Annotated in this window: 39 protein-coding genes and 1 pseudogene; 17 read left to right on the forward strand and 23 right to left on the reverse strand. The window is 70.0% G+C overall.

The features are described from left to right. Positions 1-904, forward strand: a 904-nt coding sequence (locus tag O3Q52_RS05350) for an amidohydrolase (protein ID WP_269647627.1), incomplete at its 5' end; no start/stop codon positions are given. Positions 905-913: 9 nt separating this feature from the next. Here O3Q52_RS05350 and O3Q52_RS05355 read toward each other — a convergent pair. Next, entirely contained in the window at positions 914-1,459 is a 546-nt protein-coding gene (locus tag O3Q52_RS05355) for a GNAT family N-acetyltransferase (protein WP_269647628.1), read from the reverse strand. Between the two features lie 77 nt (positions 1,460-1,536). Further along, entirely contained in the window at positions 1,537-4,341 is a 2,805-nt protein-coding gene (locus O3Q52_RS05360; RefSeq protein ID WP_269647629.1) for a beta-L-arabinofuranosidase domain-containing protein, read from the reverse strand. 357 nt (positions 4,342-4,698) lie between these two features. On the opposite strand from O3Q52_RS05360, the gene O3Q52_RS05365 reads away from it, so the two are divergent. Further along, positions 4,699-6,801, forward strand: a complete 2,103-nt coding sequence (locus tag O3Q52_RS05365; RefSeq protein ID WP_269647630.1) for an RICIN domain-containing protein — start codon at positions 4,699-4,701, stop codon at positions 6,799-6,801. 106 nt (positions 6,802-6,907) lie between these two features. On the opposite strand, the gene O3Q52_RS05370 is transcribed toward O3Q52_RS05365, so the two are convergent. Next, a complete protein-coding gene (locus tag O3Q52_RS05370) occupies positions 6,908-7,363 on the reverse strand; it encodes a MarR family winged helix-turn-helix transcriptional regulator (protein WP_269647631.1) in 456 nt (151 codons plus the stop codon). Between the two features lie 197 nt (positions 7,364-7,560). On the opposite strand from O3Q52_RS05370, the gene O3Q52_RS05375 reads away from it, so the two are divergent. Together O3Q52_RS05375 and O3Q52_RS05380 are read left to right on the forward strand one after the other, a co-directional pair. Continuing rightward, on the forward strand, positions 7,561-8,529 hold the full coding sequence (locus O3Q52_RS05375) for an alpha/beta hydrolase (RefSeq protein ID WP_269647632.1): 969 nt from the start codon (positions 7,561-7,563) through the stop codon (positions 8,527-8,529). A 196-nt stretch (positions 8,530-8,725) separates the two neighbouring features. Next, positions 8,726-9,250: a MarR family winged helix-turn-helix transcriptional regulator gene (locus O3Q52_RS05380; protein WP_269647633.1), complete on the forward strand. Its 525-nt coding sequence runs from the start codon at positions 8,726-8,728 to the stop codon at positions 9,248-9,250. Between the two features lie 6 nt (positions 9,251-9,256). Here O3Q52_RS05380 and O3Q52_RS05385 read toward each other — a convergent pair whose 3' ends face one another. The 6 genes from O3Q52_RS05385 to O3Q52_RS05410 all read right to left on the reverse strand — a co-directional run bounded on the left by O3Q52_RS05385 (position 9,257) and on the right by O3Q52_RS05410 (position 15,165). Beyond that, positions 9,257-11,020 carry a PP2C family protein-serine/threonine phosphatase gene (locus tag O3Q52_RS05385; RefSeq protein WP_269647634.1) on the reverse strand — a complete coding sequence of 588 codons (1,764 nt, stop codon included), beginning with the start codon at positions 11,018-11,020 and terminating at the stop codon, positions 9,257-9,259. Beyond that, positions 11,017-12,105 carry an ATP-binding SpoIIE family protein phosphatase gene (locus tag O3Q52_RS05390; protein WP_269647635.1) on the reverse strand — a complete coding sequence of 363 codons (1,089 nt, stop codon included), beginning with the start codon at positions 12,103-12,105 and terminating at the stop codon, positions 11,017-11,019. Before O3Q52_RS05390 ends, O3Q52_RS05385 begins: the two co-directional genes overlap by 4 nt. Continuing rightward, the gene (locus O3Q52_RS05395) at positions 12,105-12,545 is read right to left on the reverse strand and encodes an anti-sigma regulatory factor (RefSeq protein WP_269647661.1); all 441 of its coding nucleotides are present in this window, start codon (positions 12,543-12,545) and stop codon (positions 12,105-12,107) included. Before O3Q52_RS05395 ends, O3Q52_RS05390 begins: the two co-directional genes overlap by 1 nt. Further along, on the reverse strand, positions 12,545-12,964 hold the full coding sequence (locus O3Q52_RS05400; RefSeq protein ID WP_269647636.1) for an STAS domain-containing protein: 420 nt from the start codon (positions 12,962-12,964) through the stop codon (positions 12,545-12,547). The genes O3Q52_RS05395 and O3Q52_RS05400 overlap by 1 nt, the downstream gene beginning before the upstream one ends. Beyond that, positions 12,961-13,860, reverse strand: coding sequence for an STAS domain-containing protein (locus O3Q52_RS05405; protein ID WP_269647637.1), 900 nt, complete (start codon positions 13,858-13,860; stop codon positions 12,961-12,963). Before O3Q52_RS05405 ends, O3Q52_RS05400 begins: the two co-directional genes overlap by 4 nt. Positions 13,861-13,992: 132 nt before the next feature. Beyond that, on the reverse strand, positions 13,993-15,165 hold the full coding sequence (locus O3Q52_RS05410) for a PP2C family protein-serine/threonine phosphatase (protein WP_269647638.1): 1,173 nt from the start codon (positions 15,163-15,165) through the stop codon (positions 13,993-13,995). A gap of 151 nt (positions 15,166-15,316) precedes the next feature. Between O3Q52_RS05410 and O3Q52_RS05415 the strand changes: the two genes are divergently transcribed. Beyond that, the gene (locus O3Q52_RS05415) at positions 15,317-15,793 is read left to right on the forward strand and encodes a MarR family winged helix-turn-helix transcriptional regulator (RefSeq protein ID WP_269647639.1); all 477 of its coding nucleotides are present in this window, start codon (positions 15,317-15,319) and stop codon (positions 15,791-15,793) included. A 158-nt stretch (positions 15,794-15,951) separates the two neighbouring features. On the opposite strand, the gene O3Q52_RS05420 is transcribed toward O3Q52_RS05415, so the two are convergent. The 4 genes from O3Q52_RS05420 to O3Q52_RS05435 form a co-directional block, all read right to left on the reverse strand. Further along, complete coding sequence (locus tag O3Q52_RS05420; RefSeq protein WP_269647640.1) at positions 15,952-16,335, reverse strand: STAS domain-containing protein; 384 nt, start codon at positions 16,333-16,335, stop codon at positions 15,952-15,954. 108 nt (positions 16,336-16,443) lie between these two features. Continuing rightward, positions 16,444-18,924, reverse strand: a complete 2,481-nt coding sequence (locus tag O3Q52_RS05425; protein WP_269647641.1) for a SpoIIE family protein phosphatase — start codon at positions 18,922-18,924, stop codon at positions 16,444-16,446. Next, on the reverse strand, positions 18,921-22,922 hold the full coding sequence (locus O3Q52_RS05430; RefSeq protein WP_269647642.1) for a HAMP domain-containing protein: 4,002 nt from the start codon (positions 22,920-22,922) through the stop codon (positions 18,921-18,923). The genes O3Q52_RS05425 and O3Q52_RS05430 overlap by 4 nt, the downstream gene beginning before the upstream one ends. Positions 22,923-23,253: 331 nt before the next feature. Further along, positions 23,254-24,132 (reverse strand): RNA polymerase sigma factor SigF, encoded by an 879-nt coding sequence (locus O3Q52_RS05435; RefSeq protein WP_269647643.1) that lies wholly within the window; start codon positions 24,130-24,132, stop codon positions 23,254-23,256. Between the two features lie 439 nt (positions 24,133-24,571). On the opposite strand from O3Q52_RS05435, the gene O3Q52_RS05440 reads away from it, so the two are divergent. The 5 genes from O3Q52_RS05440 (at position 24,572) to O3Q52_RS05460 (ending at position 28,129) form a co-directional block, all read left to right on the forward strand. After that, the gene (locus tag O3Q52_RS05440) at positions 24,572-25,459 is read left to right on the forward strand and encodes a SigB/SigF/SigG family RNA polymerase sigma factor (protein WP_269647644.1); all 888 of its coding nucleotides are present in this window, start codon (positions 24,572-24,574) and stop codon (positions 25,457-25,459) included. Between the two features lie 44 nt (positions 25,460-25,503). Further along, complete coding sequence (locus O3Q52_RS05445) at positions 25,504-25,788, forward strand: DUF5133 domain-containing protein (protein ID WP_269647662.1); 285 nt, start codon at positions 25,504-25,506, stop codon at positions 25,786-25,788. Positions 25,789-26,083: 295 nt separating this feature from the next. Further along, complete coding sequence (locus tag O3Q52_RS05450; protein ID WP_269647645.1) at positions 26,084-27,019, forward strand: sensor histidine kinase; 936 nt, start codon at positions 26,084-26,086, stop codon at positions 27,017-27,019. Positions 27,020-27,176: 157 nt separating this feature from the next. Further along, positions 27,177-27,548 (forward strand): PRC-barrel domain containing protein, encoded by a 372-nt coding sequence (locus O3Q52_RS05455; protein ID WP_269647646.1) that lies wholly within the window; start codon positions 27,177-27,179, stop codon positions 27,546-27,548. 119 nt (positions 27,549-27,667) lie between these two features. After that, positions 27,668-28,129, forward strand: a complete 462-nt coding sequence (locus tag O3Q52_RS05460; RefSeq protein ID WP_269647647.1) for an ATP-binding protein — start codon at positions 27,668-27,670, stop codon at positions 28,127-28,129. A gap of 43 nt (positions 28,130-28,172) precedes the next feature. On the opposite strand, the gene O3Q52_RS05465 is transcribed toward O3Q52_RS05460, so the two are convergent. Further along, complete coding sequence (locus O3Q52_RS05465) at positions 28,173-28,607, reverse strand: ATP-binding protein (protein ID WP_269647648.1); 435 nt, start codon at positions 28,605-28,607, stop codon at positions 28,173-28,175. Positions 28,608-28,874: 267 nt separating this feature from the next. Between O3Q52_RS05465 and O3Q52_RS05470 the strand changes: the two genes are divergently transcribed. Then, a complete protein-coding gene (locus tag O3Q52_RS05470; protein ID WP_143642537.1) occupies positions 28,875-29,051 on the forward strand; it encodes a hypothetical protein in 177 nt (58 codons plus the stop codon). Positions 29,052-29,076: 25 nt separating this feature from the next. Here the strand turns inward: O3Q52_RS05470 and O3Q52_RS05475 are convergent, their stop codons facing one another. The 8 genes from O3Q52_RS05475 to O3Q52_RS05510 form a co-directional block, all read right to left on the reverse strand. Beyond that, positions 29,077-30,774 (reverse strand): dolichyl-phosphate-mannose--protein mannosyltransferase, encoded by a 1,698-nt coding sequence (locus tag O3Q52_RS05475; protein WP_269647663.1) that lies wholly within the window; start codon positions 30,772-30,774, stop codon positions 29,077-29,079. A gap of 97 nt (positions 30,775-30,871) precedes the next feature. Then, complete coding sequence (locus tag O3Q52_RS05480; RefSeq protein WP_269647649.1) at positions 30,872-32,104, reverse strand: MFS transporter; 1,233 nt, start codon at positions 32,102-32,104, stop codon at positions 30,872-30,874. 142 nt (positions 32,105-32,246) lie between these two features. Then, complete coding sequence (locus tag O3Q52_RS05485) at positions 32,247-33,110, reverse strand: LysR family transcriptional regulator (RefSeq protein ID WP_269647650.1); 864 nt, start codon at positions 33,108-33,110, stop codon at positions 32,247-32,249. Between the two features lie 211 nt (positions 33,111-33,321). Next, positions 33,322-35,367 carry an RICIN domain-containing protein gene (locus O3Q52_RS05490; protein WP_269647651.1) on the reverse strand — a complete coding sequence of 682 codons (2,046 nt, stop codon included), beginning with the start codon at positions 35,365-35,367 and terminating at the stop codon, positions 33,322-33,324. A 119-nt stretch (positions 35,368-35,486) separates the two neighbouring features. Then, positions 35,487-37,529, reverse strand: coding sequence for a beta-galactosidase (locus O3Q52_RS05495; protein WP_269647652.1), 2,043 nt, complete (start codon positions 37,527-37,529; stop codon positions 35,487-35,489). Positions 37,530-37,580: 51 nt separating this feature from the next. Beyond that, a complete protein-coding gene (locus tag O3Q52_RS05500) occupies positions 37,581-38,918 on the reverse strand; it encodes an ABC transporter substrate-binding protein (RefSeq protein WP_269647653.1) in 1,338 nt (445 codons plus the stop codon). 92 nt (positions 38,919-39,010) lie between these two features. Then, positions 39,011-39,955: a carbohydrate ABC transporter permease gene (locus O3Q52_RS05505; protein WP_269647654.1), complete on the reverse strand. Its 945-nt coding sequence runs from the start codon at positions 39,953-39,955 to the stop codon at positions 39,011-39,013. A 3-nt stretch (positions 39,956-39,958) separates the two neighbouring features. Beyond that, positions 39,959-40,885, reverse strand: a complete 927-nt coding sequence (locus O3Q52_RS05510) for a carbohydrate ABC transporter permease (RefSeq protein WP_143642529.1) — start codon at positions 40,883-40,885, stop codon at positions 39,959-39,961. A 283-nt stretch (positions 40,886-41,168) separates the two neighbouring features. Between O3Q52_RS05510 and O3Q52_RS05515 the strand changes: the two genes are divergently transcribed. Beyond that, the gene (locus O3Q52_RS05515; RefSeq protein ID WP_269647655.1) at positions 41,169-42,158 is read left to right on the forward strand and encodes a LacI family DNA-binding transcriptional regulator; all 990 of its coding nucleotides are present in this window, start codon (positions 41,169-41,171) and stop codon (positions 42,156-42,158) included. 130 nt (positions 42,159-42,288) lie between these two features. On the opposite strand, the gene O3Q52_RS05520 is transcribed toward O3Q52_RS05515, so the two are convergent. Continuing rightward, a complete protein-coding gene (locus tag O3Q52_RS05520; RefSeq protein ID WP_269647656.1) occupies positions 42,289-43,080 on the reverse strand; it encodes a DUF3050 domain-containing protein in 792 nt (263 codons plus the stop codon). A 270-nt stretch (positions 43,081-43,350) separates the two neighbouring features. Here O3Q52_RS05520 and O3Q52_RS05525 point away from each other — a divergent pair, with 270 nt between their 5' ends. From O3Q52_RS05525 to O3Q52_RS05545, 5 genes and pseudogenes are all read left to right on the forward strand, one after another. Further along, positions 43,351-43,947 carry an antibiotic biosynthesis monooxygenase gene (locus tag O3Q52_RS05525; protein ID WP_269647657.1) on the forward strand — a complete coding sequence of 199 codons (597 nt, stop codon included), beginning with the start codon at positions 43,351-43,353 and terminating at the stop codon, positions 43,945-43,947. Between the two features lie 24 nt (positions 43,948-43,971). Continuing rightward, a complete protein-coding gene (pabB, locus tag O3Q52_RS05530; RefSeq protein WP_269647658.1) occupies positions 43,972-46,119 on the forward strand; it encodes an aminodeoxychorismate synthase component I in 2,148 nt (715 codons plus the stop codon). Continuing rightward, on the forward strand, positions 46,116-47,684 hold the full coding sequence (locus tag O3Q52_RS05535) for an AMP-binding protein (protein ID WP_269647659.1): 1,569 nt from the start codon (positions 46,116-46,118) through the stop codon (positions 47,682-47,684). Before pabB ends, O3Q52_RS05535 begins: the two co-directional genes overlap by 4 nt. Before the next feature lie 41 nt (positions 47,685-47,725). Then, on the forward strand, positions 47,726-49,324 hold the full coding sequence (locus tag O3Q52_RS05540) for a class I adenylate-forming enzyme family protein (RefSeq protein WP_269647660.1): 1,599 nt from the start codon (positions 47,726-47,728) through the stop codon (positions 49,322-49,324). A gap of 40 nt (positions 49,325-49,364) precedes the next feature. Further along, positions 49,365-49,560, forward strand: a pseudogene (locus tag O3Q52_RS05545) (monooxygenase); the annotation flags it as partial.

Consider the following 49,560-nt stretch of genomic DNA (forward strand, 5'->3'; position numbering starts at 1 on the left):
CACCGCCCGGGTCGTCGGCGCGCTCTGGTGGGACCGGCGCCGGGGCGGCGAGCAGATCCCCGAACTCGCCGCGCGCAGGGAGGAGTCGAGCCGGGGACGGTTCCGGGCCACCAGTGTGAAGGTCATGCAGGACGGCATCGCCGAGAACCACACCGCCGCCCTGCTGGGCCCGTATCTCACCCGCTGCGGCTGCGCCTCCGACAACTCCGGCCTCAGCTTCGTCGAGCCGGACGAGCTGAAGAAGTACGTCACCGAACTCGACGCGCTCGGCTTCCAGGTCCACTTCCACGCGCTCGGCGACCGGGCGGTGCGTGAGGCGCTGGACGCCGTGGAGGCGGCCCGCGCGGCCAACGGGTGGCGCGACACCCGCCACCACCTCGCCCACCTCCAGGTCGTCCACCCCGAGGACGTGCCTCGCTTCCGCGCCCTGGGCGCGACCGCCAACCTCCAGGCGTTGTGGGCCGCCCACGAACCGCAGATGGACGAACTCACCATCCCGTTCCTCGGCCCCGAACGAGCCGCGTGGCAGTACCCGTTCGGCGACCTCCTGCGCGGCGGAGCCACCCTCGCAGCCGGCAGCGACTGGCCGGTCAGCAGCCCCGACCCCCTGGCGGCCCCCCATGTCGCCGTCAACCGCGTCGCCCCCGACGCACCCGAGGGCACCGCTGCCTTCCTCCCGGACCAGAAGATCGACCTCGGCGCCGCCGTCGCCGCGTACACGGCGGGCAGCGCCCACGCCAACCACCTCGACGACACGACCGGCAGCATCACTGTCGGCAGGCTCGCCGACCTCGTCGTCCTGGACCGCGACCCCTTCGCCGGACCGCCGGAGGAGATCGCCGCCACGCGGGTGCTCCAGACGTTCGTCGACGGCCGCCGGGTGTACGCGGCAACCGACGCGTGACAGACCGGACTAGAGCCCCTCGGAGGACTGCCAGTCCGAGGCCAGCAGGCCGAACAGCAGGTCGTCCGTCCACTCGTCCTTGAGCCAACTGGCCTGCCGGAGAAGGCCCTCCTGGACGAAGCCGACCCGTCGCAACAGCCGGGCCGAGCGGTCGTTGCGCGCGTCGCACTCGGCGGAGACGCGGTGCAGTCCCCGGCGCTCGAAGAGATCGCCGAGGAGAGCCCGTACGGCCTCCGTGGCGTAGCCGTGCCCCTGCCGGTCGCCGGCCAGTGTGAAGCCGAGCTCTGCCTGCATGCGGTTCTCGTGCAGGCAGACCCCGACATCCCCCACCAGACAGCGGTCGGCCTTGAGCTCGATCGCGTACTGGAACCATCCCGGTTCCTCGGGGGACCCCGTGGCCAGGCCCCGCACCATCCGCGCGGCCGAGTCGAGCGACACCGGCGCGGTCCAGCTCTGGTAGCGGGCCACCAGCGGATCCGACCGGTACGCGGCCAGCGGCGCCGCGTCCTCGGCACGGAATCGGCGCAGTACGAGCCTGGGGGTCTCCAGCAGCATGGCCCGATCGTCCCACGACCGCGATACGTGCCCCTTTCCGAGGAGCCCGGGACGTCGGGCCGCGAACGGCCAGGGCATCAGGACACGTACGAGGCGTTCTGCGCCGTGGTCACCACCTTCTGGCCGTCGGCCTGGCCGAGAAGGCCTGCCGACACCCAGGAGTTCACCGTGCTCTGCACTCGCGAGACGAGCGCGGCCTTGTTGCCGAAGGGCGCGCCTGCCCAGATCTCGTCCAAGAGCGTCGTGCCGTCGGACTTGGCCGGGTTGGTGACGCCGGAGTCGGTGGTGCCGAAGACCACCTTGGGCTCGGAGCGTCGGAAGTAGGCGTGGGTGGGGTCCTCGGTGCCCTCGAAGAACGGGGCGAACTCCGTGCCGTTCAGGGTGTGGTGGAGCGGCTTGCCGGAGACGGGGGAGAGGCTCGGCAGCAGATCGCCGGAGAGGGCGGCGTTGCGGTAGAGGCCGAACTGCAGGTAGCCCGTACCGGAGTTGCGGGCGACCAGGTTGACCGGACCGTAGAACAGGGTCTGCAGCCCCGAGTCGTCGAGGGCCTTCTCGACCCGGGCCCGGAACGGGATGGTGACCTTCACGACGTCACCGCTCTGCCAGGTCCTTGAGACGCCGAAGTAGCCCCCGGCGACCGGAGTCCCGCTCACCGAGCTGCCGTTGACGGTCACCCGGAAGCCGCTCGTCGCCCAGGACGGCACGCGCAGCCGCAGCTCGAAGGCCGCACTGCCGCCGCCGAAGGTGAGGGTGGAGCCCTGCTCCCTCGGATAGTCCGTGGTCTGCGTGACGGTGACGCCCTTTTCGGACCAGGTCAGGGTGGTCGGGCTGTAGAGGTTGACGTACAGCGCGCTCCCGTCGGCCTTCTTGAAGTACACCGAGTCCTGGTACTTGGTGGCGCTCTCCATGCCCGTGCCCTCGCAGCATGTGGTGCCCTGCTTGGGGGTGTAGTCCCGGACATGACCGGGCGTCAGACCTATGAAATAGGTGACGAGTGGCTTCTCCGCGTCGGCCTTGTCCTGCTTGGAGCCGAGGACCTGGTTGTAGAGGGCCCGCTCGTAGTAGTCCATGTACTTCGGGTCCTGCTCGTGGAAGAACAGCATCCTGCTGAGCTTGAGCAGGTTGTACGCGCAGCACGACTCGGCGTTGGTGTCGCTGATCGTGCCCGCGATGACCCCGCGCGCCTTCCAGAACTCGGCCGTGCTGGTCCCGCCGATGCCGTACATGCGGTGCGGCACGACCATGCCCCAGAAGTTCTTCGCGGCGGTGAGGTAGCGGGCCTCTCCCGTCGCGTCGTACAGCCGGATCAGGCCGGTGAAGATCGGGATGTGCTGGTTGGCGTGCAGTCCGTCGAGCGTGTCGGTGTTCGCGGCGCAGGCGTCGATGAGCTTGTCGAGGTCGAACAGCTTGGCCAGCGCGAGGTGGTCGGCCTTGCCGGTGATCGTGTACAGGTCGACGATCGTCTCGACGATGCCGCCGAACTCGCCGCTGGAGAAGATGCCCCACATGCGCTGCAGGGTGGCCTCGGGCAGCTTGGACAGCCGGGAGTACATCCAGTCGCACATGCCGGACGCGAGGTCGAGCGCCCGCGCGTCGTCCGTGGCGAGATAGGCGTCCAGCAGGCCCTTGAGGATCTTGTGCGCGGTGTAGTACGGCGCCCACACCTTGGTGTAGTCCGGGCTGGTCCGCGACTCCAGGTCGATGAACTGCGTCTCCGGATACGCGGCGAGGAAGCCGGCGTGGCTCGGCCCGCCCCAGGTGCGGCGCAGCGTCGCCGTCAGCCCACGGCCCGAGGCGTCGGCGAAGGCACCGCCCGTGGTCTCGTCGAAGGTGTACGAGGCCAGGGTGCCGCGGCCCGCCGAGGAGGCGGCGGCGCGATTGCTCTGCAGCGACGTGATCTCGGCCGCCGTCAGCGCCCGCGACCAGACGTTGAACTCGTCGTAGACGCCCGCGAACACCGGGTCGTCGAAGTTCGAGCGGCCGAGCCAGTTGTTCGTCAGGGCGCCCAGGGCCGACGGGTTGAGCGTCATCGACGTGTTCTGGGCGACGGAGGTGCCGTTGACGTAGAGGGTGCCGGTGCTGCCCGAGATGGTGACCGCCAGGTGGCTCCACTGGTTCAGCGGCAGCGCGGCGGCGCCGTTGAGTCCCTGTTCCCCGCCGGGCCCGTTGGTCGAGATGGCGAAGCGCGGTACGCCGCTCGCGTTGCGGGCGGCCAGGTACATGTACCGGGTGTTGTTGTTGCCGAAGTCGAAGACCCGGGTCCAGTTGGCGTCGTGGGTGGGCTTGACCCAGGCCGACAGGGTGATCGTCGCGGAGCCGTTCAGCACGGCGGCCGGCAGGCTGACGTACTGGTAGGAGCCCCGCACGTTCTCCGCGGCGGTGCCGAACTTCCCGGTGGCGCTGAGCACCGCCGGATCCTTGCGCAGGGCCGCGCGCACGTCGGTCAGAGCGCCGATCATGGTCCGGATCCTGTCGGCGTAGACCTGGTCGCCGGTGCTCGCGTACGCCTGGGACAGCATGGTCAGGAAGTGGCCGGTGTAGTGGCCGCGGAGATTGCCGTTGGCCTCACCGTCCAGGCCCTCCCAGCCGCCGGGGGCGACCGCCCCGCCGGTGGAGAGCCCGGCGTTGGCGCGGAACACCTGGAGCAGCCGGTTCACGTCGTAGCCGCGGCCGTGGTCGAGCATCAGCTGACGTTTGGAGGCGAAGACGCCCTGACCGACCTTCACGTCCTTGAGCTCGAACGGCCGGAGTGTCCAGGCGGAGGGCGCGGGCAGCGTGGCGGCCGCGGCCGAGCCGCCACCCGCCGCGTACGAGAACGCCGGGGTCGCCGTGGCGAACAGTGCGGCCTGGAGGAGTCTCCGTCTGGGGAGGGCGGGGGCCATGCGTTCCTCGTCTCTGCGCGGGGGGTCGGGACCGTGCGACGGGTGGTACGGACGTCGGGGATGTTCGAAATACCGTACGGTGTGCGGAAGTTCGACCAAAACATAGGTTTGGGGTGGGGGCGCGTCAACGCTTCCGGCGCGTTCGGCTCCGGTTGATTTGGCGCGACAGGCGTCTGTTGTGGGTGTCGAGTTCCCCGGGCCGGGTGCGACTGATGGAAATCCAGTGGTGACGATCCGTTGACTTCCGTGTGGTGCAGGCCTAGCTTCGGCGTCCCGTCGGTTCGACAAACCGTTCAGCGTTCGGTATGTCGACCACTCGCGTGTGCTGGGTTGCCGCGCCCCCGGAAGGGACCCCCCATGCCCTTTGGGCAGTTCGCCCCCCGTGCAAGACGTCTGTGCCGAGCTGTCGTCGTCCGCGCAGCCGTTCTCGCCCTGGCCGCCGGCGCCCTGGTCGGTCTTCAGGGGCAGGGGTCCGCCGATCTCGACCGGGCGCAGCCGGTCGCGGTGACGTCGAATCAGATTCCGGTGCCGACGGCGCCGATGGGCTGGGCCCCCTGGAACACCTTCGCCGCCAAGATCGACTACAACGTCATCAAGACGCAGGTCGACGCGTTCGTCGCGGCGGGCCTGCCGGCGGCCGGCTACAAGTACATCAACCTCGACGAGGGCTGGTGGCAGGGCACCCGCGACAGCGCGGGCAACATCACGATCGACGAGTCCGAGTGGCCCGGCGGCATGAGTGCCATCGCCGACTACATCCACAGCAAGGGCCTCAAGGCCGGCATCTACACCGACGCGGGCAGGGACGGCTGCGGCTACTACTTCCCGACCGGCCGCCCCGCCGCCCCGGGCAGCGGCAGCGAGGGCCACTACGAGCAGGACATGCTCCAGTTCTCGAAGTGGGGCTTCGACTACGTCAAGGTCGACTGGTGCGGCGGCGACGTCGAGGGCCTCGACGCCAGGACCGCGTACCAGGCCATCAGTGACGCGGCCGCGAAGGCGACGGCCACCACCGGACGGCCACTGACCCTGTCGATCTGCAACTGGGGCAAGCAGAACCCGTGGAACTGGGGCGCGGGCACGGCCGCCCTGTGGCGGACCAACACCGACATCATCTTCCACGGCAACTCGCCTTCGTGGGACAGCATGTTGACCAACTTCGACACCAACGTGCACCCCACCGCCCAGCACACCGGCTACTACAACGACCCGGACATGCTGATGGTCGGCATGGACGGCTTCACCGCCGCCCAGAACCGCAGCCACATGAACCTCTGGGCCGTCTCCGGCGCACCGCTCCTCGCGGGCAACAACCTGGCGACCATGAGCACCGAGTCGGCGAACATCCTGAAGAACCCCGAGGTCATCGCGGTCGACCAGGACCCGCGCGGCCTCCAGGGCGTGAAGGTCGCCGAGGACACCTCCGGGCTGCAGGTGTACGGCAAGGTCCTCTCCGGCACCGGCAAGCGAGCCGTCGTCCTGCTCAACCGCACCTCCAGCGCGCAGAACATGACCGCCCGGTGGTCCGACCTGGGCCTGACCAACGCGTCGGCGACGGTCCGCAACCTCTGGACGCGGGCGAACGTGGGCAGTTTCGGGACGAGTTACACGGTCAACGTCCCCGCCAAGGACTCCGTGATGCTCACGGTCACCGGCGCCACCGAGGCGGCGAGCGCCACGTACGAGGCCGAGGCATCCGGCAACACCAAGGGCGGCTCGGCGGCCGACGCCGCCTGCGCCAACTGCTCCGGTGGCACCAAGGTGGGCGGCGTCGGCAACGGCTCGGCCAACACCCTGCGCTTCAACGGCGTCTCGGCGGCCGACACGGGCACCAAGGTCGTCGACATCGCCTACACCAACGGCGACAGCGCGGCCAGGACGGCGGTCCTCCAGGTCAACGGGCAGACGGCCACCAAGGTCTCCTTCCCGCCGACCGGCTCCTGGACCACGCCCGGCACCGTCTCGGTCGAGGTGTCCCTGACCAAGGGCTCGGCCAACACCCTGACGTTCTCCAACGCCTCCGCCTGGACGCCCGATCTGGACGCGATCGAGGTGCGGCCGCTGCCCGGCACCAACGGCACGCAGTTCACGGGACAGCAGTCCAGTCGCTGCCTGGACGTCGACAACAACACCATCACCAACGGCACCCAGGCCCAGCTGTGGGACTGCGCGGGTGGCGTCAACCAGTCCTGGACGTACACCGCGCGCAAGGAACTCGTGGTCTACGGCAACAAGTGCCTCGACGCCTACCAGGCGGGGACCACCAACGGCACGAAGGTCGTCATCTGGGACTGCAACGGCGGCAGCAACCAGAAGTGGAACGTGAACGCCGACGGGACCGTGACCAATGTCAACGCCGGGCTCTGCCTGGACGCGTACAACGCTGCGACCGCCAACGGCACGAAGATCGTCCTTTGGACGTGTGGTGGGGGTGCGAATCAGAAGTGGACGCGCCAGTAGTGCGGTAGCGCTTCGCTGGCAGGGTGGTTGTTCGTCCGCGGCCCGGTGGGGGCTGGGCGCGCAGTTCCCCGCGCCCCTTGAGGGGCGGGTCTGCGGGGTCGTGTCCCTACCGGGTGACGTTCGTAGTCAGTAGGCGGAGCAACTGCTTTGCCGTGGCGTCCTGTTCGGGGGTCAGGCCCATGGCGTCGCCTATGGCGAGGGGGACGGTGCCCGCCCGTTCCCTGAGCCGGGCTCCCGCGTCGGTGAGGTGCAGGGCGACGGAGCGCTCGTCCTCCGCCCTGCGCTCGCGCCGCAGCAGGCCGTTCGCCTCCAGGCGCTTGAGGAGCGGGGAGAGGGTGCTGGACTCCAGCTGGAGGGCGTTGCCCAGGTCCCGTACGGAGATCTGGTCCTGCTCCCACAGCACGAGCATGACCAGGTACTGCGGATAGGTCAGTCCGAGTTCGTCCAGCAGGGGCCGGTAGCGGGCGGTGACCGCGCGTGAGGCCGCGTAGAGGGCGAAGCAGAGCTGGTCGTCCAGGAGCAGGGAACCCTCCTGGGTCGGTTCGGCTCCTGGTGTGCTCACGGTGTCGCTCCCTGTTCCTGTGCCTGCTCCGGTATGCCGAACGGCGATCTCCACTCTACCGTTCGAGTCTCCCCGACTCTATCGGACCCTAATAAGTTGCGCACGACTGAATAGCGCGCTACTTTCGTGGTGTGCCGCCGCTCCGGCGAAGACAGCCGACGGAGCCTGCCCACGGCACCTGATCCGAGGAGATCGCCATGACCGACACCACCGGCCCCCGCCCGGTCCTCGAGCCCGCCGCCGCGGCCTTCGCCGAGGCGACCGCGAACCCGCCCTACCTGTTCGACCTCGGCCCGGCGGAGGGCCGCAAGACCGTCGACGAGGTGCAGTCGGGCGACATCACCAAGCCCGACGTCGACGAGGAGTGGGTCACCGTCCCCGGCGGCCCCACCGGACAGGTCCGGGCACGCATCGTCCGCCCGGCCGGTGCCTCCGGCGTCCTCCCGGTGATCGTCTACATCCACGGCGCCGGCTGGGTCTTCGGCAACGCCCACACCCACGACCGCCTGGTCCGCGAACTCGCCGTCGGCGCGAACGCGGCCGTGGTCTTCCCCGAGTACGACCTCTCGCCCGAAGCCCGTTACCCGGTCGCCATCGAGCAGAACTACACCGTCGCGCGTTGGGTCGTAACCGACGGCGCCGGCCACAACCTGGACGCCTCCCGCATCGCGGTGGCGGGCGACTCCGTCGGCGGCAACATGAGTGCGGCCCTGACCCTGATGGCCAAGGAGCGCGGTGACGTGCCCCTCGTCCAGCAGGTCCTCTTCTACCCGGTCACCGACGCCGCCTTCGACACCGGCTCCTACCACCAGTTCGCCGAGGGCTACTTCCTGCGCCGCGACGCCATGCAGTGGTTCTGGGACCAGTACACGACCGACGAGAAGCAGCGCGCCGAGATCACCGCGTCCCCGCTGCGCGCCACCACCGAGCAGCTCACCGGCCTGCCGCCGGCCCTCGTCATCACGGGCGAGGCCGACGTCCTGCGCGACGAGGGCGAGGCCTACGCCAACAAGCTGCGCGAGGCGGGCGTCCCCGTCACGGCGGTCCGCTACCAGGGCATCATCCACGACTTCGTGATGCTCAACGCCCTCGCCGACACCCACGCGGCGCGCGCCGCCATCAGCCAGGCAGTGACCGTGCTGAAGGGCGCCCTCGCCACCGGCTGACCGGGCATCCGGCCACCGACCCGGCCTCCCGACCCCGCGCACCGCGCGGAGGGCCGGGAGGCCGGACGGCGTTCGGCCCCGAGCGGCACGGACACGCGTACAACGAGCGGGAGTCGGGCCGTGTACGGCCCGGTTCTTCGGGTAGGGCCGACCTACATGACAGCTGCCCTGTCCGGAGTTCACTGAGAGAGCGCTTGTGGAGACCGACCGGCCCACGGGCCGCGACCAGAACCCCGTACACGAGCCGGAGACGCTTGCCCGCCATGTCGTCGACACGGTGGAGAGTCTGGTGACGCTCTGGTTCGCGGCGGCCGAGGACGTAGTCCCGCAGCTGTCCGCGCGCCAGCTGTTCGCCCTGCAGACGGTCCGCCGCCGGCCCGAGCTCAATCTCACCGCTCTGGCCGAGCACTTGGAGATAGGGCTGCCCACGGCCAGCCGACTGTGCGGCCGGCTCGTGTCCGCCGGGCTGCTCCAGCGGACCGTCCAGCCCCACAACCGCCGTGAGGTGCGGCTGATGGTCACCGCCGACGGACGGCGGTTCCTGGCGGACATCACGGAGCGGCGATCCCTGTGTCTCGCGACCGTGTTCGAGGGGATGACGCCCGGCGAACGTGCCTCTCTGCAGCGGGGACTGGGAGCCTTCGAGGAGGCCCGCGCCCGCACACGTCCGCTGTCGCGGGGCGACACGCAGGGCGGGGGAGCAGCGGTGACCGGCGGCTGAAGCCCGTCAGACGGGCAGCCCGGCGGGGGAGGGCCGCACCGCCTCGGCCCCCCGGCTCGGGAGATGGCACAGCAGCAGACACACGTCGTCGTCCCGCTCGGAGTCGCTCAGCAACGGACGCAGGAGACGGTCGGCCGAGCCGTCCAGGTCCGTGTCGAGGTCCTCGGAACGGAAGCCCCCGAGTACCGAGGCGAGACGCTCGATACCGGGGTCTATGCCCTGTGCGCGACGCTCGACCAGGCCGTCCGTGTAGAGGGCCAGCGTCGAACCGGGGGCGAGGCGCACGGTGTGGTCGCCGATCTCCTGCCGCAGCGGGATGCCGAGCATCGCACCGGGTTTGGCGTCGAGTGTGTGCACCTGCCCGTCGGGGGTACGCAGCACCGGCGGCGGATGGCCCGCGGCGGCCCAGGTGAGCGTCGGATCGTCGGGATGGAAGCGCGCGATGACGGCCGTCGCGTACAGATCGGGCTGAAGGTGGTGCAGGAGGATGTGCAGCCGGGTGAGGAGCTGACCCGGGGTGCCGCCGTCGACGGCGTACGCGCGCAGCGCGGTGCGCAACTGGCTCATCATGACCGCGGCGTGCAGTCCGTGCCCCGTCACGTCGCCGATGACGGTGATCAGGCTGCCGTCGGGCTGGCGGAACGCGTCGTACCAGTCCCCGCCGATGTTCAGACCGTGGGTGGCCGGCAGATAGCGGGCCGCCAGGCGCAGTTCCGGAGTGGTGGGCAGGTCCGTGAGCAGGGCCCGCTGCAGTGTCTCGGCGATGTCGCGGTTGTGCTCGAAGCGCCGGGCGTTGTCGATGGCGATGCTGGCGCGGCGCGTGAGTTCGATCAGCATGACCGCGTCGTCGGCGTCCCAGCGGTCCCCGGGCGGCGTAAGGATCAGTACCCCCAGCGGGGCCCGCCGCGTCGGCAGCGGAACGCACAGCAGGGGCTGCGTGGGATGCAGCGCCGAGGGTGGCTGGTCGTCGACACCGGGCAGGCCGCCCGGATGGTCGGCGGCGTACTGGGGGCGCCCGCTGCGGGCCGCGACCACGGCGGCCGCCGGACGCGGACTCTGCCGCGGCTCGTTGCCCTCGCCGTCGAACAGCCACACATCGACACTGCGGGCGTACTCCGGCACCAGGAGACTGGGCAGCCGCCGCACGATCTCGTCGTGGTTGAGCGAAGCCGTGAGTACGGCGCTGGCGTCGGCCAGGAACGTCAGCCTGCGGCGGGCGCTCTCCGCCTCCGTACGCGCCTCCCGCTCGGCGGCGAAGAGCTCGCGCTGGGCCCGTCCCGCCGCGTCCAGTTCGGCGTGCAGCGCCAGCACGCCCTGGTTGGTCTGGTGGAGTTCTTCCCGGTGGAAGTCCACCAGCCCTTCCTGCTCGCCGAGTTTCTCCAGGACCAGGACCGTGTCCTCGTCGGCGCCCAGCAGCGCCTCGGCCAGCATCGCGGGATCGTCCGTCACGGGGCCGACGTCCGACAGGTCCGCGCTCTCCGGGCACGTGACCGTCATGTGCCACGGCGGCTGCCCGTCTGCGCCGGCGTCGTCGAACGAGGTCACGACGGCTCGCAGGAGACCGTCCCCGGGCGGCACCGCGGGCGTCGCTTCCAGGCGGAGCCGCCAGGTGCCGCCCTTCGTGAGGCACTGCCGCAGATGCGCGCTGAGCGCGGTGGTCAGCCGGGTCCGCTCCAGACCGGGCACCCCGTACGCGGCCGTCAGACGAGCCGTGTCGATACGGGCCCGTGCGGCGTCGGTGACCGTGGTGATGTGCCAGGTACGCATCATGGTGTGCCGTCCGGCGGAACGGGGCTCAGTACGGCGACGGCGGTGTCGTCCCGTACCGGCCGGGCGGAGCTGCTCGCGTCGCGCACCGTCACGGAGGCGATCACAGCCGGGTCGAAGGACGCGAGGCAGGCGTCCGCGGGCGGGGTCCAGCGGCTGGGCAGCCCGTCGCTGTGCAGGACGAGCAGACAGTCCGGTCCCCACGTCGCATGGTGTTCGGGGATGGTCGTGGGCCGGTGGGCACCGACTATTCCGGGACGGGACAGCAGAGGCCGCCAGCCCTCGCCCGTGCGCAGCCGGGCGCCGATGTTCCCGATGCCGGAGAAACTCAGCCGCCCGGTCTCGGCGTCGAGCTGGGCGACGGCGACCGCGGCGCCCCTGGTGGGGCGGAGCTCCGCGTCCAGGTACCGGAGCACTTCGGCGGGCGGCAGATGGCCCGAGCGGCGCAGGGCCTCCACCGCCGCCGACGAGGCCCGGGCGGCGTCGGGGCCGTGGCCCAGCCCGTCGGCCAGCATCAGGGTCGTACGGTGGCCCGCCCGGACCCATGCCCAGGCGTCACCCGAGAACTCCGCGCCGGCGAAAGGGATGTTGACCCCTCCAGCCCGAGCCGCGGCGGCAACCGGAGCGGGAGCGGCCGCGCGATTGCGACTGCGAGCGGTACCGGCCCTGGCGGTACCGATCCGCGCCAGCGCGACCGTGCCCCGCCCCGGCACGCTGTGCAGGTCGAAGTCGTCGGCGATACGTCGGCAGGCACCGAGCCCGGCGCCGAGGGTGGACGCCGTGGAGAAACCGTCACGCAGGGCGGCCGGGACATCGGCCATACCGGGGCCGTGGTCGATCGCGGCGATCTGCACCACGGAGGCCGCTTCCTGCCCGGCCGGCAGTACAGGAGGGGGCACGGTCTCTATGAGCAACTGGCCTCCCCTGGCGTGCTTGAGCAGGTTGGTGGCGAGTTCGGTGGCCACGAGTGCGGCCGCGGCGGTGCGGTTCCTGTCGAGCCCGGACAGGGCGGCCGCGCCCTCCGCCGCGACCCTGGCGTCGCGTACGCGTGTCGAGTCGTGGACCGGGACGTCCCAGACGCGGGGCATCAGGTCTCCTCCCGGTGCCGCGGCGGACGGACGGTCCACGAGGTCACGGTGACCGTGGTGCCGTTTCCGGGGCTGCTGTCGACGGCGAACTCGTGGACCAGCCGCCGGGCGCCGCCCAGACCCATACCGAGGCCGTCCCCCGAGGTGTAGCCGTCGCTCAGAGCCCGCTCCAGGTCCGCGATGCCCGGTCCCTCGTCGATGAACGCCAGACGCAGCCCCGGTGCGTGACCGTTCTTCAGGACGGTGGCCTCCACCTCACCGCCCCCGCCGTGCACCAGTGTGTTGCGGGCCAGTTCGCTCGCCGCGGTGACCAGCTTGGTCTGCTCCACCAGGCCGAAGCCCAGCTGAGCGGCCGTCTGCCGCACATGCTGCCGTACCCACACCAGATCCATGTCCGAGTGGATCGGCAGGCGGGCGTCGACACAGCCGGCTGTCTGCATCACGGACTCTCCCGCCGTGTGCCGCGGGGACGGTACGGCGAGGCCTCCCCGGCCAGGAGGCTCAGGGCGTCCTCCGTGGTGAGCGCGGTACGCAGACCCGGCAGCGTCAGACCCAGTTCCACCAACGTGATCGCGACCGCGGGCCGCATGCCGGCCACCACGGTCTGCGCGGCGAGGAGCCCCGCCTTGGCAGCGATCTCGGCCAGCACCCGCCCCAGGAACGAGTCGACCATCTCGACCCCGGAGAGGTCGATGACCACACCGGTGGTCGAACTGCTCGCGATGGTCTCGCTGATGTCCTGCTGGAGCTGTTCCGCCGTACTGTCGTGCAGATCGCCCTGGAGGGTCACGAGGAGGACGTCGCCGAGCCGCAGCACCGGGACGGACCCCCACGGAGGTCCCGTGTGCGCGTGGGTCACCGCGCGACCGCCCCACGGGACACCGGGTCCACGATGTCGGAGCCCTGCTGGTCGAGCGCGTACGCCAGGGCGTCGGCGAGGCTGGCACGGGTGACCACCGTGCCCAGGTCCAGACCGAGGTGGACGATGGTCTGCGCGATGGCCGGCCGGATACCGGAGACGATGCACTCCGCTCCCATCAGCCGCGCGGCCGCGACCGTCTTCATCAGGTGCTGCGCCACGAGCGAGTCGACGGTCGGCACACCGGTGATGTCCAGGATCGCGAAGCGCGCGTGCTGGTCGACGACGGACTCCAGGAGCGTCTCCATCACCACCTGGCTGCGGGCGCTGTCGAGCGTGCCGATCAGCGGTACGGCGACGATGCCGTCCCAGAGCTTGATCACGGGAGTGGCCGTCTCCAGCAGTTCCATCCGCTGCCGGTCGATGAGGGCCCGGCCCTCGTTCAGCGCCGACTCCATGACGACCAGCCGCAGCGTGCCCATCAGTACGGTCACCGCGGTCGCGCACTCCCGTACGTGCCCGGCGGACGCCTGCGGCAGGTCGGCCACCAGGAGGTCCACGACGGGCGGCCGCAGGGCGTCCACCTCGTTCGACACCTGTGCCGAGCCGGCGCCGGCGCGTGACCGGGCGGCCGCCGTGCGCGTCAACTGCTCGCGCACCACGGTGAATCCGTCCGCCTCGGCGTCCTCGACGCGTCCGGCCGCGGCCACCGCAGCCAGTGCCTCGACCACGGCCTTGCCCGCTTCCACCGCTTCGTCCCTCGACACGGTGAAGACCGTACGGAACAAGGGGGTGTCGGCCCACCGCTGGGCGATCTGCTCGCGGCGGCGCCGCAGGAAGTCCCCGACCTCCCGCGCGGGCGATCTGTGCTGTCCTGCCGTTTCGTGCTCCGGCACCTGTTCCACTCCTTACGTTCGTCGTATCGCTCCGAACTTGCCGAAGGCAACGAGAAAGCGATGCAAATCTTGCCGGATGACAACTGTAGCCGTGGCGCCGTCCGGCGGGACACCTACGGTGCGGGTGCCCGCCTAGTGCGCCGACTGCTTTCCGTGCCAGTCCAGACAGACCACCAACGCGTCGTCGTCCGGCTCGGGTCCGCCGCGATGCCCCGTCAGCTCCCGCAGGACCGCACCGGGTACCTCGGGGGCCGGCACCAGGCTCGTGGAGGTGACGGCCCGGGCCAGCGCCCGGTCGCCGTACCGCTCGCCGCCCGGGGCCACGACCGCGTGGACCCCGTCGCTGACGAGGACGAGCCGGTCGCCGGGCTCGACGGTGAACTCCTGTGCCGCATAGTCGGTTTCCTCGAACATGCCCAGCGGGAGCTGTGCCTCCATGTCCACGGTCGTGACGGACCGGTCCCGCAGACGCAGCATTTGGGGTGAGCCGGCGTCGACGACCCGCAGGCGTCCGGTGGACAGTTCGAGGTCCATCAGCAGCACGGACAGATGCGCGGCGCCTCGGTAGTGGGCGTACACCGCCTGGTCGGCGAGAGCCGCCTGGTCCGCGATGGGGATGCCCGCCCGCCGGGCGTTGCGCAGCGCGTTGATGCCGAGGCTCGTCAGCAGCGAGGCGTCGATGCCCTCGCCCATGCCGTTGGTGACATACAGCGTCAGCCGGTCGGCGGTGACGCACCAGTCGAAGTTGTCCCCGAACACGGCGTAGGCGGGCTCCAGTTGGGCGCCGAGCGTGAACTCGGGCCGGGCGCAGGAGCGTGCGGGCAGCAGCTGCCACTGCATCTCCGCCGCCAGGGTGAGCCGGTCCCTGCGCCGCGCCAGGAGATACAGGTCGGTGTCGCGGTCGGCCACGACCACTTCGTGGCCCAGCACTTCGGCCACCTCGGCCAGTTCGGTGCGGCACTTCGCGGCCGTCTCGGCCGAGGGCAGGGTGACGGTCAGCACTCCGAGCCGGTCGCCGCGCACGGTGACCGGCAGATGAAGACGCACGCTCCCGCCGCAGTGGTCCTCCGTGTACGGCTCCTGCGCCCCGAAGGCCCGGCCGGCCGGGCTGTCGTGCACCGGCAGTGGGTCCAGGGCGTGCTGCACCGCGGACACGGGCTGCAGCAGGGTCAGCCCGTAGTCGGCGAGGAATAGTTCGGCATCCTGCGCCGCGTACCGGTTGCACAGCACCTCGCGGACCGCGTCCAGCAACTGGTGCGGTGCCGCGGAGCGCAGTGCGCGCTCGGCTGCCACGAATCTGTTCACGATGGTGGATATGCCATTCTCTCCGCGTCGGCGTCGGGTCCGTTTCGTCGGGTACACGACGCCGACGGTCTGTTGTGTGAGTCGGTGATTGGGGGCCGGTCGTCCGAGGCGGCGGGCTGACAGCGTTCGGGAAGCCTGGGAGAGTGTCACCGTGACTTCCTCCTACGCGCGCCCGCGGCCCCAGGACGTGGCGCGTGTGACCTCGGAGGCGGCGGAACTGCTGGAAGTCCTGTGGGGGCGTGCCTCGACGGCTCCGGTGTCGGCGTCCCAGCTGCGTGTGCTGTTCATCCTGGAGCACCACGAGGGCATCAACCTGCGCACGCTCGCCGACGCCCTGGGTTCCACGCCACCCTCGACCAGCCGGCTCTGCGACCGCCTCCAGGCCGTGGGGTTCGTCGAGCGCAGACCCGGTGCCACGAGCCGACGCGAACTGCGGCTGTACCTCAGCCGCCGCGGACGTGCCTTCCTGGTCGATCTGCGCTCCCGCCGCGAGCGGGCTCTCCAGTCCGTACTGGAGCACATGCCGGCCGAGCAACGGACCGCGCTGCTGGAGGGTTTGGTCGCGTTCTGTGCCGCCGCGGCGCAGGAGATCCACGAGGACGACGCCGCCGACGCCAGGACGGCCTGACCGTCTCGCGACCGACCGTCTCGCGACACCGGGACGCGTGCGTCCGTACACGGGATCCGTGCGTCTGTACGCGGAACTCGCTCCGCGCGCTTGTTCGTTGTCATCCACCGCCCCATCCCGGACCCCCTCCCGCACCGCCGTACCGCTCGCGCTCCCGTTCAGGCCCCGGGCTCGTCCCGCGGCTTGTCCACGAGGGCGAGTGCTTCGTCGACGGTGTCCGACACCGGCACGGTGATGCTGACCCCGGTGAGGTCCAGGATCCGCCGCACGGCAGGCGGCGGCCCGATGATGTGCACGCTCCCCGAGGACTCCCGGGTCTGCTGGTACGCCCTGATGATGATGTTCATCCCGGACGAGTCCATGAAGGGCACGCCCGAGAGATCGAGCAGGAAGTGCCGACGGCCGTGCTGGAACTGGTTCGCCAGATGATGCTGCAGCCCTGTCGCGGTGTCGATGTCCAGATGGCCCTCGACCGTGAGCAGGGCGATGCTCTCGCGAGGCAGTGCGACCTCGACGGACAGCGGGTTCTGGGCAATGGACACAAGTACCTCCCGAAGAATTGACGGCTTGGGCCGGTTACCCCCCTGTGCGCATTCGATGCCCCCGGCGGCCGCCCGCGCGACGTGATCAGACTCTCGTCGGCGCCGCGGCTACGACACGCGGATGCCGATGATGCAGGTGTCGTCGTCGGTGTCCGACCTGCTGTACGTGAGCAGCCGGTCCAGCTGCTGGTCGAGCGTGGACGGGGCCGTACGGACCATCGTCAGCAACTGGGTCATGGACTCCTCCATCGAGCGGTCCCGGCGCTCGATCAGGCCGTCCGTGTACATCAACAGCGTGTCGTCGACCGCCAGTTGGATCTCGTCCTCCTCGTACGTCACCTGGGGTGCCGCGCCCAGCAGCAACCCCTTGACGAGAGGCAGGGACGTCGCCCCCGTGTCGCGTACCAGCACGGGCGGCAGATGACCGGCCCTCGCCCACCGCAACGTACGGTTCTGCGGGTCGTAGAGGCCGCAGACCGCGGTGGCGGTGACGGTGCCCGTCAGATGGTGCGCCACGCTGTTGAGCCACGTCAGCAGCTGTCCCGGGCCCGCGCCCGTCACGGCCAGTCCCCGCAGCGCGTTCCGCAGGACGACCATGCTGGTCGCCGCCTCCATGCCGTGACCGGCCACGTCACCCACGCACAGGAGCACGAGACCGGACGGCAGGACGACCGCGTCGTACCAGTCGCCGCCCACCAGATGCTCCGTCTCGGCCGGCCGGTAGCGGACCGCCACGTCGATACCGGGGGCCCGCAGCGGATCCTGGGTCGGGGGCATGATGGCGTGCTGGAGCTGCAGCGTGAGGCGGCTTCGCTCGGTCGCCTGCTGCTCGGTGTGGGCGAGCTGGACACGGGTGGCGGCGAGCGCGACCTCCGTCCAGTGCTGGGCTGAGATGTCCTGGTATGCCCCGCGTACGACCAACAGCCTGCCGTCGGCGTCGAGCACCGGCTCGGCCACCACCCGGATGTGGCGCGTCACCTCGTCGGGACGCCGGAGCCGGAACGACGCGGACGCGGGCCGCCGGTGATGGAGCAGGGTGCGCAGGAAGCGGCCGATGGCGACGGCGTCGTCCGGATGTGCGTGGACGGGCAGCTCCTCCAGTGGCACGGGCGCGCTCGACGGGGGCCTGCCGTACAGGGTGAAGAGCTGGGCGTTCCAGGTGATCTCACCCGTGAGCAGATTCTCCTCGAAGCCACCGATACGGCCCAGGCGCTGTGCGTGCTGCAGGATGCTCGCGAGCCGTGCCGTCTCGTCCTCGATGCGCCAGATGAGCAGCACGCTGTTGGCGTGCCGGCTGATGCTGATCTCCGCCACGGCCGACAGCGGCACCTGGTCGACGAGAGCCGTGAGGTTCATGCGCTGCGCGCGGAACGGCTCGCCCGTGGCGTAGACGCGCTCGATCCGCTGGAAGAGGTCGCTCTCCCCGGCGGCCATCGGGTACGCCTCCAGCAGCATCGCGCCGTTGACGAGGCCGCGCGGCCGGCCCGCCGGATCGAGGAAGCGGCTGTTGACGTGATGGATGTGGAAGTCGACGAGCTGCCCGCGGTCGAGATAGGGGACGAGGACCAGCGCGGGGTCGTGCAGCCCGTCGGCCAGGTCCACCAGTTCGGTGGCGTCGGGGACGACACGCGGCTCGCGCAGGGCCTCGTCGCCGTGGACGAAGGCGTACGTCTCCAGCGTGCGGGCGCACAGTTCCGCCAGGGCCTCGACCTGCCGGACCACCTGGGGCGGTTGCGGTTCCAGCCGGGAGGGCCAGACGATCTCCAGCGCCCCGTGGATCCGGCCTCCGGTGCCGGCGGGAACGGCAACCCTGCCACCGTCGGGGTACTGGTGCTGGCCGATCGAGGGAAGTCCGGTCTCGGCCAGTGATCCGATCCACTGCCCGGCGCGCTCGGAGAGGCTGGTGCGCGCCACCGTCACCACCCCCGGGGGCACGTGGTGCCAGCGCCCGGCTTCCGCCGGGGAGAACCCGGCGCTGCCGGCCAGCGTCAGGGAACCGTCGGAGCGCACGGTCCAGATGGCCACGGCCACCGCGCCGAGCGGCGTCAGCGCGTGCTGGGGCAGGGAGTCGGCGACGGCCTGGGTGTCGGGCGCGGCCAGCGCACCGCTCTCGGCCTCCCGCATCCGTACGGCGGGGGAGTGGCACCGCGACGGTGCATCTCCGGTAGGAGCGTCGGTGGACTTCGCCGCGGTCAGGAAGGCGTCGGCCACCTCCGAAAGCCGGTCGCGGGCCGCCTGGTTGATGACCTCGACGGCGAGTTCGAGTGTGCTCACCCCGGCCTGCTCGGTGAGTTCGGCGAGCTGGCGGGCGGCCTGAGCGGGCCCGCATCCCAGCCGCTCCACCAGGATTCCCTTGGCGAGTTCGATCAGGGCACGTCCGTCGGCCTCGACCTGGGCCGCACGCACCTCGCGGCGCAGGCGTTCCACCGTCGCGGCGAGCCTGCCCACCGGGTAGGTCGCGAGAAGGGCGGCCGAATCCTCGGGCGACTCGTCCCCGGAGTCCTCTGCCGTCTCGTCGGCAGGCACCTCCGCGGACTCGTCCGGCGACCGCTCTTCGGCCGGATCAGGACACTGCTCGGTGCGGGTCACGCGGGCAGCCACTGGCGGACGCAGGCGATGAGGTCGTTGGTGTCGACCGGTTTGGTGACGTAGTCGCTCGCCCCGGAGGCGAGACTCTTCTCCCGGTCGCCGGGCATCGCCTTCGCGGTGACGGCGATGATGGGAAGCCCCGCGTACTGGGGCATCTTCCGGATCTCCGCCGTGGCCGTGTAGCCGTCCATCTCCGGCATCATCACGTCCATCAGGACGAGTGAGATGTCCGGGTGGTGGAGCAGCGTCTCGATGCCCTTGCGGCCGTTGTCCGCGTGCAGCACGTGGAATCCCTGGAGCTCCAGGATCCCGCTGAGCGCGAAGAGATTGCGTGCGTCGTCGTCGACCACCAGGACCGTGCGGCCGAGGAAGGCGTCCTCGACGGGGTGCGGTGTCTCGGGCTGCGGTTCCTCGGCGCGGGCCAGGGAGGGAACATCTCCCAGCTCCTCCGCCGAGAGGTGCAGGGCGATGCGCTCGCGCAGTTCGTCGAGGCTCGACAGGAACTCCAGGGCACGCGTGCCCGAACGGGCCTGCAGCGCCTGTTCCTGCGCCAGATCGGCGCGGTGACCGCTGTGGACGAGGACCGGAACGTTCGCGAGCGCGGAGTCGCCGTGCATCGCGTCCAGGAACCTGGTCGCCTGGCCGTCCGGCATGCCGAGTTCCAGAACGACGCAGTGGCACGGTCCCGCGGCCAGCGCGCTCGCCGCCTCCTGTGCCCCGACGGCGGTGATGACGTCGACCGTGCCGCGTGGATCACCGGTGTCCGGGCCGTGGGCGACGTCCGCGACCGTGCTCTCGGCGACCAGGGTCAACAGGCCGCGCTGCCGTTCCTCGACGACCAGCAGACGACGCCTGCGGCTCCGGGGCGGGGCGGCCTGGCCCGAGGGCTGTGCCTGCGCCGCCGACTCCTCGGACGGAGCCGCGGTGAGGGCCTTCTCGGACGACCGGTCGCCGCTCAGGAGGTCCTCGAAGTCGGCGCGCGCCACGGGCAGGAACAGCGTGAACGTGCTGCCCTGTCCGGGCGTGCTGGCGACGGTGACGGCACCGCCGAGCAGGTGTGCGATCTCCCGTGTGATGGACAGACCGAGGCCGGTGCCGCCGTACTTGCGGCTGGTCGTCCCGTCCGCCTGCTGGAAGGCTCCGAAGATCGTCTCCAGATGCTGTTCCGGGATCCCGACCCCCGTGTCCCGCACGCGGAACGCCACGATGGTGCCGCCCCGGAGCACGCCGTCGGGTACTTCGTCGTCGGCCGCCGGTTCGATACGGAGCTCGACGCCGCCCTGCTCGGTGAACTTGACCGCGTTCGACAGCAGGTTGCGCAGCACCTGACGCAGCCGGGAGTCGTCGGTGAGGAGGTCGCCGGGCGCCCCGGGCGCGGTGCGCACGGTGAAGTTCAGGCTCTTCTGTGTCGTCATCGGCCGGAAGGTCGCCTCGACGTACTCGAGAAGCTGCCGCAGCGGGACGCGCTCGGGGGCGAGTTCCATCTTCCCGGCCTCGACCTTCGACAGGTCGAGGATGTCGTTGATCAGCTGCAGCAGGTCGGATCCCGCGGAGTGGATGATGCCCGCGTACTCGACCTGCTTCGGGGTGAGGTTGCGTGAGGGGTTCTGCGCAAGGAGCTGGGCGAGGATGAGCAGACTGTTCAGCGGGGTCCGCAGCTCGTGGCTCATGTTCGCCAGGAACTCCGACTTGTACTTGGAGGCCAGCGACAACTGCTGGGCGCGGGTCTCCAGTTCCTGTCGCGCCTGTTCGATCTGCAGGTTCTTCGCCTCGATGTCACGGTTCTGCGCGACCAGCAGTGAGGCCTTCTCCTCCAGTTCCTCGTTGGAGCGCTGCAGTTCGTCCTGCTGGACCTGCAACTCCTCGGAGCGGGCCTGCAGTTCGGTGGTCAGTCGCTGGGACTCGTCCAGCAGCTCGTCGGTCCGCGCGTTTGCCACGATGGTGTTGACGTTGACGCCGATGGTCTCCATCAGCTGGCCCAGGAAGTCCTGGTGGATCTGCGTGAAGCGGGTCACCGATGCCAGCTCGATGACTCCGAGCACCTGGTCCTCGACCGTGATGGGCAGCACCACCAGGGCGGTCGGCACGGTCTGGCCGAGCCCGGAGGAGATGGTCACGTATCCAGGCGGCAGCTCGTCCACGGAGATGGTGCGGCGGCTGCGCGCGGCCTGGCCGACCAGTGAGCGGCCGAAGGGGATGCGGACGGGACGCCCGTCGTCGTCGGGCCATCCGTACGAGCCGACGAGCCGCAGCTCGTGGCCGCGCCCGGCCTCCTCCGCGAGGTAGAACGCGCCGTACTGGGCCGACGCCAGGGGCGCGAGCTCGTCCATGATCAGCTCGGCCACCACGGACAGGTCCCGGTGGCCCTGCATCAGGCCGGAGATCCGCGCGAGGTTGGTCTTGAGCCAGTCCTGCTCCTGGTTGGCCCGGGTGGTCTCGCGCAGGGACTCGACCATCGAGTTGATGTTGTCCTTGAGCTCGGCGACCTCGCCGGATGCCTCGACGGTGATCGAGCGCGTCAGGTCGCCCTCCGCGACGGCGCTGGTGACCTCGGCGATCGCGCGCACCTGCCGCGTCAGGTTGCCCGCGAGCTCGTTGACGTTCTCCGTCAGCCGCTTCCAGGTGCCGGAGACACCCTCGACCTCGGCCTGTCCGCCGAGCCGTCCCTCGCTGCCGACCTCGCGGGCCACGCGAGTCACTTCGGCGGCGAACGCGGAGAGCTGGTCGACCATCGTGTTGATCGTCGTCTTGAGTTCCAGGATCTCGCCCCGGGCGTCCACGTCGATCTTCTTGGACAGATCGCCCTTGGCCACCGCCGTCGTCACCAGCGCGATGTTGCGCACCTGGCCGGTGAGGTTGTTCGCCATCGAGTTGACGTTCTCGGTGAGGTCCTTCCACGTGCCCGCCACGTTCGGCACCCGGGCCTGCCCGCCCAGGCGGCCCTCGGTGCCGACCTCGCGGGCCACCCGGGTGACCTCGTCCGCGAAGGCGGACAGCGTGTCGACCATGGTGTTGATGACGTCAGCCAGGGCCGCGACCTCGCCCTTGGCCTCGACCGTGATCTTCTGGGAGAGGTCGCCGCGGGCCACGGCGGTGGCGACCTGGGCGATCGAGCGGACCTGGCCCGTCAGGTTGGACGCCATCACGTTGACGTTGTCGGTGAGGTCCTTCCAGGTGCCCGAGACACCGCGGACGGTGGCCTGCCCGCCGAGATTGCCTGCCGTGCCGACCTCGCGGGCCACGCGCGTCACCTCGTCGGCGAACGCGGACAACTGGTCGACCATCGTGTTGATGGTCTCCTTGAGCGCGAGGATCTCGCCCCGGGCGTCGACGGTGATCTTCTGTGAGAGATCGCCCCTGGCCACCGCGGTCGCCACCTGCGCCACGTTGCGGACCTGGGCGGTCAGGTTGCTCGCCATGAAGTTCACGGAGTCGGTCAGGTCGCGCCAGGTGCCCTTGACGCCCTTGACGTCCGCCTGGCCGCCGAGCCGCCCCTCGGTGCCGACCTCGCGGGCCACCCGGGTCACCTCGTCGGCGAACGCGGAGAGCTGGTCGACCATCGTGTTGATGGTGTTCTTGAGCTCCAGGATCTCGCCGCGGGCCGGCACGTCGATCTTCTGGGAGAGGTCGCCCTTGGCGACCGCCGTCGCCACCTGCGCGATGTCGCGGACCTGGGTGGTGAGATTGCCCGCCATCGCGTTGACCGAGTCGGTGAGATCGGCCCAGGTCCCGGAGACGCCCGGTACTTCCGCCTGTCCGCCCAGCGTCCCCTCGGTACCCACCTCGCGCGCGACACGGGTGACTTCCGAGGTGAACACGGACAACTGGTCGACCATGCCGTTGAAGACGGTGGCGATGTCGCCGAGGAGGCCCCCGCCGTCGTCCGGCAGACGTGTGCCGAAGTCTCCGTCCCGTACCGCGGTCAGCCCGGCCAGCAGCCGGCGCAGCTCCGGTTCGCCCGGAGTGCGGCCGACAGGGTCGGTCGTCTGGCTGGTCATGCGCACCCTCGTTCCGTTCAAGACAAGAGTCCCGTGAAAGGGGGGACTCGGAACTTCAGGCCCACTGCCGGACCCCTCCTCGTCGGCGCGGACCCGAGAATTCGGGGCCGCCGGTTGAGGAAGTACGCCGCAGGCTAACCCGAAGGTCATGCCGTGAACAAAGGCCGAGCCAGATTGGCGCCGGGGAGGGTGATCTTCCCTGGGCCGGGCCAGAGGAGTCGCGCACGACAGAGCCCGCCGCCCTGCTGTCGCGAGGTGAAAACGCTCGCGAGAGCGGGGACGGCGGGCTCGACGATTCGGTGCCGGATCAGGCGGCCGACCGGACGGTGCTTCAGGCCACCGAGGGATCGAGCAGACCGGCGCGCAGCCGCTTGATGATGCGACTGATCAGTCGCGACACGTGCATCTGCGAGATGCCGATGACCTCACCGATCTCCGCCTGGGTCCGCTCCTCGACGAACCGCAGATGGATGATGAGGCGCTCCCGCTCGTCGAGTTCGGCGATGAGGGGGGTCAGGGAGTGGAGGTCGTCCACGAGCTCCAGCGCCCGGTCGTCCTCGCCGATGAAGTCGGCCAGAACGGTCTCGCCCTGCGAGTCGCCGTCGGAGGTGAGGGCCGCGTCGAGCGATGAGGAGTTGTAGCAGTTCGCCGCCTTGCGGGCCTCGATGACCTCTTCCTCGGGCAGCGACATGAGCTGTGACAGCTCGGCGGTCGTGGGCGTACGCCCCAGACGCGTCCGCAGTTCCTCCGTGGCCTTCGCCAACTCGACCCGGGCCTCCTGCAGTCGGCGCGGCACATGGACGGCCCAGCTCGTGTCGCGGAAGAACCGCTTGATCTCGCCGACTATGTAGGGGACGGCGAAGGAGGTGAACTCCACCTCGCGGGTCAGCTCGAACCGGTCGATGGCCTTGATGAGCCCGATGGTGCCGACCTGGACGATGTCCTCCATCGAGTCGCCCCGCCCGCGGAACCGGGAGGCCGCGTACCGTACGAGGGACAGGTTCATCTCGATCAGGGTGTTGCGCGCGTACTGGTACTCGCGGGTGCCTTCCTCCAGCACGGCCAGGCGGTCGAAGAACTGTCGGGACAGATCGCGAGCGTCCTTCGGCTTGATCAGGGACGGTTCGTCGATGAGAGGAAGTGCTGTCTCGTCGACCGTCTGCGTCCTCTGTGCCGTGGCCGTTGCTTCGCCTGCCGTCACGGCTGTCATGCCGTCCACCCCACTCGTCGGCGCTGATGTGTCAAAGCCCGCATGCCCTGCTTCGGGCCGCCCACTCCTTCTGAGAGGCAAGAGAAATCGGGCGCCGGGAGGATCTGGCCGGAAGTCGCCCCTTTGTTCCCTCTCCTGAGGGGGTTTCGGGCGGGCGCCGGCCAGGAACGAGGCCAGGCCGGAGCCGTGACGGGGCGGGAATCCCGCCGCCACACCGTGTGGTCGATTTCGAGAAGCGGTGTTTTTCCTCGGGAAGCCCGGGCAAGCGGAATTTCGTGCTTCGGACCGGAGGCACGTCCGTAGGAGCGAGTACGTCCGTGCTCCGGGGGTCTCCGGGCGGCTCGGGCGGCACTCCTCCTGCGGCATTCCCCCGCAAGCCAATGTTCAGGAGCGAATCCGTATGCCTAGCGATTTGTCTATAAATCGATCTGACAAGCCCGTGAGCACGGAGACGGCCGTCCGGCCGGACTCGACCACCCGGCCGTCAGCCCATGCGAAGCACTCGCACGACGACGCCCCTGACGCCGCGGCCGCGTTCGCCCGGCTTGCCGAACTGGAGGACGGGCCCGAGAGGGACGCCGTACGCGACGAACTGGTGACCGTATGGCTGCCCATGGCCCACCGGATCGCCGGCCGTTTCCGCGACCGGGGCGAATCGGTCGAGGACCTGCGCCAGGTCGCGGCCATGGGACTGGTGAAGGCGGTCGACCGGTACGACCCCTCGCGCGGGGCGTTCGAGAGTTACGCCGTGCCCACCATCACCGGTGAGGTGAAGCGGCACTTCCGGGACCGGATGTGGGCCCTGAGAGTGCCCCGCCGCGTCCAGGAGCTGCGCAACAAGGTGCGGCTGGCCCGTCGGGATCTCACGCTGAATCCCGGCGCCCCGGAGCCGACGGTGGCCGCGATCGCGGCACACACGGGCCTGACGGAGGACGAGGTCGGCGCGGGGATGGAGGCGATGGAGAGCTTCAGCACGCTGTCCCTGGACGCCGAACTCGCCTCCGCGGACGACAACTACAGCCTCGCGGACACCCTGGGGGACGTCGATTCCTCGTACGAGCTGGTCGTCGACCGGGAAGCGGCCAGGGAAGGACTGCGCCGGCTGCCCGAGCGTGAGCGGGCCATCCTGTACATGCGCTTCTTCGAGGACATGACGCAGACCCGCATCGCCGATGTGCTCGGCATCTCCCAGATGCACGTCTCACGTCTCATCAGCCGCAGTTGCGCGCGTGTCAGGGACGAGGCGATGGGCGGGCAGCAGCCACAAGGCGGTGGTCACGATGCCGACGGGCGGACCGGCACCGACGGACGCACCAGGGCCGCGTGACGCGCAAGGCCGAGGACGCCGAGGAGGTCGGAGGAGTGAGCCCGATGCTGATGCCCCATCCCGCGACCCTGCGCAGGCTCGTGGACGAGTACGAGGCGCTGATCGCCCCCGAGGGTGAGGGCGACGCCGTGGCGAAACCTGACCAGCGGGCGCAGGACCTCGCCTACACGCTCTGCGTGTCGACCGGCACGCGCGATGTGAGGCGTGCCCTGGAGAGGGCGCGCCGCCATCTCGCGGCCGCCCGGCAGGCCGTGGCGCCGATGCCTGCGCGGCCTGCCGGTACGGGCGGTATCCAGGTACGTGACGGTGGAGAGGCAGTCACCAGGTGAACCCCGCGGGCCGGTCGCGCAGACGTGCGACCGGCCCGCGGGCTGCGCGGCGGCGCCTCGGGCACATTCATGGAACGCCAGTGCGACGGCGTATTGTGGCCTCCCGGGGTGGCACCGGTGGACCTGAAGGGCAGCACGGACACATTGTTGTCGGTGTCGAGGTCCTGCAGCGGCGGGCCGCCCCGGCCGAGTCGGCCGACGGCCGGCTTCGCGCCCGGAGCCCACACGACCCGGGCCGGGCGGTGGCGGATTGCCCAGACCTCCCGGCCCCTACCCCGACGACTGGTGGGGCGGCATGACGACGACGGCCACCGAGGACGCCCCCTTCGTCCATCCTGCGCTCTTCTACCGCGGTGACCAGGAGTACGTGGCCGGGACGGTGCCCTTCCTCCTGGAGGGACTGGCGGCGTCGGAACCCGTCGCGGTGGCCGCGCCCGTCCCGCGGCTGGAACTGATCGCGGCGGCGCTGGGAACGGCGGCCGACGCCGTGCACTTCGTCGACATGACCAGGGCCGGCCGGAACCCCGGCCGCATCATCCCGTCGGTCCTGCGGGCCTTCGCCGACGCCCGGCGCGGCGGTCATGTGCGCATCATCGGGGAACCGATCTGGTCCGGCCGCACCGCCTCGGAGTATCCGGCCTGCGTCCAGCACGAGGCCCTGATCAACGCGGCGTTCCGTGGTCGGGACGTGACCATCCTCTGTCCGTACGACGCCCGGTCGCTGCCGGACGACGTACTCGCCGACGCCCACGCCACGCACCCCGTGCTCATCACGGCGGGCCGGCAGTCGGTCAGCGGGGCCTACGACCCGTTGAAGGTGCTCGACCGCTACAACGAGCCGCTGCTGTGTCCGCCCGGGGCGGCGACGGTCCGGTTCGACGCCGAAGCCCTGCCCGTCACACGGGACTTCGCTCTCCAGGAGGCACGGGAGCGGGGGATGGGCGCGGTCCGCCTGCAGGATCTGGCGCTGGTCGTGGCGGAGTTGACCACGAACAGCGTGGTGCACGCGGGCGGAGGGGGAACGCTGCGTCTGTGGGCGGAGAGCGAGCAGATCGTCTGCGAGGTCCAGGACGCCGGCCGGCTGACCGACCCCCTCGTGGGCCGCCGTCCGGCTCCCCCCGACCAACTCGGCGGCCGGGGCCTTCTCCTCGTTCACCACCTGTCGGATCTGGTGCGCGTGCACACCGACGAGCACGGCACGACGATCCGCAGCTACGTGGCGCGCGCATAAAGCACGCGGGAAGACCCTTTCGGCGAAATCGTTGCGAATGCCAGTCCGTCGGCAGGGTATTTGCTGCCCGTGGAGCATCACGGGCGGCGGATGTCCGGCCGCGGTGCCCCACCCGGGCTCACACGAGACGGAATGCACACGGGACGGAAGGAGCGGCGTGGTCACCGACAGAATCTGGTCGTACGCAGGGGACAGCGGGCACACGGAGGGGCAGCGGCTCACGGGGTTCACGGTGGTGGCGTCCGACGGCACGGTCGGGCATGTGGACCGGCAGGCCGACGACTCGGGGCTGCGCCATCTGATCGTCGACACCGGAGTCTGGCTGTTCGGCAGCAGTGTGCTGATACCCGTGGGCGTCGTCACCGCCGTCGACGCCGGGGCCCAGGAGGTCAGGGTGGCGTGCACCGAGGAGGAGATAAAGGCCGCGCCGCGGTTCAAGACCGATCGCGAGACGCTGGACCCCGAGTACCTCGCCGGTGTCGGCGACTACTACCGGAGTCTGCCTCCACGACGGGCGACCACACCCTGACCCGGCACGACGGTCGGGGGATTCGTACCCATGGTCGCGCGCTCAGTGGGAAGACGGTTGTGGACGGACCCGTTCTGGGACCCGGCATCGAGCAAGCAGATCTCAGGGGCACGACGGATATGGACCGAATCGACACGACTGCCTTCGCGTCGCCCGACCGCAGGTCCGGTGGGACGTCGATGACGGCGGTTCCGATCACGACCGCGGCGATGGCCCGTGCCCACGTCCGCGCCGTGGTGCTGGAACAGTGGAGCTCCCCGCCCCGCAGGGCGACGGAGACCGCTGTCATCGATCTCCTGCTGGTCGTCTCGGAACTGGCCGCGAACGCCGTCCGGCACGGGGGCGGGCTGGTCGGGGTCGACGTGACGTCCACGCGTGAGGGCGTGCGGCTGGCCGTGCACGACAACAGTGATGTCGTCCCGGCCGCCGCCTTCGGCTCGGGCGGCCTTCCCTCGGCCCATCACGGCAACGGCTACGGCTGGCCGCTGATCATCCGGCTGGCCCGCGACATCGCCATCGAAAGGCGTCCGGGAGGCGGCAAGACGATCCGCGTCCTGGTGCCGCTCCAGACCGTGCCGTAGGGACGCAGGAGCCGTAGAGCAATCCAGGGCACGCCGGGGAACCTCACCAGGGCATGAACACGTGGATGTCCTTGCCCTTCTCGGTCGGCACCACGCTCACCTGGTCGCACAGCGTGTGGATCAGATGCCATCCCACGCCCCCGTCGTTACGGCCGGGGCGGAAGGGACGGGGCGCCGGTGGTGTGGTGCTGGTGTCGTGCATCGTCACGTGCACACCGTCGAACGTGCGCCGCAGGTGCAGCGTGAACGGGCCCGGCGCGTACTGCACCGCGTTGGCGGCCAGCTCCGTGACGATCAGCAGGATGTCGTCCCAGCGTTCGGGCTCCGCCGGTGGCGAGGCACGCGTGAGCGCAAGGAGGAACCCCTCCGCGGCGAGTCGTGAGCCCGTCACATCGGACGGTTCGCCGGCGAATTCGGTGGTCTGGGTGTAAGTCTCCTCAGAAGGCAGTTTGTCGTCCCAACGCGGCTCGGTCGCCATCACGGCTTCCCCCAGCCCATTCCCTGTGGGGCTGTGGCGCTTGCTTTGCTTCCACCGTTGCTGCTTCCCGACGGCAAAGCGCTTAGTCGTCCGGTTCCGGAGACGATGGCAGGGACTCCGGAATGCGGTGGTCTGCGGGGATTCCGCTGTGGTCGGCGAGTACCACGATCGGCCCGGGTCATGGGTGTCTGATCCGGCCGGGCCGGGGCACTCGTCGAGTGGGAGTGGGATCTGACCCCACTCCGTAAACCGCAGAGAGGGGAATCCATGCTCGGCATGGCAGCGGCCGTCCTGTTCCTCGTCGCGTTCCTGATCAACGCCGCGGAGATCTCGACCAACGATGTCTTCACCTCGACCAACGTGATGCTGATAGGGCTGATCGTGCTGGCCCTGCATCTCGCCGGGGTCGGCAGTGGCCTGGCGACCAGGGGCCGCCGAAGGTGACATACGGAGCGCGGTCCCGTATCCCTCAGATCCAGGTGTCGAGCCACATCCTCGAATGCCAGTCGGAATACGGGATCGTCGCACCCGTGTAGATCGGGAAGAAGTAGATGAAGTTCCAGACGATGAGCAGTACGAGGACACCCGCGCTCATCGCTCCCACGGCCCGGCGTCTCTCACTCGACCCCGGCGGCCCCAGCATCGCGCCCACCAACATCGCGACGGCCAGGCACAGATACGGCACGAAGGCGACCGCGTAGAAGGAGAAGATCGTACGGTCCTGGTACAGGAACCAGGGCAGATAGCCGGCACCCACGGCGCACAGGACGGCGCCCGCACGCCAGTCGCGGCGCAGCGCCCACCGGTAGAGCAGATAGAGGAGCGCGAAGCACGCCGACCACCACAGCAGCGGTGTGCCCAGCGCGAGGACCGCCTGGGAGCAGCCGGACGCGGTGCGGCAGCCGTCCTGTGCGAAGTCCGTCTCGTACGAGTACGCCACCGGCCGTCCGAGGACCAGCCAGCTCCACGGGTTGGACTCGTAGCGGTGCCAGGAGTCCAGCCCCACGTTGAACTCGTAGACCCCGTGCTCGTAGTGCCACAGGCTGCGCAGCGGGGCCGGGATCCACGACCACGGGCCGCCCCGGCCGTCCGCCCAGTGCCGTCCGTAGCCCTTGTCGGTCAGGAACCAGCCGGTCCAGGTCATCAGATACGTGACCAGGGCGACCGGCGCGAGGGACAGTACGGACCAGCCGAGATCCTTGCGCAGCACCGACAGATACGGGCGGCGCGCGCCGGCGACGCGGCGGGAGGCGACGTCCCACAGCACGGTCATGACCATGAAGAACGCCAGGACGTAGAGGCCGTTCCACTTACTCGCGGCCGCCAGGCCCAGAAGTGCGCCGGCCGCGATCCGCCAGGGCCGTACACCCATCCCCGCGTGCTCGCCGGTGTGTTGATGCGGACCCGCGAAGCCGTCCGCGTCCACCGGCAGGGCTTCCGCGAGACGGGCCCGCGCCCGGTCCCGGTCGACCAGCAGACACCCGAACGCGGCCAGCACGAAGAACATGACGACGAGGTCGAGCAGAGCGATGCGGCTCATCACGAAGTGCAGGCCGTCCACCGCCAACAGCAGCCCGGCCAGACAGCCCAGCGCCGTCGAACGGAACAGCCGGCGGCCTATTCGGCACAGCATCAGCACCGACAGCGTGCCGAGCACCGCCGTCATGAAACGCCAGCCGAAGGGGTTCAGGCCGAACATCCACTCACCTAGGGCGATCACCCACTTGCCCATCGGCGGGTGCGCCACGAAGGTCCCGGTGTCGGACAGCGGGATCACCTGAGGGTCCGCCAGGATCTGCGGGTCGGCGATCTTGCGGTCCGGCCACGTCCCCTCGTAGCCGAGCTTCAGCAACGCCCAGGCGTCCTTGGCGTAGTACGTCTCGTCGAAGGCCACGGACCGCGGCCGGCCCAGGTTCCAGAAGCGGATCGCTCCGGCGAGTACGGCGACGAGGACCGGACCGATCCAGCCCATCGCCTTCAGGACGCGGTAGGTCAGTGCCGGACTGAGGCCCAGGGCCTCGCCGACGCGTGTGCCGGGCTCCGGGAAGGGCGGGACCAGAAGGTCGCGGGTGTCGGTCCGTGGATGCCCCGTGTAGCCGAAACGGCGCAGCCGCCTCGCCCAGGGAGGGGAATCCGTCTTCGGGTGGGCGTCGGTTTCGGCGCCCACCTGCGCCGCGATGTCACTGGTCACCGGGTCATCGTAGGGAACGGATGTTCAGCTCATGCGTTTTCGGCCACTGCTGACAGACCGGAGGCCGCGCCGGTCAGGAGGTGCGGCGCGCCGTACGGAACTCCGTGGCCCAGTAGAGGAGGGCAAGGACGGGGAGCGCCGTGCCGAGGAGGGACACCGCCGTCCAGCCGCCGGCGTGGAAGGCGAGCGAGCCGAACTGCGAACCGAGGGCGCCGCCGACGAAGAAGAGGGCGATGAAGGCACTGTTCAGCCGTGCCCGCGCGTTCGCGTCGAGCTGGTAGACGGTGTGCTGACCGAGGATCAGCGTGGTCTGCACGGCCATGTCGAGGAGCACGGCGGCCAGGGCCAGCAGAAGGATGTGCCCCTGGCCGAACCCCGCGACCGCGAAGGCGACGGCCGCGGCGACCAGCCCGGCGCCCGTCATCGGGCGCACCAGTTTGCGGTCGGCCCAACGGCCCGCGAAGGGAGCCACGGCCGCCCCGGCCGCTCCGACCAGGGCGAAGACACCGACTCCGACGGGGGAGTAGTGGAAACGCGGGCCCGTGAGGACGTACGAGACGGTGGTCCAGAACGCGCTGAACGCACCGAACATCGCCGCCTGGTAGAGCCCGCGGCGCAGCAACGCCGGGTGGACGCAGACCAGTCGGACCGTGGAACGCAGCACCTGGGTGTACGGGATCGCCGTCGTGGCGGCCTGCCGGGGCAGGGCAGCGTGCAGGGCAAGGGCCAGCAGTGCCATCAGGACGGCGGAGCCCAGATAGACGACGCGCCAGCCGGCCACGTCGGAGACCAGGCTGCTGAGGGTGCGGGACAGCAGGATGCCGGTGAGCAGGCCGCTCATCACCCGGCCCACGATCCTGCCGCGGGTGTGGTCCGGGGCGAGACTCGCGGCGAAGGGCACGAGGATCTGGGCGACGACCGACGTGCCGCCGCTGATCAGGGAAGCGATCAGCAGCAAGGGGAAGCTCGTCGCGAGGCCGGCGGCGAGGAGGGCGAGCGTGGTGACCGCCAGCAGCACCGTGATCAGCCGGCGCTTCTCCAGCCGGTCGCCGAGCGGGACGAGCAGGAGCATGCCCAGGACGTAGCCGACCTGGGTGAGGGTGATCAGCCCGCCGGCGGCCGTCTCGCCGACGTGGAAGACGTCGCGCAGCGAGGCCAACAGGGGCTGCGCGTAGTACAGGTTGGCGACAGTCATGCCGGAGGCGGTGGCCAGGAGCACGACCAGCCATCCCGGCACACCGAGTGCGGCCGTGCCGGTGGACCGGCCCGAGGTGTGGTCGTCGCGCGAGCCCTGGAGGACGTTCATGATTCCGTCAGCGTCCGGGGGCGCCTCTGCGCTTCCCTCATTGTGGCGATGGTTCGAGATGTCAGTCATCTCCGAGGGAGATGACACCGGGAAGCGGTGAGCGACCCGGGACCGGTCAGGCCACGGCGCGACCCGGCTTCCGTCAGGTCATGTGCCGCAGCAGCGCGGCGACCGCCGGGGGTGCCTCGCCCCGGGGCCGGACGACCATGACCTTCCAGTTCGGCGCGTGACGGTCGAAACGGTGGGTCGTCAGGTCGGGGAACCGGTCGGCGATGGAGACGGGCATGACGCACACACCCAGATCGTTGCGGACTAGTTCGGAGGCCGCGACGATGTCGTTGACCTCGAAGGTCGGCTCGCGGTCGACGGAGGCCGCCCGGAAGGCCTTGTCCACGGCGAGCCGGATCGCCCAGCCGGGAGTGAAGTCGACCAGCGGCAGCCGCGCGGCGTCGGCGAGCGCGACCTTCCCGTCCGTCACGGGGAACGTCCGCTCCGGAGCGCTCACGAGCACCATCTCCTCGCGGGACAGCAGCCGCGTGACCAGTCCCCGCTGCTGCTGACGGTCGAGGGCGACCACGGCCAGGTCCACCGTGCCCTCGCGCAGCGCCTGGCGGATGTCGACCACGGCCGCCTGCCGCAGCCGCACCACCACGCCCGGATGCTCGGCCCGCAGGGCGGCCAGCGGGCGGTGCAGGTCGGCCCAGACCCCTTGCATCGTGCCGACCGTGATGCGTCCCCGCAGGTGCCCCTGTACGACGTCGACGGCAGCCCGTGCCTGGTCCGCTGCCCGTAACGCCGCCCGCGCTGCCGGTACGAAGGCCTCACCGGCCGGTGTCAGGGAGACCCGGTGCGTGGTGCGGTCGAACAGCGGGGTGCCCAGCTCGCGTTCCAGCGCGCGCACCGTGCTCGACACGGCCGACTGGACGACGTGCAGCCGCTGCGCCGCCGCGGTGAAGCCGCCCTCATCGGCCACCGCGATGACGACCTCCATCTGTCGCAGATCCACTGGCTCTCCCGGGGCGTGGTTCGGCTTCTTCAGGCATCTTGATCAGAGATGGGTCTCTTCATCGGGCATCACACCATGAGGTCGCCCTCGACGGAGTGGTCGAAGGAGGAACGTCCGTGAACGCACCTCTGTGCCCGCCGTGCGCGACGGCGGGCACAGAGCTGTGCGACAGAGGGTGCGTCCGGGCGTCCGCCCGGGGCGGTGGCCGGTGCTAGTCGGTCACGTCGGTGACCCTCCAGCGCTGGTTGGCGCCGGAGTTGGGCGTCCACAGCGTGACGGCGGCTCCGTCGTTCGTGGCCTGGCCGCCGACCTCCAGCAGCCGTCCGGTGGCGGCGTTGACGAGGGTCCAGGTGCCGTCGCCGGTCGTCGACATGATCCACTGGGTGGCCTTGTCGCGCGGGCCGGAGTCGGCCTCCAGCACCGGGGCGCCGTCACGGACCGCCAGGCGCTTGCCCTCCACCGCGTTGGTGAAGACGTACCGCTGCCGGTTGCCGGTGTCACCGGAGATCTGCCGCAGCTGCCACTCCTGGCCGGCCGCGTCCCCCGCGGAGGTCTTGATGACGAGGCTCGTGCCGTTGTCCGCGACAGTGAGCGCCTTGCCGCTCTGGACGCCGGTCAGCGCGTAGGTGTGGCCCTTCCGCAGCTCGGCCGCGTCCTTCGCGACGCCCGAGACGCCCTTGACGACGAAGGAGGTCACGGACTGCGCGGGGACCGTGAAGGTGGCCTTGCGGTCACTGACCTTGACGGCCCTGTGGCGTTCGAGCTTGCCGTCGGCGCTGGTCACGACCGGGGTGACGGTGGCGCTGCGGCTGACCTTGCCGAACTTCGACAGGTCGACGGTGACCGCGCGGGCGTCGGTGGTGCTGTTGACGTGGACGACCGTCGCGCCGTTGCCCTTCTTGGAGACGGCGGCGGCGCTGGAGGTGTCGTCGGTCTTGATCAGCCGGTCGCCGGGCTTGATGTAGTGCGTGAAGTTGCGGGCCGTGTCGAACTTCGTGTTCGTGTAGATCGGGCAGGACTTGAGGGTGTCCTTCGAGGTGCAGCTGAACGGGAGCTGGATGCTGCCCCAGTTGCCGCCCTTGGCCGACTCGCCGCCCGGCTTCATGTTGTCGTAGTCCTCGACGGGCTGCCAGAACACCCAAGCCTTGGGCTCCAGTTCACGCAGGTCGTCGACGATGCGCTGGGCGAGACCGAGGCCCGGCCGCATGTCCGTGAAGCTCTGGCCGTCGCCCCAGTCGCCCTCGACCTCGCTCTGCCACAGCGGCTTGTCGGCCGCCTTGGCCAGGTCCCGTACGGTGGTCCGCTGGCCGGTGCCGTAGGTGTGGACGTTCATCTGGCCGACGAGGTCCCGCACTTCCTGCGGGTAGGTGTTCCAGTTCGTCGAGAAGATGGACGGGTTGGTCTCGTCCATGGCGGAGATCTCCGCCTTGGTCTTCGCCTTCTTCAGCGCCGGGGCCAGGGCCTTGATGACCTTCTGCTGGAGCTCGGGGCCGATGTGCGCCCCTTCCTGGCGGCCTCCGACGGGCTCGCCGTCGGCGCCCAGGCGGGTGCTCCAGTAGTTGGTGTTGGGCTCGTTGAACGGGTCGATCGTGTCGACCTTGATGCCCTCGGCCTTCTCGAGACGCTTGGTCGCGCCCGCCATGTAGGCGGCGAAGTCGTCGACAGACTCGGTCTTGAGCTGGTCCTCGGTGGCGTTGAACCCGCCGGAGACGTAGCCGCTCTTCGTCATGAACCACGGCGGGGAGTTGCTGAACGTCTCCCAGTGGTCGATGTCGTTCTTGATGCGGTCGACCCACCAGCGCTGGGTGGCGTCGGCGTTCTTGTTCCAGTCCGCCGGGTCGTCGGCGCTCCACCAGTCGGTGTCCTCGCGGGTGGTGCCGGCCGGGGCCTTCCACCAGCCCTCGACGGCACCTCCGGCGCGCAGGTAGTCCTTGACGTCCGGGGCGTTGCCACCGCCGATGTTGTAGCGGGCGATGTTCAGCGCCAGGCCGTCGTCACCGAACAGGAGCTTGGCGAGCTTCTCGCGTATCTCCTTGGGGTAGTCGCCGGTGGCGTTGGCGAACCAGACCAGGCTGGTGCCCCAGCCCTCGAACTTCTCCTGCTCGTACGAGGGGTCGGGCCGCACGGTGACGGCGGCGGTGTCCGCCGCCGTGACCTGTGCGGTGGACGACGGGGCGGAGACCAGGGCGGCCCCGGTGGCCAGTGCGGTGAGGCCGGCGGCTCCGAGGAGCCGTCTGTTGCGGGTGCGGCGTGCCATCTGTGCTCCCAACTGCGGTGGTGGTAGCTGCGGTTGACCTCCCGCCCGTCGGGCAGGAGGGATGGCCCTCGAACCAGTGCGGTGCCGTTCGAGGAGTCGGCGGTGTGCGGGGGAGTGGGTCAGTCGGCGGGCCGGCGCACCACGGCGACGGCCCTCGGCCCGAGGACGAGACCGCCCTCGGTGTCGGTGTCGCCGACCAGGACCTCACCCGAGAGGCCGGTCAGCGGCACGCTCTCGTCGGTCCGGTTGACCAGGAACAGGAAGCGGCCGTCGGGTCCGCGGCGCACGGTCTGCTCGACCGACCCCCGTGCGTCGGCGGGCAGTTCACTCCGGACGCCGGCCGGGCCGAGGAGCTTCGGCAGCAGACCGGCCAGCCCGTCGACGCCGAGCCGGGTGGAGACGTACGAGGCCGAGCCCTGCCCCGCCGCACGGCGGGTGACGGCGGGCATGCCCGCGTACGTACCGGTGCGGTAGTGGGCCAGCACCTCCACCGACGGGTCGGTGACGGTGATCCGGTCGGTCCACAGGGTGCCCGTGCCGGCGCCATCCAGGTCGACGCTGTCACCGTCGAGCAGCGGCCCGAACTCCTCGATACGGATGCCGAGGAGGTCGCGCAGCGCTCCCGGGTGACCGCCGAGCCAGATGTGGTCGTTCTCGTCGACGACACCGGAGAAGTACGTGGTGACCAGGTGGCCGCCGGTCTCGGCGTACCGCGTGAGCTCCTTGGCCAGTGGCGCCGGGATCACGTGCAGCACGGGTGCGATCAGAACGTCGTAGCGGTCGAGGTCGGCCGTGGTGGTGACGACGTCCGCCCGGACGCCGAGGGCGAGGAGCGCGGAGTACCAGTCCAGCGCCTCCTGGCGGTAGTCGAGCAGGGCGGTCGGGTGGGAGTCCTGCTCGCTCGCCCACCACGACTCCCAGTCGTAGACGATCCCGACCCGGGCATGCTCGCGCTCGGTGCCCGCGACCGGGGCCAGGGCCTTGAGGGTCCGGCCGAGGGCGGTGACCGCGCGGTAGACCTCGCTGTCGGCACCGGCGTGCGGCACCATCGCGGAGTGGTACTTCTCGGCGCCGGCCGCGGACTGGCGCCACTGGAAGTAGCACACGGCGTCGGCGCCGTGAGCGACGTGCAGCAGCGAGTCGCGGGCCAGATCGCCGGGCCGCTTGGCCACGTTGACGGGCTGCCAGTTGACGGCGCTGGTGGAGTGCTCCATCAGGAACCACGGACGGCCGCTCGCGATACCGCTGGTGAGGTTCGCGGAGAAGGACAGCTCGTCGCGGTCCTGCGGGCCCGGGTGGACGTAGTGGTCGTTGGAGACGAAGTCGATCTCGCCCGCCCAGTCGGGGTAGTTCATGCCCTTCGTGTTGCCCATCACCATGAAGTTCGTGGTGACCGGCACGTCCGGCGTGATCTCCCGCAGCACGTCCCGCTCGGCGCGCAGGTACTCCTTCAGCGCGTCGGAGGAGAAGCGCTTGAAGTCCAGCTGCTGCGTGGGGTTCGGGTGGGAGGCGGCCAGCCGCGGCGGCAGGATCTGCTCCCAGTCGCTGTAGCGCTGCGACCAGAAGGCCGTGCCCCAGGCGTGGTTGAGGGCGTCGAGGGTGGTGTAACGGTCGCGCAGCCAGTCGCGGAACGCGCGGGCCGCGTCGTCCGAGTAGTCGTAGATGTTGTGGCAGCCCAGCTCGTTGGATATGTGCCAGGCCACCAGCGCGGGATGGTCCGCGTACCGCTCGGCCATCGTCCGCACCAGGCCCAGCGCGTGCTCGCGGAAGACGGGCGAGGTGGGCCGCCAGTGCTGCCGCGCCCCCGGCCACACCGTCTCACCGGAGGCGGTCACCGGAAGGATCTCCGGGTGCGCCGTGGTGAGCCAGGGCGGCGGGGACGCGGTGGCGGTGGCGAGGTCGACCCCTATGCCGCCCGCGTGCAGCAGGCCCATGATCTCGTCGAGCCAGCCGAAGTCCCACTGGTCCCGGGCCGGCTGGATGCGGGCCCAGGAGAAGATCCCCACGGAGACCAGGTTGACGCCGGCCTCACGCATCAGCCGTACGTCCTCCTCCCACACCTCGCGAGGCCACTGCTCGGGGTTGTAGTCGGCGCCGTACGCGAGACGTGGGGTGGAGTCACCGTCCGGCCCGTTCAGCTGGGACAGGAGGGTGGAGATCATCGTGGTCCTTCCGGTGTGGCACAAGGGGGCGGCATGGGGTCGTGTGTCGGACTAGTCGACGGTGAAGCCCTGTTCCTTGCCGTACTTGATGGAGGCGTCCTGCCAGGACTTCAGGCCGGCGGAGAGCTTGGTGCTGCCGACGTAGGCCTTGCCGACGGTGTCGTTGAAGATCGAGTTGGCGTACTGCTGGAAGGGCAGGTACGACCAGTCGGAGGCGACGTTGGCCGCCGACTCGGCGAAGATCTCGTTGGCCTTCTGGCCGCCGAAGTACTCGAACTCCTTGTTCTGGAACGCGCTGTCCTGGAGCTCCGCGGTGGTCGCCGGGAAGGCGCCCTCCTTGATGCGGGTCGCGACGCCGTCACCGGAGTTCGCGTATTCGACGAAGGCGTAGGCGAGTTCCTTGTTCTTGCCCAGCTCGGGCAGGGCAAGGGAGCTGCCGCCGTTCTCCGCGGTCGCCTTGTCGCCCTTGGTCCAGGCCGGCATCGGCGCCGCGCGCCAGTCACCGGCGGCGTTCGGCACACCGGTCACGAAGTTGGCGGGCATCCAGGCGCCGGTCGTCAGGGTGGCGATGGTGCCGTCGCCCAGGCCCTTGTACCAGTCGTCGGTCCAGCCGTTGATCGGCGAGACGAGCTTCTCGTCGATCAGCTTCTGCCAGGTGTCCGTGTACTTCTTGGCGCCCGCGTCGTCGAAGTTGACCGACACCTTGGTGCCGTCGACCTTGTAGGGACGCGAACCGGCCTGCCACAGCATGCTGGTGGTGAAGCCCGCGTCGCCGGCGTCGTTGGCGATGAAGACCTTGGGGTCGGCCTTGTGGAGCTTGCGGGCCGCCTCGACGTACTCGTCCCAGGTGGTCGGGACCGCGATCTTGTACTTGTCGAAGACCTTCTTGTTGTAGAACATCGCCATCGGGCCGGAGTCCATCGGCAGGCCGTAGACCTTGTCACCCTCGCTCACGGCGTTCCACGGGCCGGGGGTGTACTTGGACTTGAGCTTGTCGGCGCCGAAGGGGGCCAGGTCGGTGAGGCCCTTGGTGAGGGCGTACTGGCTCAGCGCGAAGTACTCGACCTGCGCGACGTCCGGGACGCCCTTCTTGGCCGAGATGGCGTTCGACAGGGCCGTGTAGTGCTTGTCGCCGGACCGCTCGCCGACCAGGTTGATCTTGACCTTGGGGTACTTCTTCTGGAAGTCGGCGGCGACCGACTTGAGCGTGGGCTCCCAGGCCCAGACCGTGACCGAGCCGCCCTTCTTGAGGGCCGCCTGGATGTCGTCGGAGGAGACCGGCTTCTGGCCGGAGCTGTCGTCGTCGGAGCCGCCGCAGGCGGTGGCGCCCAGGGCGAGGACGGAGAGGACGGCGAGGCCGCGCATCAGGCGGCGTGTGGTTCTGCGCATGGAGGTGCTTCCACTTCTTCGTGGGTGGGACAGGGTGAGGGTGAGGAGATGAAGGTGAAAGAGACGGGACCGAGGGGGCCTTGCGGGCGGAGTCACTCCTTGACGCTTCCGGCGGCGAGCCCGGACTGCCAGAACCTCTGCAGCAGCAGGAACGCGGCGATCAAGGGGATGATGGTGAGCAGCGAACCCGTGATCACCAGGTTGAAGATCACGTCACCGCCGATCGTCTGCGCCTGGTTGTTCCAGGAGTCCAGGCCCAGGGTCAGCGGGTACCAGTCCGGGTCCTTGAGCATGATCAGCGGCAGGAAGTAGTTGTTCCAGGTGGCGACCGTGGTGAACAGCAGCACGGTCACGGTGCCGGGGGCGAGGAGCGGCAGGGCCACCTGGAAGAAGGTGCGCACCTCGCCCGCTCCGTCGATCCGGGCGGCCTCCATCAGTTCGTTGGGGATCGCCTCGGTGGCGAAGACCCACATCAGATACAGGCCGAACGGCGAGACGAGTGAGGGGATGATCACCGCCCACGGAGTGTCGGTGAGCCCCATCTTGCTGAACATCAGGAAGGTGGGCACCGCCAGCGCGGTACCGGGGACGGCGACGGCGCCGATGACCACGGCGAACACGGCGCGCTTCCCGGGGAACCTGAACTTCGCCAGCGCGTAGCCGCCCAGGATCGCCAGGAGGGTGGCGCCACCGGCACCGAGCACCACGTACAGCAGGGTGTTCAGCAGCCAGCGGACGAAGATGCCGTCGTGGTACGAGAACGTCTCGCTGATGTTGTCCCAGAGGGCGAAGTCGTTGCTGAACCACAGCCCGGACGAGTCGCCGAGTCCTTCCTGGGTCTTGGTGGCGCTGATGACCAGCCACACCAGGGGCACCACGGTGTAGAGCAGGACCAGGCCGGTGAGTACGGTCAGCAGCACACTGCGCTTGGGGCGCCCGGGAACGTGCGCCCGGCGCGTGCGCAGACGGGGCGCGCCCTTGGATCCGCCGGAGTTCTGGGCGGGTGCGGGCTGGGAGGTGGTGACGGAGCTGCTCATGGTTCACGCTCCCTTGCGCATGCCGCGGAGCTGCACGACGTAGGCGATGACCATGGTGATCAGGCCCATGATGATGGCGACCGCCGCGGAGTAGTTGTGCTGCTGGCCGTTGAAGGACAGCGAGTACGTGTAGAAGTTCGGGGTGAAGTCCGTCGTGATCGCGTTGCGCGCCAGCGGCCGCAGGATGGCCGGCTCGTTGAAGAGCTGGAAGCTGCCGATGATCGAGAAGATCGTCGCGATGACCAGGGCGCCGCGGATGGCGGGGAGCTTGATGGCGGTGATGACCCGGAACTGCCCGGCGCCGTCGATCTCCGCGGCCTCGTAGAGCGAGTTCGGGATGACCCGCAGCGCGGAGTAGAAGATCAGCATGTTGTAGCCGATGAACTCCCAGGTGACGATGTTGCCGATCGACGCCAGGACCAGGTCGGACGAGAGCGGGTCGGGCAGGGTGACGTCGAAGGCCGAGTTGATGTCGCCCACCAGCCCGTACTTCGTGCCGTACATGAAGCCCCACATCAGGGTGGCGACCACGGCGGGCACGGCGTACGGCAGGAAGATCACGATGCGGAAGAAGTCCTTGCCGTACAGGCGTCCGCTGTCCAGCGCGAGGGCGATCAGCAGGGCGATGCCGAGCATGATCGGAACCTGTACGGCCAGGAAGAGCGAGACCCGTGCGAGCGAGTCCCAGAACTGCTCGTCCTTGAGGGCCTGTGTGTAGTTGTCCAGGCCGACGAAGGTGGTGCCACCGATCAACTGGTCCCGGAACAGGCTGAGGTAGATCGAGTACACGATCGGGGCCAGGAAGACGAGGGCGAACACGGCCACGAAGGGACCGATGAAACCCCACCCCGTCCAGGAGCGGCGGTCCCGTTTCGCCGGAGGCCGGTCCGGGCGCCGCTTGGCTGCCGCCGGCGGTTGTAGCGTCGTCATGTCGTTCCTCGCTCGTCCCTCTCGCGAACCCGGCGTCGTACGCCGCTGATGTTTGCGTAAACATCCAGTCCCGAAGCAGGTCGTGGCCTGTTATGTTTACGTAAACATCTGATGGCGGCATGTCTACACTGCCCCGTTGACGGTGGTCAAGGGTCATTTGAGGAAACTGCGGCTCGGACAGCGAGGGAGACGGGTGGACACAGCGGACAACGCCTCGGTGAGCAGGCCGAAGGCGCCGGCGCGTGCCGGAAAAAGGGCTTCCCGCCGGACGCAGAGCGCGTCCATGGCGGATGTCGCCCGACTGGCGGGCGTCTCCTCGCAGACCGTCTCGCGAGTCTCGAACGGTTACGCGGGTGTGAACGAGGAGACCCGGCAGCAGGTCCTGGCGGCCATGCAGGAACTGGGCTACCGGCCCAACAGCGCCGCCCGGGCGCTCAAGCGCGGCGAGTTCCGCACCATCGGCGTCATCACCTTCGGCCTCTCCACCACGGGCAACGTGCGCACACTGGAGGCGATCGCCACCTCGGCGGCGCACGAGGGGTACGCGGTCACGCTGCTGCCCGTCGCCGTTCCCACGCAGGACGAGGTGCGCGGAGCGTTCTCCCGGCTGGGGGAGCTGGCCGTCGACGCCGTCATCGTCATCCTCGAGGTGCACCTGCTCGACGCGGTGGCCCTCACCCTGCCGCCCCACATCCAGGTCGTCGTGGCAGACTCGGACGCCGGCGACCGCTACACCGTGGTCGACACCGACCAGGCCGGCGGGACACGCGCCGCGGTGCGGTATCTGCTCGACCTCGGCCACCGGACCGTCTGGCACCTGGCCGGTCCCGAGGAGTCCTTCGCGGCCCAGCGCCGCGCCGACGCCTGGCGTGCCGAACTCACCGAGGCGGGCTGCACGGCGCCACCGCTGGTTCGCGGCGACTGGTCGGCCGAGTCCGGCTACCGGGCCGGCCTCGAACTCGCCGCGCAGCAGGACTGCACGGCGGTGTTCGCGGCCAACGACCAGATGGCGCTGGGCCTGCTGCGGGCCCTGCACGAGCAGGGCCGGTACGTGCCCGACGACGTCAGCGTCATCGGCTTCGACGACATCCCCGAGGCGGGGTCCTTCCTGCCTCCCCTGACCACCGTCCACCAGGACTTCGCCGAGGTGGGGCGGCGCTGTGTCGAGGGCGTGCTGCGGCAGATGCGCCACGATGCGGCGGAGCACGGGACGACGCTTGTGCCTACGCGGCTCGTGGTGCGGGACAGTACGGCGGCGCCCCGCGGGCGGTGAGGCTCCGCCGGATGTGCTGTGTGCGCCGCGGGGCGTGCTGTGCGTTGTCGGCCGCGGTTGCGTCGTGGCTGGTCGCGCAGTTCCCCGCGCCCCTGAGGGGGCGGCGGAGGGCCCTGCCCGAGAGGCGGGGTCAGTTGTTCGTCTGGTCCATGGCCCTCACGATTGCGTCCCAGAGGCGGGACCTGGCCTCCAGGGCGAGGGTGGCCGTCTCGGCGGCCTCCTTCCAGCGGGTGTCCTCGTCGCCGCAGAGGTCCGCCACCATGGCCATCGCCATGGGTGTGTGCTCCTCGCCGTCGACCTCGATGTGCCGGGCCAGGTAGTCGCAGAAGATCGGGAACCGGTCGGAACCCTCCTTCTTGATCACCTGGTCGAACATGTCCGGGATGAGGTCCTCCCGGGAGAAGGCGAAGGCGGCCGCCTGGCAGTGGAGGGGCCTGTCGAGGATGATTCCGAACGTCGTGGTGACGAACTCGGCGGCAGGGCCGGGTACTTGGGCGGCCCGCAGCGCCGCCTGCACGTCATGGCCCTCCCCGAGCAGCGCGAGGAACGTGTCGAGGCGTGAGGTGTCCGCCCCCGCTTCGACCATGCCGCCCCGGTAGAGCTCGAAGTGGCTGGTGAAACCGCCGTCCAGCTCGTCGCTCTCCTCCACCAGCACGATGTCGTTGATGAGCCGGCGGCTCACCTGCGAGCCGCGCGGCACCCAGGGGACCTCCACACACGTCAGCTGCCGCTGGAGGGACTTCAGCAGCGACATGAAGTCCCACACCGCGAAGACGTGGTGCTCCATGAAGGTCGCCATGTCCTCCCGGGTGCTTATCCGCTGGTAAATCGGATGGGCGGTCACTTCTTTTCGGGCCGGTTCGATCTCGGCGCGCGCCCGGTCGATTCCCTCGTGGGTCATGCTCCAGTCATACCTGGACATGGGTCTCCTTCTTGCTCTTTCAGATCCGGCTTGTTCGGCTCAACTTTCGGCTCTTCACGTCGCCGGCGAACGGTGCCTCCGAGGCCGATGGTGCCGCTTTCTTCGAGAACCCGGCAAGCGGTTTCAGAAATTCGCAAATGTTACCCGAAGTACGGCGCGGCAAAAGCTGCCAAGGTGGGCGCAAAGGTGGCAAAGTGCTGCTTTCCCGACCGCACGCAAAAACTCCGTTGAGAGTTGAACATCAGGTCTCGCCTTTCCGTATTCAGAGGCGTGACCAGGAATCCCGTTACCGTCACCGTCGCGTATCGAGTGGTACCGGGCCGCGAGGCCGAGTTCCACTCCTGGGGGTGGGGCGTACTGCGTGCGACCGCGCAGGAACCGGGCTTTCTCGGCGGTGGCGTACTTGTCGACGGAGAGGCGGAGTGGCATGTGGTCTACCGCTTCACCAGTGAAGGTTCCGCCCTGGCCTGGGACAACTCGGTCGAGCGGGCCGAGTGGCAGGCCCGTGGGGAGATGCTGGCCCGTGAGGCGGGCCGACGAACCGTGCAGGGCTCGAAGGCCTGGTTCGAGTCCCTGACCGAAACCCCTTCCGCGACCGCGGCGGCACCACGCCCGCCACCGAAGTGGAAGTTATGGTTCGTGAATATGAGCGCGGTCTTCCCTCCTGTACTCATATTCAATTTGCTTGTGCTTCCTTATCTCGGTGACTTCAACCCTCTCATCCGCACCTTGTTCCTCTGCCTGGCCGTGACGGCCATTGTCACGTGGATTCTCATGCCGCGGCTGCAGCGTTTCTTCAAGAAATGGCTGTACCCGCCGTTGCAGGCGATCCGCGGACGGCACAAACGACGGGCTGCACAAGGCTGAGAACGACCAAAGGGGGGTGGGCGGGTGAAGACCCTGCTCATCGACAATTATGACTCGTACACATACAACTTGTTCCAGCTGATTGCCGAGGTCAACGGCGAGGAGCCGGTGGTGATCCTCAACGACACCTCGGCCGACAACCTTCCGGACCTCCGGGGGTTCGACAACGTGGTGGTGTCCCCGGGACCGGGACACCCCGACCGGGCACGCGACTTCGGCATCAGCGCCACGGTGCTCGCCGAGTCCGATGTCCCCGTCCTCGGCGTCTGCCTCGGACACCAGGGCATCGCGGTGGGCGAGAGAGGCCGGGTGATGGCCGCACCGGAGCCCCGGCACGGCCATCTCTCCAGAATCCGGCACACGGGCGAGGGCCTGTTCAGCGGACTCCCGCAGGACTTCACCGCGGTCCGCTACCACTCGCTGTCCGTTCGGGAACCGCTGCCGGCGAGCCTCAAGGGCACGGCCTGGGCCGAGGACGGCGTCCTGATGGGGCTGCGGCACCGCACCCGGCCGCTGTGGGGCGTGCAGTTCCACCCCGAGTCGATCCTCACCGAGTACGGCCACCGGCTGTTCCTGAACTTCCGGGGCCTCACGGCGGCGCGCAGTCGCGGGGTCCGCCTGACCAAGTCCCGTACGCGCGAGTCCCGTACCGAAGGCGGCCCCGCCACGGCGTTCGTACCCCGCCCCCGGCGCTCCGCGCCCGTCGGCTACCGGCTGCACACCCGCCGGATCGCGACCGCCGTGGACACCGAGACGGCCTTCACCCGGATGTGCGCCGACGCGCCCAGGGCGTTCTGGCTGGACAGCTCGCGGGTCGAGGCGGGCCAGTCCCGCTTCTCGTTCTTCGGCGACGGCACCGGTCCGCTGGCCGAGTTCGTACGGTACGACGTCGAGTCCGGTGTCTGTGAGGTCGAGCGGCCCGGGCGGCCCCGGCGCAAGGTGCGGGCCAGCGTCTTCGACTATCTGAAGCGGCAGTTGGCGACCCGCCGGGTGGACGCCGGCGAGCTGCCCTTCGACTTCACCGGCGGATACGTCGGCTACTTCGGATACGAGCTCAAGGCCGACTGCGGCTCGCCGAACCGTCACCGGGCCGACACCCCGGACGCCTCCTGGCTCTTCGCCGACCGGCTGATCGCGGTCGACCACCAGGACGGCTTCACCTACGCGGTCTGCCTGGCGGAGAACACCCCGCAGGGCACCCGGGACGCCGACGACTGGCTCGACAGCGCGGTGGCGCAGCTGAGCTTCGTGTCCGCGGCCGCGCCCACCGTGACCCCGCCGGCCGCGTCCGAGCCGGACCTGCATGCCGCCGAACCCTGGCTGTTACGCGACCGCGAGGCCTATCTCGCCGACATCGAGGCGTGCAAGCGCGAGCTGAACGACGGCACGAGTTACGAGATCTGTCTGACCAACGCCGCCGAACTACCCGCGCCGCCCGACCCGTTGGCCTACTACCGGGTCCTCCGGCGCGTCAACCCGGCGCCCTACGCGGCCTTCCTGCAGTTCGGCGACCTGGCCGTGGCCGGCGCGTCCCCCGAGCGCTTTCTGCGGATCACCCGGGACGGCGTCGCCGAGGCCAAGCCCATCAAGGGCACCGCGCCCCGCGGCGACCGGCCGGAGGAGGACGCCGTGCTGCGGGACTCGCTCGCCGCCGACGCCAAGACCCGCGCCGAGAACCTGATGATCGTCGACCTGCTCCGCAACGACCTGGGCCGGGTCTGCGAGACCGGCACGGTCCGGGTGCCGCACCTCATGGCCACCGAGACCTACGCCACCGTGCACCAGCTCGTCTCCACCGTCGAGGGCCGCCTCCGCGCAGACACGGAAGCCGTGGACTGCGTACGCGCCTGCTTCCCCGGCGGCTCGATGACCGGAGCGCCGAAACTGCGCACGATGGAGATCATCGACTCACTGGAGACCGCCGCACGCGGGGTCTACTCCGGAGCCATCGGCTATCTCGGCTGCAGCGGTGGAGCCGACCTCAACATCGTCATCCGCACCGCCGTCATCACCGGCGGCCGGATGCACCTGGGAGCCGGCGGCGCCATCGTCCTCGGCTCCGATCCCGAAGCGGAGTACGACGAGATGCTGCTGAAGACCGCCGCGCAGTTACGCGCCCTCCGCGAGTCCACGACCGCCCAGCCGGTCTCCCTGCAGGAGCAGATCCGATGACGCCCACGACCTCCGCCCCGAGCTACACCGACACGGCCGGTGTCACCGAGACCGAGGCCGGGAACCTGGCCTCCGGGCTGGCCGCACTGGCCGAGGGCCAGGGCTGGACCGACCGGCCCGCCTTCCACCAGGGCCACCGGGCCTGGACCCACGGCGAGGTGCACGACCTCGCCGCCCGCGCGGCGAGCGTGCTCGCCGACCACGGTGTCTGCCCCGGCGACCGGGTGCTGCTCGCGCTGCCCGACTCCCTCGCCTGGGTCACGGCGTTCCTGGCCACCGCCCGGCTCGGCGCGGTCGCGGTCCTCGTCAATCCCGAACTTCCCGCGGCCGAGCACGAGTTCATGGCCGAGGACGCCGGAGCCGCCCTGTGCGTGACCGGGCCGGGACTGGAGGAGCGGTTCGCCGGCCGGACCCGGCTGGGTGCCGACCAGCTCGTCGCGCTCACCCGCAGCACACCGCCGACCACCGGCGCCCACCCGGCCGGACCGCGCACCCCGCTCTACATCCAGTACACCTCCGGAACGACCGGCACTCCCAAGGGAGTTGTGCACTGCCACGGCGACCCCGGGACGTACCACGAGCTCATCGGCGACCGGCTGCTGCGGATCACCCCGGACGACGTGACCCTCTCGGTGTCGAAGCTGTTCTTCGCGTACGGCTTCGGCAACGCCTTCGCCTTCCCGCTCTTCTCGGGATCCTCCGCCGTACTGGTCGACCGGCGCCCCTCACCCGCCGCGGTGGACGAACTCGTCGCCCGCCACCGGGTGACCCTGCTCTACTCCGTCCCCTCCGCGTACGCCGCACTGGTCGCCGACCGGGCCGACGGACACGCCGCCTGCTTCGCCTCCGTACGCGCGGCGGTGTCGGCCGGAGAGGGCATGCCCGCAGGACTCGGCGAACGCGTCACCGAACTGCTCGGCGCGCCCGTCCTGGAACAGATCGGCTCCACCGAGGCAGGGCACGCCTTCTGTGCCAACAGCTTCGACGCCAACACCCCGGGCACCGTCGCCCGCCCGGTCCCCGGCTTCGACGTGGAGCTGCGCGACCGCGCGGGAGACCCGGTGCCGACCGGCTCGGAGGGCGAACTGTGGGTCAAGGGGCCGACGTTGACGACCGGCTACCTGAACCTGCCCGGCGAGACGAACCGCGTCCTTGTCGACGGCTGGCTCAACACCCGGGACCGCGCGCGACGCGAACCGGACGGCACCTACCGGCACTTGGGCCGGGCCGACGACATGGAGCTGGTCGGCGGCATCACCGTCTCCCCGTTGGAGGTCGAGGCCGTGCTGCGCAAGCACCCGGCGGTACGCGAGGTCGCCGTCGCGGCCGTCACCGACGAGCGTGGCGCGACCGCTCTGCGGGCCTACGTCGTCATCGGCGTGTCGGCCTCGACCGCCCCCACCTTCGCGGCGACCAGGTCCGGCCTGGAGTCCGAACTCATCGGCCTGGCCCGCGAACACCTCGCCGCCTTCAAGGCTCCCAGAACCGTCCACGTCGTGCCGTCACTGCCCCGCACCCCGACCGGCAAGCTCCGCCGCCACCTCGTCCGCCAGGGCGCGTGGTGACCGTGGCCGTGATCGCGAACACCCCAGAAAGGAAAGGGCACATGCCACAGCCGCAGTCCCTGCTCTCCGATCGTGGGTTCTACCTCGGCCCGATGTTCCAGCAGGCCGTCGCCCGACACGGAGCCGTCCCGGTCACCCTGGACCGGCCGCTGGACGTCGGCCCCGACCTCGGTCTCGACCTCAGCTACCCGGTCCTGGCCGCCCTGGTCGAGGACCTGTCCGGGCGGCTGTGGGAGGCCGGTGTCCGGCCCTCCGAGCAGGTCGTCGTCCACAAGACGGACAACGTCGACATCGTCCTGCTGACCTGTGCGGTCTCCCGGATCGGTGCCGTCCCCGTGCTGCTCTCACCGGGCCTGCAGGGCCCCGTCGTCGGCCAGCTCCTGAAGCGGCTCCGCGAGCCCTGGCTGGTCACCGACCGGGCGAAGCTCACCGGACCGCTCAAGGACATCGACGTCGCCCGGCTCGTCCGGCAGGCCCTCAGCGTGGACGACGCGCCCGGAGCGGTCCCGCTGGACAAGTACGCGGGCGCCCCGCCCCACGGGCCCGTCCGGCTGCACCCGCGCGAACCCGCGCTGATCACCCACAGTTCGGGCACGACCGGCACCCCCAAGCTCGCCGTGCACTGCCCGAACACCATGTGGAACCGGCTCGTACCGCAGAAGGCCATGGGCTGGCCCACCCGCGGCGAGACGGCCGCGCTGCACATGTCCTTCGTGCACTCGCGCTTCTACCACCTGCTCGGCGTACTGCTGCACTTCGGCAGCCCACTGCTGTTCATCACCGACCCCGAGCCCTCCGCCGCCGGCCCGCTGCTCGCACGGCACCGCCCCGGCATCGTCGAGACCCACCCCAACACCTTTGTCCTGTGGGAGGAGTTGGCCGACGCGCCCGGCGCACCGCTGGCCCGCGTCCGCTCGTACGGCAGCACCTTCGACGCGATCCATCCGCGCACGGTGCAGCGGCTGCTCGGCGCGTCGAACCGGCGCTCACCCTGGCTGATGCAGCTGTACGGGCAGAGCGAGACGGGCCCGGTCGCCTTCCAGTGGTACACGCGCCGCAGCGCGGCCAGGGCCGACGGCCGCCGCGTCGGGATCGGCATCCCTGGCTTCACCCGGGTCCGGATCGCAGACAGCGAGGGACGGCGCACCCAGCCCGGTACAGCGGGCCGTATCGAGGCCCGCACCAGGGGCCGGATCCTCACCTACCTCGGCGCCCAGGACCAGTACGACCGTCAACTGGGCGACGGATGGTGGCAGATGGGCGACATGGGCTACCGGAACCGATGGGGCGCCCTCTACCTGATCGACCGTGAGATCGACCAGATCGACTCCGTGCACAGCAACCTGGAGATCGAGGACACGCTGATGTCCCGCCTCGACGAACTGCGCGAGGTCGTCATCGTGCCGGGCGTCGACCGCGAGCCGGTACCGGTGGTGGTCGTCCGGGGCGAACAGCCCCTCGACCTGCAACGCTGGCACGAGGCGACCGCCGACCTCCCCCAGATGACCTACCCGCGGCAGTGGCGGTTCGACGAACTGCCGATGACCTCCACCTGGAAGGTCAAGCGCGTGGAGATCACCCGCATGCTCACCGAGGGCGCGACCGCCACCGCCACCGCCGAGCATCCCGGCGGCGCCTGACGTGAGCCCTGTCATCGTGGTGGGCGCCGGACCCGTGGGCATGTCGGCCGCACTCGGCCTGCGCGCCCACGGACTCCCGGTCACCCTCGTGGAAGCGGACCCGCAGGCACGCGAACGGCCGGGCAGCCGCGCCCTGTTCGTCCACAAGGAGACCCTGCAACTGCTCGAAGGAATGCGCCCCGGGCTGGCCGCCCACATCACGTCGTACGGACGGACCTGGCAGACCAGACGGACCC

Origin of the sequence: Streptomyces sp. ActVer (genome assembly GCF_027270795.1) — a bacterium.
In the GTDB taxonomy this organism is placed as follows: Bacteria; Actinomycetota; Actinomycetes; order Streptomycetales; family Streptomycetaceae; genus Streptomyces; species Streptomyces umbrinus_A.

What these genes read in the sequence shown, in the direction of transcription:
- O3Q52_RS05395 (WP_269647661.1), bottom strand. Translation starts at nt 12,545, where the DNA reads ATGCAGACAGCCGGCTGTGTCGACGCCCGCCTGCCGATCCACTCGGAC.
- O3Q52_RS05495 (WP_269647652.1), bottom strand. Translation starts at nt 37,529, where the DNA reads ATGATCTCCACCCTCCTGTCCCAGCTGAACGGGCCGGACGGTGACTCC.
- O3Q52_RS05510 (WP_143642529.1), bottom strand. Translation starts at nt 40,885, where the DNA reads ATGACGACGCTACAACCGCCGGCGGCAGCCAAGCGGCGCCCGGACCGG.
- O3Q52_RS05470 (WP_143642537.1), top strand. Translation starts at nt 28,875, where the DNA reads ATGCTCGGCATGGCAGCGGCCGTCCTGTTCCTCGTCGCGTTCCTGATC.
- O3Q52_RS05450 (WP_269647645.1), top strand. Translation starts at nt 26,084, where the DNA reads ATGACGACGACGGCCACCGAGGACGCCCCCTTCGTCCATCCTGCGCTC.
- O3Q52_RS05500 (WP_269647653.1), bottom strand. Translation starts at nt 38,918, where the DNA reads ATGCGCAGAACCACACGCCGCCTGATGCGCGGCCTCGCCGTCCTCTCC.
- O3Q52_RS05445 (WP_269647662.1), top strand. Translation starts at nt 25,504, where the DNA reads ATGCTGATGCCCCATCCCGCGACCCTGCGCAGGCTCGTGGACGAGTAC.
- O3Q52_RS05490 (WP_269647651.1), bottom strand. Translation starts at nt 35,367, where the DNA reads ATGGCACGCCGCACCCGCAACAGACGGCTCCTCGGAGCCGCCGGCCTC.
- O3Q52_RS05390 (WP_269647635.1), bottom strand. Translation starts at nt 12,105, where the DNA reads ATGCCCCGCGTCTGGGACGTCCCGGTCCACGACTCGACACGCGTACGC.
- O3Q52_RS05540 (WP_269647660.1), top strand. Translation starts at nt 47,726, where the DNA reads ATGCCACAGCCGCAGTCCCTGCTCTCCGATCGTGGGTTCTACCTCGGC.
- O3Q52_RS05355 (WP_269647628.1), bottom strand. Translation starts at nt 1,459, where the DNA reads ATGCTGCTGGAGACCCCCAGGCTCGTACTGCGCCGATTCCGTGCCGAG.
- O3Q52_RS05480 (WP_269647649.1), bottom strand. Translation starts at nt 32,104, where the DNA reads ATGAACGTCCTCCAGGGCTCGCGCGACGACCACACCTCGGGCCGGTCC.
- O3Q52_RS05520 (WP_269647656.1), bottom strand. Translation starts at nt 43,080, where the DNA reads ATGTCCAGGTATGACTGGAGCATGACCCACGAGGGAATCGACCGGGCG.
- O3Q52_RS05430 (WP_269647642.1), bottom strand. Translation starts at nt 22,922, where the DNA reads ATGACCAGCCAGACGACCGACCCTGTCGGCCGCACTCCGGGCGAACCG.
- O3Q52_RS05465 (WP_269647648.1), bottom strand. Translation starts at nt 28,607, where the DNA reads ATGGCGACCGAGCCGCGTTGGGACGACAAACTGCCTTCTGAGGAGACT.
- O3Q52_RS05515 (WP_269647655.1), top strand. Translation starts at nt 41,169, where the DNA reads ATGGCGGATGTCGCCCGACTGGCGGGCGTCTCCTCGCAGACCGTCTCG.
- O3Q52_RS05435 (WP_269647643.1), bottom strand. Translation starts at nt 24,132, where the DNA reads ATGACAGCCGTGACGGCAGGCGAAGCAACGGCCACGGCACAGAGGACG.
- O3Q52_RS05365 (WP_269647630.1), top strand. Translation starts at nt 4,699, where the DNA reads ATGCCCTTTGGGCAGTTCGCCCCCCGTGCAAGACGTCTGTGCCGAGCT.
- O3Q52_RS05460 (WP_269647647.1), top strand. Translation starts at nt 27,668, where the DNA reads ATGGACCGAATCGACACGACTGCCTTCGCGTCGCCCGACCGCAGGTCC.
- O3Q52_RS05385 (WP_269647634.1), bottom strand. Translation starts at nt 11,020, where the DNA reads ATGATGCGTACCTGGCACATCACCACGGTCACCGACGCCGCACGGGCC.
- O3Q52_RS05360 (WP_269647629.1), bottom strand. Translation starts at nt 4,341, where the DNA reads ATGGCCCCCGCCCTCCCCAGACGGAGACTCCTCCAGGCCGCACTGTTC.
- O3Q52_RS05535 (WP_269647659.1), top strand. Translation starts at nt 46,116, where the DNA reads ATGACGCCCACGACCTCCGCCCCGAGCTACACCGACACGGCCGGTGTC.
- O3Q52_RS05505 (WP_269647654.1), bottom strand. Translation starts at nt 39,955, where the DNA reads ATGAGCAGCTCCGTCACCACCTCCCAGCCCGCACCCGCCCAGAACTCC.
- O3Q52_RS05375 (WP_269647632.1), top strand. Translation starts at nt 7,561, where the DNA reads ATGACCGACACCACCGGCCCCCGCCCGGTCCTCGAGCCCGCCGCCGCG.